Here is a 54,535-nt window from a genome sequence, read left to right as displayed (position 1 = left end):
CCCGCTCCACAGGTCGAAGCCGACCCGCACCGTGACCAGCGACAGCAGGCTCGCCGCGCCGAGATAGACGACCACGAGGGCGACCAGGGCGCCGAGCCGCCACGTCGCGGCCCAGGCGCGGCCGAGAGGACCCCGCTCATCGAGGGCCGCGGCGCGCGACTGCGCACTTCCGGCAACAGCCTCGCCCGGAGGCTCCGAATGAGGTGGCGGCGCGACACGATCGGGCTTCAAAACCGGACCGATCCCCTCTATATCTCGGGAGCCGGTCGCGAGGCCGGCTATGGCGATAAACGTTCTTCGCAATAAACCTATCGGACCCGGGGGCGGTACCCGGCGCCTCCACCCGAGCCCAGGACATGCTGCCGCAAGGCGCGTGGTCGGAAGACTGGGCTTCGGCGGGGGCGAAATAGGATCGACGAGGGCGTAAAGGTTGAGCTTTCGCTCGGCATGGTTCCGCCGTTATCGGGCCTTTGCAATAGTTGCCAACGACAACTTTGCTCCGGTGGCGGTGGCCGCGTAAGCGGTCCCCAATACCGACCTGAAGACCTAGCGGGTAGCACCGCATAGGCGGGGTTCGGAGGCACCTGGCAACAGAAGCCTCCACTTCAATCCCTCGGTCCGGCCATCCGCGGCGGGGCGCCGGGCAGACCGGGCTAGAGCGCGACCGCAGATGGCAGACGACCTGATCCGTTACGACCTCCTGGTACAGGACGCCCTGCGCGGCGTGGTGCGCAAGGTGCTGACCGACGCGGCCCGCGAGGGCCTGATGGGCGAGCACCATTTCTACGTCTCGTTCCGGACGGAAGCCCCCGGCGTGCGGATGTCGCAGGCCCTGCGCGAGAAATACCCGCAGGACATGACGATCGTCCTGCAGCACCAGTTCTGGGACCTGAACGTCACCGAGCACGCCTTCGAGGTCGGGCTGTCCTTCTCGGGCGTGCCGGAGCGGCTGCTGGTGCCGTTCGAAGCCCTGTCGGGCTTCTTCGACCCCTCCGTGCAGTTCGGCCTGAAGTTCGACCTCAGCGAGGCCGGCGAGACGCCCGAGGAGGCGAACACCGCCCCGGCCAAGCCCGGCCCCCGCGGGGCCGGCTCGGAGCCCGGCGAGGTGCGGCCCAAGAGCGCCGGTCTCGCGACGATCGGCGCGAGCGCGCCGAAGGGACTTCCCGCCCCCGCCGCCCAGGGCGAGAAGGCCGCCGGCGCGTCCGACGACAAGGCCGCCCGCCCCGCCGCCAAGAAGGAGGGCGAGGAGGGCAGCGCCGAGGTCGTGAGCCTGGACGCCTTCCGCAAGAAGAGCTGACCTCTTCCCGGGCCAACTCGACGGCCGAGGGTTCGCGCGGTGGACGACACGGTCGCGCGGCGGACGCTGTCGGTCGCCGAGCGGACGCAGCGCGCCGAGCGCTTCGACGAAGGCGTGAAGCTGGCCGCGCCCCTGCTGAAGGCGTCGGCCCTCGCGACGATCGGCATCGCGATCTGATCGAGGCCGCGCCCGATCGCGCGGCGATGCGCCCCCCCACGCGAACGCCAACAAGATTCGGGCGCCGGTCCCATCCATGCGGCGGCTTCTGGAGGGCCGCTTCGCGAACCCGCCTCAGGATACGGCGGATGGACGGGACGTCCGATCGACCCGCTTCACGGCACGGCCCTAGCCCCGCGCCGCCGCCTCCATGCGCAAGCCGTGCTCCGGCCGGAGCGTCACCCGGTGGAGCGGCGTGACCGGCGGGTGGTCCGCCGGCAGCCGGAAGCGCACCGCCCGGACCACGTGCGCCAGCACGATCACCGCCTCTTGGATCGAGAAGCTCTGGCCGATGCAGACCCGCGGCCCCGCCCCGAACGGCAGGTAGGCGAAGCGCGGTATCGCGTCCCGGTTCCCGGGCAGGAACCGCTCCGGCACGAAGGCCTCCGGGTCCTCCCAGAGCAGGTGGTGGCGGTGGAGCACCCAGGGCGCCACCATCACCAGCGAGCCCCGCGGCACCTTGATCCGGCCGAGCCGGTCGTCCCGGACCGCCTGCCGGCTGAGGAACGGGACCGGCGGGAACAGCCGCATCGCCTCCTCGACCACCGCCCGGGTGAAGGGCAGGCGCTCGACGGCGAAATCCCCCGGCCCGGCCGTGTCGATCTCGGCCTCGACCCGCGCCTGCGCGGCCGGATCCTGCGACAGGCAGTAGAGCGCCCAGGTCAGGGAATTGGCCGTGGTCTCGTGGCCGGCGGCGATGAAGGTGACGATGTTGGCCTTCACGGCGAGGTCGGAGAGCCCGTTGCCGGTCTCGGGATCCTGGGCGGCGAGCAGCAGCGTCAGCAGGTCCCGGGGCGCCTCGCCCTGCCCCATCAGCGCCTTGCGCCGGGCGATGAGCGCGTCGACCACCTCGGCGAAGAAGCGGCCCGCCGGGCGCGCCCGCAGGCGGCCGATCCGCGGCACGAAATCGGGCACGCCGAACACGTCGAGGGGATCGATCGGCCCCACCGCCTCCAGGAAGCGCGTGATGGCGCGCCCGAGGGCGTCGGGGTCGCCCGGCAGGCCCTGGGTGAAGATCGTCCGCTCCAGCACGTCGAGGGTGACGCGGGTCATCTCCAGGGCGACGTCGACCGGCTTGCCGTCGCGGCGCACGAGGCGGCGGCCGAGACGCGCCCCGGCGGCGTTCATCGCGTCGGAGAAGCCCTGGACCGTGCGGGCGTTGAAGATCGGCGCCAGCGTCCGGCGCTGGAGCCGCCACTCGTCGCCCTCGGCGCTGAGCAGGCCGTTGCCGAGCCCGGGGGCCAGGACCCGGCGCTGCAGGTCGTCCTTGCGGTAACCGTCGACGTTCTCGATCAGCAGGTAGCGGATCAGCGCCGGGTCGCTCACCAGGGTGATCCGCCCCATCGCGCTCTCCGCCGCCACCACCGGCAGCTTGAAATGCGCGTCCATCCAAGTGGTGATCGGGTTCTTCCGGGCCGCCCGCAGGAACTCGAACAGCCCCAGCGGCTCCTTCAGCGGCGGCGGAACGACGGGGCGGAACCGCGTGGCGGGCTCGGGCAGATCGATCGTCGCGCTCATCGGCTCCCAGTTCGGCTTCATGTCTGGCGGGAACAGAGCTCCGCCCTTGTCGGCGCGCGGCGAGAACCGGCATCGCGATTCAGCCGCGCCTCATTTAAGTAGGCACCGCACTGCACCTGACGTAGAGGCCACGATGTCGCCCACCGAGACCGCCACCCGCACCGAGTCCGACACCTTCGGGCCGATCGAGGTCCCGGCGCATCGCTACTGGGGCGCGCAGACGCAGCGCTCGATCCAGAACTTCAAGATCGGCACCGACCGGATGCCGGCCCCGCTGGTCCACGCCCTCGGGGTGGTGAAGCAGGCCGCCGCCCTGGTGAACAAGGATCTCGGCGCCCTCGACCCGAAGCTCGCCGACGCCATCGCGGCCTCGGCCGCCGAGGTCGTGGAGGGCCGCCACGACGACGAGTTCCCGCTGGTCATCTACCAGACCGGCTCGGGCACCCAGTCGAACATGAACGCCAACGAGGTGATCGCGAGCCTCGCCAACGAGCGGCTGGGCGGCCAGCGCGGCGGCAAGTCGCCGGTCCACCCGAACGACCATTGCAACCGCGGCCAGTCCTCGAACGACACCTTCCCCACCGCCATGCACATCGCGGTGGCCCGCGAGATCCAGGGCCGCCTGCTGCCGGCGCTCTCCCACCTGCACGGGGCGCTCGACGCCAAGGCCAGGGCGTTCGAGTCGATCGTCAAGATCGGCCGCACCCACCTGCAGGACGCGACGCCGGTCTCGCTCGGCCAGGAATTCTCCGGCTACGTGGCGCAGGTGGCGCTCGGCGGATCGCGGGTCGCCGCGACCCTGCCGGGGGTCCTGGCGCTCGCCCAGGGCGGCACCGCGGTCGGCACCGGCCTCAACGCCCACCCGGAATTCGCCGAGCGCTTCGCCGCGAAGGTCGCGGAGCTGACGGGCCTGCCCTTCACCTCGGCCGAGAACAAGTTCGAGGCGCTCGCCACCCACGACGCCCTCGTGTTCACGCAGGGCGCCCTGTCGGCGCTCGCCGCCGGCCTGTTCAAGATCGCCCAGGACATCCGCTTCCTCGGCTCGGGCCCGCGCTCCGGCCTCGGCGAGCTGTCGCTGCCCGAGAACGAGCCCGGCTCCTCGATCATGCCCGGCAAGGTCAACCCGACCCAGTGCGAGGCCCTGACCATGGTCTGCGCCCAGGTGATCGGCAACGGCACCACGGTGAGCTTCGCGGGATCCCAGGGCAATTTCGAGCTCAACGTGTTCAAGCCGGTGATCGCCAACGCGGTGCTGCAGTCGATCCGCCTGCTGGCCGACGCGGCGGTGAGCTTCACCGACAATTGCGTGGTCGGCATCAAGGCCAACGAGGACAAGATCGCCGACCTGATGAGCCGCTCGCTCATGCTGGTCACCGCGCTCGCCCCCTCGATCGGCTACGACAAGGCCGCCGAGATCGCCAAGACCGCGCACAAGAACGGCACCACCCTCAAGGAAGAGGCCCTGCGCCTCGGCTACGTGACCGAGGAAGAGTTCGAGCGCGTGGTCCGGCCGGAGACCATGCTGGCGCCGAGCGCCGACTGAGTCCTTCAGATCTGGCCGGTGCGGGACACCCGCGCCGGCCGCCAGTGCCGGGAGGCGATCCGTGGCCGAGATCATCAACCTGCGTCAGGTCCGCAAGGCGAAGGCGCGCGCCGAGGCCGACGCGAAGGCCGAGTCCAACCGCGTCGCCTTCGGGCAGCCCAGGAAGGCCAAGACCCTCCAGCAGCGCCGCAAGGCCCTGGAGACCGAGCGCCACGAGGGCCACCGCCTCGAGCGGCGCGAGCCGGATTCCAACCTTCCGGAATGAGAGCGGCCTCCTGATGGGGTCCGCTTCGGCATGAGCGCCGGCGTCACCAAGCGCTCCGTGATGATCGCCGGCCACCGGACCAGCGTGTCGCTGGAGGACCCGTTCTGGGTCGCCCTGCGGGAGATCGCGGAGGCGCGGGGCCAGTCGGTCCAGGCCCTCATCGGGAGCATCGATGCCGGCCGCGACGGGCAGAACCTGTCCTCGGCAATCCGCGTGTTCGTGCTGGAGGCCGTCCGCGCGATGCCGGAAACGTGAGCGCCGCGCGCCCTGGCCGGTCTACCGATCCTGAATAGGTTGTGACGGTCGCGTGACAAATCCACGCAGGAAGGAGACTCCATGGCCAACCGAGAACCGCTGCTCAGGACCGTCCCGATCGCGGAGCTGCGCCCGACACAGATGACGGTGGGCTACCGGGAAGTGGCGGAGAAGCGGCGGCGCTGGCGGGACTACGACGGCGAGAAGAAGGAGCAATTCCTCGGCGCCCACATGATCCCGACCCTGCTCGGACCGAAGAAGCGTCACTACATCATCGACCACCATCACCTCTCCCGGGCGCTCCACGAGGAGGGCGTCGAGAACGTGCTCGTGACCGTGGTGGCCGACCTGCACTACCTCGACAAGGATGCGTTCTGGACGGTCTGCGACCACAAATCCTGGACCCACCCCTACGACGCCGACGGCGTGCGCCAGCATTTCAAGGACATCCCGAAATCGGTCGATGCCCTGGTGGACGACCCCTATCGCAGCCTCGCCGGCGAGTTGCGCCGGGCCGGCGGCTTCGCGAAGGACACGACGCCGTTCAGCGAGTTTCTCTGGGCCGACTTCCTGCGGCGGAACATCAAGGAGAAGCGGATCGAGAACGACTTCTCCTCCGCGCTGGAGCGGGCGATGGCGCTCGCCAAGTCCCAGGACGCCGACTACCTCCCCGGCTGGTGCGGGCCGGTGACCCGCCACATCCGCTGAGATCCGCCGACGGTTGCCGCGCGTCCTAGATGCCCCAGTAGGACGCCGCGTCGTAGTAGCGGTGGATCTGCTCCTCCCAGGCGCCGTCCTCGGCCGGATCGGTGCCCTCGGGGGTGCGGGCGGGGGCGGCGCGCAGCTGCGCCTCCGTGATGGCGACCACGTAGGCGTCCTGGCGCGGCTCGAACCGCAGCACCGTCCAGGGCAGCGTGTAGAAATCCTCGCCCAGACCGAGGAAACCGCCGAAGCTCATCACCGCGTAGGCGACCCGGCCCGAGACCTTGTCGAGCATCAGCCGCTCGATCCGTCCGACCCGGGTTCCGTCGGGCCGGCGGACATCCGTCCCGATGACCCGATCGCTGGCGATCAGGCGGCGGGGTGCCCTGTCGGCGGGGCTCGCCGTGCCGGGCCGACCGGTTGCCGTGCCCGTCCCCGTGGCCGCCATCGTCGCCTCCCGACCGTTTCGCGCGCCGCGCGCCGTCTGCCCGAAAAACGCCCCGCCCCTGGGCCACGTTCCGGCGGGCGCCCGCGCCCGCCCTCTCCAGCCGGACGAACAGCCCCCGCATGCCGATGCCGCGTTTCGCCCAGAGCCTCGCGCTCGCCGCCCTGCTCCTGCCCGCCGCCGCGCAGGCCCAGGATCGCGGCAGCGTCAATCCGAGGCCGCTGCCGCCCCTGGAGCATCCGGACGCGCCCTCGACGCCCGCCAAGGCCCTGTTCGGGCGGGTCACCAAGGCGTCCTCGGGTCCGGCCCGCATCTACGGCTTCTACGCCAAGGGCTGCTTCGCCGGCGGCGAGGCGCTGCCGCTCGACGGGCCGAACTGGCAGGTCATGCGCCCGTCCCGCAACCGGATGTGGGGCACGCCCTACCTCGTCGACTTCATCGAGCGGCTGTCGCAGAAGGCCGCGCGGGTCGGCTGGCCCGGCCTGCTCGTGGGCGACATGGCCCAGCCCCGGGGCGGCCCGATGATCACCGGCCACGCCTCGCACCAGATCGGGATCGACGCCGACGTCTGGCTGACGCCGATGCCCGACCACCGCATGAGCCGGGCGGAGCGCGAGGAGACCTCGGCTACCGACATGGTCCGCCGCGACCGCCTCGACATCGATCCCGAGGTCTGGACGCCGACGCACCTGCAGCTGATCAAGCTCACCGCCGAGCAGCCGGAGGTGGAGCGCATCTTCGTCAACGCGGCGATCAAGAGGGCGCTCTGCCGCGACGCGGCCGGCAGCCGCTGGATGTCCAAGGTGCGCCCGATGTACGGGCACAATTACCACTACCATATCCGGCTCGCCTGCCCGGCCGGCCAGGAGGATTGCCAGCCGCAGGGCGCGCCGCCGCCGGGCGACGGCTGCGACGACCTCGGCTACTGGTTCTCGGACGCGGTGCTCCACCCGAAGCCTCCGAAGGTGCCGCCGAAGCCCAAGCCCGCCATGACCATGGCGGCGCTGCCCGCCGCGTGCCGGTACGTGCTGAAGGCGCCCTAGGCCGGGAGCGCGGGGCGGCCGCCGATCCTCAGGGCGCGGCGGCCTCCGCGTAGGGCGTGCCGGCCAGCGCCGCCTGCAGGCCGGCGGTCCCCTGATCGATGATCGCCAGGAAGGCGGCATTCGCCGCCGCCGCCTCCCGCGTCGCCCGGAAGGTCCGGTGCGCCTGGAGGAAGGCCACACTCCATGTCGCCAGCAGCAGGCTGGCCGCCAGCTCGGCGTCGGGATCCTCCGGACGACGCCCGACGGATTCGGCAAGCGCCACCCGCACCACGTCCGCGAGTTCGTCCCGGATCGCCCGGGCACGGGCCCTGAGCGTCTCGCTCCCCGCCGCGGTCGCCACGAAGGCGCCGCTGCGCGCCGAGAACTCCACCACGGGGTTCCGGCCGGTCACCAGCCGGTGTGCCAGCAGGCGGAGCGTCTCCACCGGCGCGACGCGAGGATCGCGCTGCCGCAGGGTCGCGCGCAGGATTTCGCGGCCCTCCTCGTCGCGGTCGTAGAACATGTCCTCCTTGCGGGGGAAATGATTGAAGACCGTCATCCGGCCGACATCGGCCGCCGCCGCGATCTCATCCACCGTCACGGCGTCGAAGCCGCGCTCCATGAACAGCTGCGTGGCGACGTCCGAGATGGCCTGCCGCGTTGCGAGGCGCTTGCGGGACCGGCGGTCGGTGGGCGTTGACATGCCGCGCGTCCTACCACATGAATTTATAGACTGAGTATATATATGGATTAAGTACATGGGTCAGCCAGTCGACGTCGTGGTGGCCGGAGCCGGGCCGGTCGGGCTCCTCGCCGCCCTCGAGCTGACCCTCGGGGGGGCGCGCGTGCGGGTGCTGGAGCGCCTCGCGGAGCCCAGCACGACCATCAAGGCGCTGGGTGTCGGACCCCTGGGCGTCGAGGCGCTGCAGCGGCGGGGGATGGCCGCGGCGATCGAGGCCGCGGAGGCGCGGAGCCTCGCGGCGATGGACCGGTCGCCGGGGCAGATCGGCGGCGGCCTGCGCGGGGCGAAGTTCAGCGGCCATTTCGGCTTCCTGTTCATCCGCCGCGACGCGCAGGCGGAACCGGACCGGCGCATGCGCGCGGTCGATCAGCAGAGCCTCGAAGCCATGCTGATCGGGCGGGCCGAGGCCCTCGGGATCGACCTGCGCCGCGGCTGCACGCTCACGGACTTCACCGAGACGGCCGACGGGGTCGAGGTCGCCTGGACCTCGCCCGCGGGCAGCGAGCGGGTCCGCTGCGCCTATCTGCTCGGCTGCGACGGCGGCCGCAGCGCGGTCCGCAAGATGGCCGGCTTCGCGTTTCCCGGCACGCCGCCGACCCTGACCATGTACCAGGCCATCGCCGATCTCGACGATCCCGCGGGCGTGCTGCCGGCCGGCTGGCACCGCGGACCGGGGGGCGTCTTCGGCCACGGGCCGTTCCCGCGCCGCCTGTTCATGCTGGATTTCAGCGGTCCGCCGGCCGACCGGCAGGCTCCGGTCACGCGCGACGAGTTCGAGACCGTGCTGCGCCGGGTCAGCGGCACGGATGTGCGGGTCGCCGGAATCGAGGTCGCGAACCGGTGGGCCGACAACACGCGCCTCGTCGATACGTACCGCCGCGGCCGCGTGCTGCTCGCCGGCGACGCGGCGCATGTCCACGCGCCCTTCGGCGGCCAGGGCCTGAGCCTCGGCCTGGGCGATGCCGCCAATCTCGGCTGGAAGCTCGCCGCCGTGCTGCGCGGGGAGATGCCCGAGAGCCTGCTCGACACCTACACGGCCGAGCGGCGCCCGGTGGCCGAGGCGGTCACGGCCAACACCCGCGCCCAGGCGGCTATCCTGCGGCCCGACCCGCAATCGGGCGCGCTGCGCGACCTGATGGCGCGGCTCCTGGAGAGCGACGAGGTCAGCCGGATCCTCGGCGCCATGATGCGCGGCCTGAGCGCCCGGTACGATCTCGGCTCGGCCGAGGACGGGGTCGGCCGGATGCTCGGCGACGGGCCGCTCGGCCCCGGCGATGCCACGCTCTACGGCGCCCTGCAGGACGGACAGGGCCTTCTCGTCGACGGCGGCGCCGACGGCGCGGCCTCCCGGATGGTCGCCGCGGCGACGGGGCGGGTCACCTGCGTCGCGGTCCCGGAGGGGCCCTCGATGCTGGTCCGCCCCGACGGCTGCATCGCCTGGATGAGCGCGGCGCACGCCCTCGACGGCCTGCGGGAGGCGGTCGGCCGCTGGTTCGGTCCACCGGTACCGCTCGGCGCACCGGCCGCGATGTGCTAACGGCCCCGGATGCCCCGCTGGCTCTTCATCCTCCTCGCGACCGCCGTCGCGCTCTCGGTCCTCGGCAGCGTGCTGATCGTGCTGCGCAGCCCGAACAGCACGCCGCCCCTGCGGGGCAGCGCCGCCGGCGCCCCGGTGCCGAGCCCGCAGGCGCGGCCCGAGAGCCGGAGCCCGTGAGGCTCAGGCGGCGACGCCGGTGCCGACCGGGCAGCTGACGCCGGTGCCGCCCAGGCCGCAATAGCCGGCCGGGTTCTTGGCCAGGTACTGCTGGTGGTAGGCTTCCGCGAAGTAGAACTGCTCCAGCGGCCCGATCTCCGTCGTGACGTCGGGGAAGCCGCGCGCCCGGAGCGCCTCCGCGTAGGCGGCGCGCACGGCCCGGGCCGTGGCCTCCTGGTCGGGGCCGACGGTGTAGATGCCCGAGCGGTACTGCGTGCCGACATCGTTGCCCTGGCGCATGCCCTGGGTCGGGTCGTGGCTCTCGAAGAAGGTCCGCAGCACCGCCTCCAGGGGCAGGATTGCCGGATCGAAGGCGACCAGCACCACCTCGTTGTGGCCGGTCTGGCCGGTGCAGACCTCCTCGTAGGTCGGGTTCGGCGTGTAGCCGCCGGCATAGCCGACGGCGGTCACGAACACGCCCTCGGGCAGCTGCCAGAACCGGCGCTCGGCGCCCCAGAAGCAGCCGAGCCCGAGCACGATCGTCTCGGTGCCCGGCGGATAGGGCCCCTTGAGCGGGTTGCCGTTGACGAAATGCGTCTCGGCGGTCGGGATCGGGGTCGGGCGTCCGGGCAGGGCGTCGGCCGGGGCCGGCATTTCGGGACGCTTGCGGAACGGGAACATCGGCTTGCCTTCCGGTCTCGGGCTCCGGCCAGATATGGGGATGCGGGGGCCGCCGGGAAAGCGTGCGGCGCTCCGGCCGTCCGTGAACCGCGCCGCGCGACTGGACCTCGCGGGCAAATTCCGGCTTGCTAGCTCACAGAGACGATGGTCGGATGGCCGCCCTGCGCGGCGCTGAGAGGGGCTGATCGGGATGGAGACGGGCGGAACCGCCACGAGCCACGTGCCGGACAAGCTGAAGGCGGAGGCGAACCGGGACGACCCCTTCGCCGCCGCCGTGCGCGCGACCCAGATGCCGATGATCGTCACCGATCCGGCCCAGTACGATAACCCGATCGTCTTCGTGAACGACGCGTTCCTGAAGCTGACCGGCTACACCCGGTTGGAGGTGATCGGCCGCAACTGCCGCTTCCTGCAGGGGCCCGATACCGAGCCGGCGGCCGTCGATCGCCTCAGCGACTCCGTCCGGCGGGAGGAGAATATCCGGGTCGACCTCCTCAATTACCGCAAGGACGGCTCGACCTTCCAGAACGCCCTCTATGTCGGACCGGTGCGGGACGAAGAGGGCCGGGTGGTCTACTTCTTCGCCTCGCAGCTCGACGTCAGCGAGCACTACGCGCTGACCGCCGAGATCGAGCGGCTGAAGGGCGCTCTGGCCGAGGCCGAGGCCAAGCTCGCGGCCCGCTAGACCGCCGGGAGGATCACGGCTTCGTCAGGAACCCGATCGGCTCGCGGCCCGGCTGGCCGAGCCAGAGCAGCACCGCGCCGAGCCCCAGGCCGATCAGGGAGGCCGGCGCCAAGGTGAGCGGCAGGCCCAGGATGTGCCAGAGCCAGGGTGCCGCCCCCTCCACGCTGCCCTGGAGGGCGCTGGCCTTGTCCTTGAACAGGGTGGCGATCACGTCGGAGAGCGGCGTCACCCGCAGGCCATTATTGGCGATGGAGCGGGCGCCGTCATAGACCAGCGCGACGAAGCCGCCGGCCATCAGCAGGAAGCCCAGGACGCGGGCCAGGAAGCGGAACATCGCGGGGCCTTCTGAGCCTTGCCTTGCGGGCCGTGTGAGCGTGAGCCGGCGCGCCCGGGCGCGCCCGCCTCGGGAGTATGGGGCCGGGCCGCAACGTGCAAGCGTCCGGCAGGCGTTCGCCAAGCGTCCGGTGAGGCCCCGGCGCGAGCGTCGATCCGCGCGGTTGCCGGGCCTTCGGGCCCGTGCCACAGGGGCGCCGGGCGGCGGCGGGCCGTGCGGGAACGGTCGACCTTGGACGCGCGCGCGACGAAACTCGGCCTCGTGATCTTCGATTGCGACGGCGTTCTGGTCGACAGCGAGCCCCTGAGCCTCGCCTGCCTGACGGCCGGGCTCAACCGGATCGGCGTGGACATCGACTTCGACACCGTTCGGGCGCGCTTCACCGGCACCGCGATGCCCTCGATCATGGCGCATATCGCGAGCGACTACGGCGTCACCGCCCCGGCCGGCTTCGTCGAGGCGGTGAAGGCCGAGACCCTGGCGCTGTTCGACGCGGAGCTGACGGCGATGCGCGGCGTCGCCGAGGCGGTCGCCGCCGTCGGGCTGCCGGTCTGCGTCGCGTCGAGCAGCGATCCGGTGCGGCTGCGCCACTCCCTGACCCTCACCGGGCTGCTGCCGCTGTTCGGCGCCCACGTCTTCTCCTCCGCGCAGGTGGCGCGGGGGAAGCCCTTCCCCGACCTGTTCCTGTTCGCCGCCGAGCGGATGGGCGTCGCCCCGGCCGCCTGCCTCGTGATCGAGGACAGCGTCCCCGGGGTCACGGCGGCCCGGAGCGCCGGCATGCGGGTGGCGGGCTTCACCGGGGGCGGCCACTGGGGCCACGACCCGGCGGGCGCCGCGCTCGCGGAGGCCGGCGCGGCCCGGATCTTCTCGAACTTCTCCGACCTCGCCGCCGTGATCGCGGCGGCCTGAACGATCCGCCTCTCGGACGCGCCCCCGGAACCGGCTTCCTGCCAGGCGGGGACCGAAAATCGGAAGCCCGTTCCGTTGACGGTGCGCGGCGCCGCGCCCATTTTCAGGGTGCCGGTTCGGCCGAGCCCCCCGGGCGCTCGGCCGGGTCGGCCGCGGTAATTTGAGAAGCGTAGCTTGCGCCGCGTGATCAAACGCTAAAGCACTGCGCCGGCCCCGCGCCGCGCGGTCCTTCAGTCTGGAGGACGTTCGATGGTCACTCGCACATCGTCCTTTCAATCCCTGCCCGCGCCCCGCTGCCCCGCCGCCCGTCGGCGCTGTCGACGCTAACCGCGTCGACCTTCCGCAGCAGCCAACGCGATCCGGCCGGCGACAGGCCGGCCCAGGGAGTTTCCAGTCCGATGCACAGTCTCGCAGAGTTCCAGCCCGAAGACCGTCCCAGCTTCGCAGACCCGGCCATCGGGCCGGCCGAACCGGCCCGCGTGATCGAGATCGGTGAGGTCACCGCCGGGATCGCCGTCCCCGAGGGGCGCGGCGTCCGGTTCTTCTCGTCCGCGCGCGATTTCGACGGCCTCGACGGCGCCGTGTTCCGCACGGCCGAGCAGGCGGCCCGCGCCGCCCGCGCCCGCATGAGCGCCCGGACCCGGTCGCCCGCGCGGGCGCATCGCGCCGCGCTGCGCCGGGCCTGACCCGACCGCTACTTGCTGCACTCGTCGCGGGTGCGCTTCATGGCTTCCGCGAACCCGCCGAGGGCGTACTCGTCGCTCGTCGGGTTCCCGCGCAGCGAGGTGGTCTTGATGATGAGCTTGGGGTTGCGGGCGCTCATCTCGGAGACGACCCGCGCCTCCTCGGCGGGATTCTGCAGCCAGGCATTGCCGTCCTTCACCACGAGGCCGTAGCGGCTGGCGCCGAGATTGAGGCTCGGATCGGTGGGCGCGGCCGCGGAGCCGGGCTTGATCTGGGAGGCCGCGGGCTTCGACGGGAAGCCCAGCATCACCGCCACCTCGTTCTGGACGTTCTCGCCCTTGCGCACGCTCACGAACAGGTAGGCGGTGTCGCGCTTCAGGGTCTTGGGCGAGCGCGTCTGCGGCTGCGCGATCGCGTAGCACAGCTTGCTGCGGCCGTCGCCGTTCACGAACACGTTCCAGTCGCCGAAGATCGCCACCGGGGTGGCCTGCTGCATCCCCGGCGGGGTCGCCGCCTTCTTCTCGGCGCGCCTGCTCCGCTCGCGGCCGTGCCGCCGCCCGCGCCGCGACGGGGCGGCGTCGCCGCCGCCCGCATCCGGGGCCGCCGCCGCATCCTGGGCGTGGGCCGCCGTCGCGACCATACAGGTCCCGCCGAGCACGCCCCCAACGAGGCCGGTTACCAGCCCGGATGCGAGCAGGGCGAGAGCTCCGACCGGGAGCGAGCGGGGGACGCGGACCATCTTCACTTCCTGACGACGGGCGGCTCCGTCAGGAGCCGGACCGGGGATCGGGATTAGTGAAGCTTGCGTAAAACGTCGGCAAGATGGCGAGGCAGGATCTGTCGAAAATCAGACCGCGCGGGCTTCCGTCGCCAGGGCGGCGATGACGCCGGCCGGAACCGGCAGCGGCTCGGCCACCGCACCGGCGGGCACCGCGATCGCGTTCGGCTGGGCCGGAGCGGCGCGCGTCCGGGGCGGATCGTTGTAGGGCGTGTTGTAGCCCTTGCGGACCGCGGCCCAGTAGGACTCGCGCGTCAGGCCCGAACCGGTCAACGCGGCGTCGATCATCGCCGTGGCATGCGCCGCGAAGTCCGGCACATCCTCCGTGTTCAGCCAACTCTCGACAGGCATCCTGCGAACTCCGATCCAAACGGCGAAGCTTGTAGCTGAGCGGACTTAGCCAGACGGTGAACGCGCAAGCGGGCCGATGGTTGCAATGCACAATTTTGACCGGGCGCTGTGGATGAGCGGCCGCCCGTCATCGGGCCCGAGGTGACCGGGGCACCTTGAGGGCGGAGCGAAACGCCCTCCGGCTCGCGCTACGCCCGGTGAACGACGAGGGTGAAGCCTTCCTCCGGGTCCGGCGGCACGAAGTAGCGGCTGAACAGGTCGAACTCGGCGTCCGTCACCGTGAAGGGATGGGCACCCTCGGCGTTGCGCAGGCGGAGGCGGGCCTTGCAGACCGCGTCGGGCACGTCGAGGACGTGGAGCTGATGGGCGACGCCGGCCGCCTCGAACAGGGTCCGCATCCAGGCCCGGCTGGCGACCGTGTTGGCCGGGAAGTCCAGCACGACCGAGAGGCCGAGTCGCAGCAGCGCCACGAGGTGCGGCGCCATCGCGTCGCGCAGGCGCGCCGCGTTGCGCGCGTAGTCGGCCAGGGAGGCCTGCTCACCGGGATAGAGCCGGGCGAGCCAGTGATCCTCCGCGACCACGACCGTGCCGGGCTGCTGCCCCAGGCGGTCTGTCAGCGTCGATTTGCCGGCGGCGATCTTGCCGCACACGAGGTGCAGAGTCGGGACGTGGGTGGGCATGGCGGGGACCTTGGATGCGGCGCGACGGCCGCGGGGCGCTCACGGGCATTCGGAACCCGGCCTGACGGATCAGGCCGGGTTCCGAATGCGACCGCGCATGGCGGCCCCTCCGCCGTGAATCGACAAGGTCATGAACCCATTCTGACATCCGCCGGGCGCCACCGCCAAGGTGCACCGAGGGACGCCGGAGGCCGCGGGGCGCGGCGGCTCAGCCCAGCCGCTCGATCCAGGCCTGCGCCTGCCGCCGGACGTTGTCGGGCGCGGTCCCGCCGTGGCTGGTGCGGCTCGCCACCGAGTTCTCGACGCCCAGTACCGCGTAGACCGCGTCGGTGATCCGCGGCTCCGCCTCCTGCATCTCCGCGAGCGACAGCGCCTCGAGCCCGACACCCTTGGCCGAGGCGACGCCGACGAGGCGGCCGGTGACGTGGTGCGCCTGCCGGAACGGCAGGCCGAGCTCGCGCACCAGCCAGTCGGCGAGGTCCGTGGCGGTGGCGTAGCCGGAGCCGGCGGCCCGGGCGAGCACCTCCGCGTTGGGCTCCAGATCCATGACCATGCCGGTCATGGCGGCGAGGCACAGGGACAGGGCCTGGAGGGCGTCGAACGTGCCCTCCTTGTCCTCCTGCATGTCCTTCGAGTAGGCGAGCGGCAGGCCCTTCATGACGATCAGCAGGCCGGTGAGCGCGCCGATGATCCGGCCGCTCTTGGCCCGCACCAGCTCGGCGGCGTCGGGGTTGCGCTTCTGCGGCATGATCGACGAGCCGGTGGTGAACCCGTCCGACAGCCGCACGAAGTTGAACTGGGCCGAGGTCCAGACCACCAGCTCCTCGGCGAAGCGCGACAGGTGCACGGCGCAGATCGAGGCCGCCGCCAGCGCCTCCAGGGCGAAGTCCCGGTCGGCGACCGAATCGAGCGAGTTCGCGGTCGGCCGGTCGAAGCCGAGGGCCGCCGCCGTGGCGTGCCGATCGATCGGGAAGGAGGTGCCGGCCAGCGCCGCGGCTCCCAGCGGACACTCGTTGAGCCGCGCCCGGGCGTCGCGGAACCGTCCCCGGTCGCGGGCCAGCATCTCGACATAGGCGAGACAATGGTGGCCGAAGGTCACCGGCTGGGCCGACTGGAGATGGGTGAAGCCCGGCATCACGGTGCCGGCGTGCTTCAGCGCCGCCTGGCTGAGGGCGCGCTGCAGGTCGGCGGCCTGCTGGTCGAGGGAATCGAGGGTGTCGCGCACCCAGAGCTTCATGTCGGTGGCGACCTGATCGTTCCGCGAGCGCGCCGTGTGCAGGCGCCCGGCCGCCGGGCCGACGATCTCGGTGAGCCGGCTCTCCACCGACATGTGGATGTCCTCGAGCTCGCGCCTGAACGCGAAGGTGCCGGCCTCGATCTCGTCGCGCACGGACTTGAGCCCGGCCTCGATCGCGGCCACATCCTCCGGCGGCAGGATGCCGGCTTGCCCCAGCATCGCCACATGCGCCAGCGAGCCGCGGATATCCTGGGGCGCGAGGCGCTTGTCGAACCCGATGGAGGCGTTGATCTCCTCCATGATCTCCGCCGGGCCGCTCGCGAAGCGGCCGCCCCACATCCGGTTGCTCATGTCGATCCTTCCGCGCCCTGACCGTCCCGAGGCCCGAGCCTGATGCCCGGCCGCACGCCCATCCTGGCCGGCGCGGGCGTCGCCGCGCTCGCCGTCCTCGGCTTCGCCCTATACGGGAGCGGTCTCCTGCCCGGCAACACGGGCGGCGCCCCTCAGCCCTGCGCCGCCGCCAAGCCGGCGCTCGCCCGGGTCGACGCGGCCGCGAAGGGCGAGGTCGCCGCCATGCAGGCCCTGCCGCAGGCCCGGCCCGCGCCGGACATCCGGTTCAAGGGGCCGGACGGCGCCGAGACCGGCCTCGCCGACCTCAAGGGCCGGCTGCTCCTCGTGAATCTCTGGGCCACGTGGTGCGCGCCCTGCAAGGCCGAGATGCCGGCCCTCGACCGGCTCCAGGCGCAGCTCGGCGGGCCCGACTTCCAAGTCGTCGCCATCAACGTCGACACCCGCAACCTCGAGAAGCCGGCGGAGTGGCTGAAGCAGGCCGGCATCCACGACCTCGCCTTCTACGCCGATCCCGGCGGCCGCGTGCTGCCGATCATCCAGCGCGACACGCAATCGCCCGGCCTGCCGACCACGATGCTGATCGACGCGCAGGGCTGCACCATCGGGGTGATGAAGGGCCCGGCCGCGTGGTCGAGCCCGGACGGGCTGGCGCTGATCCGCGCGGCCCTGGGGCGGACGTCGTAGACGGGGACGGCCGGGCGCTTGCACGCGCCCGTGATGCGCGGCAAGCCCTGCCGCGATGACATCGTCCGCTCCCGACACTGCCCCGCCGAGGCGAGGCCCCCGCCCCCTCTCGATCATCCGCACGCTGCTCGCCGGCGAGGCGGCGGGCGGGCTGATCCTGATGGCGGCGGCGGCCCTGGCGCTGGTGGTCGCCAACGGGCCCTTCGCCGAGACCTACGCGCACGCGCTCCACGCCGAATTCGGCCCGATGGGCGTGCAGCACTGGATCAACGACGGGCTGATGGCCGGGTTCTTCCTGCTGGTCGGTCTGGAGATCAAGCGCGAGGCCCTCGACGGGCGGCTGCGCACCTGGCCCGACCGCGTCCTGCCCGGTTTCGCGGCGCTCGGCGGCATGGCGGTGCCGGCCGCATTCTACGCGCTCGCCAATCTCGACGCCGGCACCCTGCGGGGCTGGGCGATCCCGGCCGCCACCGACATCGCCTTCGCGCTGGGGGTGCTGGCGCTGCTCGGATCGCGGGTGCCGGTCTCCCTCAAGATCTTCCTCAGCGCGGTCGCCATCGTCGACGATCTCGGCGCCGTCGTGGTGATCGCGCTGTTCTACAGTTCCGGCCTCGACCTCACCATGCTGGGGCTCGCCGCCCTGGTGCTGGCCGGCCTCTACGGCCTCAACCGGGCGGGGATCGGGTGGCTTCCGGCCTACGGGCTCCTCGGAATCGTGCTCTGGGTCCTCGTGCTGCGCTCCGGGATCCACGCCACGATCGCGGGCGTGCTGCTCGCGCTCACCATCCCGATCCGGGTCAGCCCGGGCCGGCCGGAGGACGCGCACTCGCCCCTGCACCGGCTTGAGCACGCGCTCGCGCCCTGGATCACCTACGGGGTGGTGCCGGTCTTCGGCTTCGCCAATGCCGGCGTCGACCTGTCCGGCCTCAGCCCCGGGGCGCTGCTCCAGCCGGTGACGCTCGGCATCGCGGCCGGGCTGTTCCTGGGCAAGCAGGCCGGCGTGTTCGCGAGCCTGCGGCTGGCGGTGGCGCTCGGATGGGCCAAGCGCCCCGCCGGGGCCGGCTGGGGGCAGGTCTACGGCGTCGCGGTGCTGTGCGGCATCGGCTTCACCATGAGCCTGTTCATCGGCGGCCTCGCCTTCCCGGACCCGCAGCACGAGACGGCCGTGAAGCTCGGCGTGCTCGCGGGCTCGGCCCTGTCGGGGCTCGCCGGCGCGGCGATCCTTCTCGTCACCAAGCGCCGCGTCACCCCGAACTAGCGGACGGCGGCGCAAGGACGGCCCCTCTTACACGTGCCGGGCTCCGTCCGGCGCGAAAATGCGCTAGGCCGCTTCGGCATGCGCTTCTATCTCGGCCTCGCCACCACCTTCCACGACCCGGCCCTCGCCCTGGTTGGGCCCGACGGCACGCTGCTCTTCGCCGAGGCGGCGGAGCGCACCCTCCAGTACAAGCGCGCGCCGAACTGCGAGCCGGACGCCCCGGCCGCGATGGCGGCGCTGCTGAAGGCGCACGTCCCGCCGGGCTCCGAACTCGTCGTCGCCTCCACCTGGGGCCCGCAATTCACCGACTTCCTGCGGGGCCAAGCCGGCGCCGGGGCCTTCGACCTGATGGCGCTCGCGGCCCACACCACGGCGCTCAACCGCTCCTACGTGCCCGAGCAGGCCGAGCGGGTGTTCATCGCCGACCTGCACGGCGCCCAGGAGCGGGCCGGCCACGGCACCCTCCTGGCGCTGAACCAGGAGGCGCGGATCACCGGCGCGGCGCCCCGGGCGACCATCGTTGGGCAGCGGCGCTACCCGCACCACCTGTGCCACGCCGCCTACGGCCTCTGGGGCAGCCCGTTCGAGACGGCCACAGCCCTGGTGGTCGACGGCATGGGCGAGACCGGCGCGGCGGCGATCTACCGCCTGGAGGCTGGCCGGGTCACGGAGCTGCGCCGCCACCGCGGCCGCGGCTCGCTGGGTTTCCTCTACGGGCTGATCACGGATCTCGCCGGCTTCGACCAGGTGAAGGGCGAGGAGTGGAAGATCATGGGGCTCGCCCCCTACGGCCAGCCCGATCCGGATCTCGCCGCGCTGCTCGGCCGGCTCTGCACGGTCGAGGGCCACCGCCTGCGCTACGCCGACGCCGAGACGATCCGGGCGGTCGCCGCGGAGATCCGCGCGCGCCGTCCCGCCGACGCCCTGGAGACCGGCTGGGCCGACCTCGCCCGCTGCGGTCAGGACCTGTTCGGGACGCTCATGGACGCGCTGGTGGCCGAGGCCCACGCGCTGGCGCCGTCCGACAACCTCGTGATCGCGGGCGGGTGCGGGCTGAACTCATCCTACAACGGCCGGGTGCTCGGCCGGTCCGGCTTCACCCGGCTGCACGTCCCCTCGGCCCCGGCCGACGACGGCAACGCGGTCGGCGCCGCGTGGCTCGCCTACGCGGAGGACCATCCGGACTGGGCCGGGCCGCCGCCGGAGCAGCGCCCGCTGACGCCCTATCTCGGCTCGCGGGTCCCGACCGGCGCGATGGAGCGGCTCGCCGAGCAGGAGCCCCGCGCCCGGCGCGTCGGCCACGCGGAGGCGACCCGCGCGGCGGCGCGGATCCTGGCTGAGGGCGGGCTCGTCGGCTGGGTGCAGGGCCGGGCGGAGTTCGGGCCGCGCGCCCTCGGCAACCGGTCGATCCTGGCGGATCCGCGGCCGGAGGGCGCCAAGGACGCGCTCAACGCCAAGGTGAAGTACCGGGAGGCGTTCCGGCCGTTCGCGCCGTCGATCCTGGCCGAGGCCGGGCCGGACTGGTTCGAGGATTACGCCGACAGCCCCTACATGGAGCGCACCCTGGTCTGGCGCGAGGCGGTCCGCGCCCGCGTGCCGGCCGTGGTCCACGAAGACGGCACCGGCCGGCTCCAGAGCGTCACGGCCTCGCGCAACCCGGCCTACGCGGCGCTGATCGGCGCCTTCGCGGAGATCACCGGCGTGCCGATCCTGCTCAACACGAGTTTCAACGTGATGGGCAAGCCGATCCTCCACGGCGCGGAGGACGCGATCCTGATGTTCTACACCACCGGCCTCGACGCCCTCGTGGTCGAGGATTGGCTGGTGGTGAAATAAGACGCGCCGCGCCCGGGGGGACGCGGCGCCCATCGCGCGGGGGTGACTTACTCGCAGACCTCGACGCGGCGGTAGGTGAACTCGCCGTCGCCGAGCCACTCCTTGCGGCGCTCGTAGTGGCAGATCGGGCCGCGGCGCTCGCGCACCACGATGGTCTCGGGCTCCTCGACCACGACGCGGCGCGGGCGGTACTCCGGCGGCGGCGGGGGCGGCGGGTTCGCGCCGTTGACGAGGGCGCTGCCGACCATGCCGCCGACGACGCCGGCCGCGAGGCCGCCGACGATGGCACCGGTCTGATCGCGGGCGGTGGCCGGGGCGACCGCCCCGAGCACCAGGGCCGCCGCGAGGGCTGCGGCCCCAGCGCGGATCTTCGTGAAGGAACCGTTCAAGGACACGCGAAACATCTCCCGTTCGTGTTGAGGATGATCCAACACCGGGAGGATTAAGAATCCCCGAAGTAGGCCAATTGAATTGTGTGCCGGATAAGGCGAGCCCGCGGACGCTCCAGGCCGAGGCGCTGCCGTCCTTGCGAGCGGAGCGGAGCAACCCAGCTCAGCGGGACATCAGCGGGACATCAGCGGGCGCAGCGCTCTCGGCTTGCTTCGCTCCGCTCGCAAAGGCGGTGCGGCCGCTGTCGTAGCGACGTATCGATGCCGGCCGTGTCTCGGATCGGGGAAGCTCAGCGGACAGCCCGTCAGAGCAGCCCGTCAGAGCAGCCCGTCGAGGGCCTGGACCACGATCGTCGGCGCGAGGTCCGCGTACTCGTCGGGCAGGCCCTTGCGGTTGACCCAGGCGGTCCGGAACCCGAAGGCCCCCGCCCCCGCCACGTCCCAGCGGTTCGAGGAGCAGAACAGCACGTCGCCCTGCCCCACTGCCAGCCGGGTCAGGGCGATCCGGTAGGCGTCGGGATGGGTCTTGAACACCTGCGCGTCGTCCACCGAGAGGACCGCGTCGAGGTGGTCGGCCAGTCCCGCCGAGGCCACCGCCCGGTCGACCATGGCGGCGTTGCCGTTGGTGAGGACGGCGGTGCGGATCCCGCGCTTGCGCAGGGCCGCCAGCACGCCCGGGACCTCCGGATAGGCCTCGAGGTCGCGGTAGGCGTCGAGGAGCCGCTCGCGCAGGCCGGGATCGACGTTCGGGTGGACTGCCAGGGCGTAGTCGAGGGCCCGGACGGTGAGATCCCAGAAGGCGGCGTAGCGGCCCATCAGCGACAGGGTCCAGCTGTATTCGAGCTGCTTGTTGCGCCAGACCTCGGAGAGGTGGGCGGCGTCGGGGCCCACCGCCGCGGCGTAGCGCTGGACCGCGGCGTTCACGTCGAACAGCGTGCCGTAGGCGTCGAACACCGCGGCCTTCACGCCCGCGAGGGGTTTTGCTGCGTCGGTCATGGCGTTCCTCACTGGGTGCTCTCGCCCGATCTGGGGCCGGACCCGCGCGGCGGCGAGTCCGGCCGGGTCACTCAGGCCCGGCGCAGGCGCAGGCCGAACAGGTGCAGCAGGCCCGCCAGCAGGCCGCCATAGACCAGCGCGCCGACGAGGCCCAGCACCGCCAGGACGACGAGGTCGCGCCCGTGCGGCAGGGTCGGCACCAGCGCCTGGACGAGTCCCTGGCCGTAGACGGCGACCGCCGCCAGCCCGAGGCAGGCCAGCGCCACCCCCGCGACAGTGAGCCCGAGGGTGCGCCCCGGCGCCGTCCAGTTCCGGCGCTTGGCCAGGACGAGCAGCAGCAGCAGGTTGACCCACTGGGCGACCGCGGTGGCGAGCGCCAGGCCGGTGACGCCGTAGGGGCCGGTGAGCCAGAGCTTCAGGGCGACGTTGACGCCGATCGCGGTCAGGGACGCCCAGAGCGGCGTCTTGGTGTCCTGGCGGGCGTAGAAGCTCGCCACGGCGCTGCGCACCAGCACGACGGCCGGCAGCGCGAAGCCGTACGCCGCCAGCACCGAGGCCGCCCGCGCCGTGTCCTCGGCGCTGAACGCGCCGCGCTGGAACAGGGCCGCCATGATCAGGCCCGGGATGGTCAGGAACGCCACGGTGAAGGGCGCCGAGAGGGCCAGGGAGAAGCCCGCGGCCCGGTTCTGCGCCGCGTGGGCGCCCGCCACGTCGCCGGCCGCGATCCGGCGGCTCATCTCCGGCAGCAGCACGGTGCCGGCCGCGATGGCGATGACACCGAAGGGGAGCTGGTAGAGCCGGTCGGCGTAGTAGAGCGCCGAGACGGCCCCGGTGGGCAGCCAGCTCGCGATGATCGTGTCGGCGAAGGCCGCGATCTGGAACCCGGCCGAGCCGATCACCGCCGGCCCGAGCACCGTGAAGAAGCGCTTGAGCGCGGGATCGAGGCGCGGGACGGCGAGGTCCGGCATCACGCGGACGCGGCGGCAGCCCCACCACAGCAGGCCGAACTGGAGCACGCCCGAGATCGCGACGCCCCAGGCGGCGGCGTAGGCCGCGTTCGGGAACAGGAAGCTCAACCCCAGGGCCGCCAGCATGGCGAGGTTGAGCAGGACCGGGGCGCCCGCCGCGACGGCGAAGTGCCGGTGGGCGTTCAGGATGCCCGACAGCAGCGTCACCAGCGTCATGAACAGCAGGTACGGAAAGGTGATGCGGGTCAGCGCCACGGCGAGCCGGAAGCGCTCGCCGTCCTCGGCGAAGCCCGGCGCCAGGGCGTGGACCACCCAGGGCATGGCCGGCAGGGCGAGGTTGAGCAGCACGAGCTGCACGATCAGCATCAGGGTGAAGACGCGGTCGGCGAAAAGGTGCGCCGCCCCGGGCGCGCCGGCCTCCGCGAGCCCGGCATAGGCCGGCACGAAGGCGGTGTTGAACGCCCCCTCGCCGAAGATCGCGCGGAAATGGTTCGGGAGCCGGAACGCGACCACGAAGGCGTCGGCCATGGGCCCGGCACCCATGATCGCGGCCATCACGACGTCGCGGGCGAATCCGGTGACGCGCGAGACCAGGGTCCAGCCGCCGACGGACAGGATGGAGCGGATCATGGGTTGGGCCGCCGACCGGAGGTCGGCGCCCGCCGCATCGGGCCCGCGGTCTCGGACATCGGGGCCGCCCCCCCGGATGCGGGGCGGAGCCCGGGTCCCGCCGCCCGCGCGGGAGCGGGCCACGGTGAGGGGTGCGACCTCGCCGGACAGACCCGATCCCTCACCCCACGTCGCGCCGTGCACGGACTGAAGCGCCGAGGCGCTTGGCTCTGCGGAGAGGGGCGCGCGGCGCGCGGCGTCGCGGGAGGGCAGTGAAAGGAAATGGCCGGACCCTTCTGCACCGGGTCATCCGGCGTCGGGCGCATCAAGAGCCGGTTTCGTCCGTCACCTCAAGGGTGCCGCGGACACAGGGCCCGCGGCACCGCCGGATGCCTCAGGCGGTCGCCTCGGCGTACATCTTCTCCACGTGCTCCCAGTTCACGAGGTTCTCGATGAACGCCTTGAGGTAGTCGGGCCGGCGGTTGCGGTAGTCGATGTAGTAGGAGTGCTCCCACACGTCGACGCCCAGGATCGGCTTGGCGCCGTGGACCAGCGGGTTCTCGCCGTTCGGGGTCTTCATGATGGCGAGCTTGCCGTCCTTGACGGCGAGCCACGCCCAGCCCGAGCCGAACTGGCCGACGCCCGCCTGGATGAAGTCCGCCTTGAACTTCTCGGCGCCGCCGAGATCCTCGTCGATCTTCTTGGCGAGGGAACCGGGGATCGCGCCGCCGCCATTCGGCTTCATCCACTGCCAGAAGTGGATGTGGTTGTAGTGCTGGCCGGCGTTGTTGAAGAGCGGCTGGTTCGTGTTGTAGGCGGCCTTCACGATCTCCTCGACGCTCTTGCCCTGGAGATCCGTGCCCTCAAGCAGCTTGTTGCCCGTGTCGACGTAGGCCTTGTGGTGCTTGTCGTGGTGGAACTCGAGGGTCTCCTTCGACATGTACGGCCCCAGCGCGTCGTAGGCGTAGGGCAGTTCCGGCAGGGTGAAGGTCATCGCGTCTATCTCCGCTTAGCAGGGGGCGGCCTCGTCCCCGGCGGGGGCTCCCGAGTCGAGAGCCCGCTAGGTAAGTCGGTGGCCGCGGGACGGCAACGCCGTTCCGCCACGGCGGCGTGGGAAGTTCCTCCGATCGCGGATGAGATCGCAGACGCGCGACCGCGGGCCGGCCGGCCCGGGCATAGCCGGCGCAGATCCGGACTATTCCGGTTTCCCGGACATCTCGGCCCCGAGTTTTGCAATATGACGGCTAGGCCTTACTGTGCGGCACGCCTTGAGCGCCGGCCGTCAGCCGGCCCGTGTCAGAGAGTAACATGATCGCTGCGCTGTTCGCGCTCGCCGCCGCCATGATCATCGGGGGCTGCGCCGCCGTGATCCAGGGCTTCCCGTACGTGCGTCTGGAGAGCGGACTCGCGATGGTGATCGCGGGGTCGGTGGCGGCCTCGTCGGGCGCGGTCCTCCTCGGCCTCGGCGTCGTGGCGCTCGGTTTCCGGCGGTTGGAGCGGGCGATGGGCCGGGTCCCGGCGGTCGGCGAGCGGCCGGCCGCCCCGGGACCGGCGCCCGTCGACGAGGTCCGGACCCGGCTGCCGCCGGTCCTGCCGGCGGCGCCCGCCTTCATCGTGCCGTCGGTGGTCGAGCCGTCCTTCGATCCCGAGCGGCCCCGGATCGAGCCGAGCCTGGAGCTCCGCGCCGACGAGGCCCGCGCCCCCATCTCGGAGCCCGCCGCGGTCGAGGCCGCGATGCCGGGTCCGGCCGGACCGGAACTGCCGCACGCGGCCCCGCCCGTCCTCGTTCCGGAGCCGGACCACCGGCCCGAGCCGGACGCGAAGGCCGGGGACGCGATCGCGCCCGAGGACGACCTGTTCGCCGCGCCCGAGCCGCCTCCGCCCTCCCGGGAGGAGCCGCACCGGGAGCCGGAGACGGCGTCCCCGGAGGAGCTGCCGGCCCTGCGCCCGAGCCTCGACACGCCCCCCGAGCCCGAGCCGGCCCCGAAGGCCGCCCCGCGCACCGTGGTGGGGCGCTACGCCTCGGGCGGCAACACCTACGTGATGTTCGAGGACGGCTCGATCGAGGCGGAGACGCCGCAGGGCCGCTTCACCTTCGCGTCGCTCGACGAGCTGAAGGCCTTCGTGGACGGCGGCGGCGAGTCCGGGACCCGCGGCGCGGCCTGACGCTCCGCCCGAGCGGAGGCGGCGTCACACCAGCGGGTTGAGGCTGTCGTTGCGCGGCGGGATCGGGGCCCGCATGGTCAGGGAGAAGCCGCCGGGGGCGTAGTCGGTCGTCACCTCGGCCTGGACCTGGGTGATCAGGACGCGCTGCAGCAGGCGCGAGCCGAAGCCCTGGCGGCTCGGCGGCGCCACCGGCGGCCCGCCGGTCTCGCGCCAGGAGAATCGCAGGATCCCGGCCGGGCCGCCGGGCTCCAGGGACCATTCCACCACCACCCGCCCGGTGCGGTTCGACAGGGCCCCGTACTTCGCCGCGTTGGTGGTGAGCTCGTGGATCGCCATGCCGATCGGCACCGCGATCTCGGAGGGAAGGTCGATCGCCGGCCCGTCGAGGCTGATGCGGCCCTCGGCGGCCCCGTCCGGGCCCACCTCCGCGTAGGGTTTCAGCTCGTTGCGCAGGAGGTTGGCGAGCGACGCCGTCTGCCACGTGTCCTCGGTGAGGACCGAGTGCGTGTGCGCCAGGGATTTGATGCGCCCGACGAACGCCTCGTAGAAGCTCTCGATGCTCGACGCCGTCCGCGCGGTGGAGCCCACGATGGCCTGGACGGTGGCCAGCGTGTTCTTCACCCGGTGGTGCAGCTCGCGGATCAGGAGGCTCTGGCGCTCCTCCGCGACCCGGCGGTCGGTCACGTCCGCGACGACGCCGATCAGGCGGCGCGGCAGGCGGCCGGGCGCGTCGCGCTCGAACCGGCCGGCCATGTCGATCGTGCGCCAGACGCCGTCGGACTTGCGCCGGATCCGCCCGCTGATGTGGAGGTCCCCGTCCTCCCGCAGCGCCTTGGAGATCGCCCGGCGGACCGCGGGGCGGTCGTCCGGGTGGAGGATGTCGTTGAGGAACTCGGTCTTGCCGATGGTGCCGTCCTCGGGCGCGTGCCCGAAGATCTCGTACATGTTCTCGTTCTCCCAGATCGCCTGGTCCTCGAGCATGTGCCACTCGAAGATGCCGAGCTTGGCGACCGTGGTGGCGACCCGCAGGCGCTGGTCGCGGGACAGGATCTCGTCCCGGGCCTCGACCCGCGTGGTGATGTCCTGAAGGACGCCGACCATGCCGGTCAGCGTGCCGTCAGGGCCCGGCACGGCCTGCCCCCGGACCCGCAGGATCACGGTCCGCCCCGCCACCGTGGTGGCCGTGTCGAACTGATAGGGCCCGTCGGTCCCGTCCGCCTCGGCGATCAGCGCGCTGAGACGCGGGAGCTCCGCCTGCGACAGGCCGGCCTTCAGCTCCGCCCACGAGACGGAGCGGCCCGGCGGCCGCCCGAGGATGCGGGCGGCGCGGCGCGACAGGGTCAGAAGGCCGGTCGCGCGGTCCCAGCGCCATTCCCCGAGCCCGGCGGCCGCCAGCGCCTCGCGGTTCGCCTCGGAATGGGCGGCCGCGTCCACGTCGACCGCCTCGACCACCAGGGTCCGGCCCGCGCGCCGGACCCGCACGTCGAGCGGGGTGCCGTCTGCCCGGCGCCAGACCTGGAGACCGTCTGGGAGGCCCCCGGGCCCCTCGCCCAGGAGCTCGGCGGCCGCGCGCCCGGGCAGCGTGCCTGGCGGCCAGCCGACGAGATCGTGCAGGGCCCGGTTGGCGGCGACGATTCCCGCCCCGTCCGCCGACAGCACGGCGAGGCCGATCAGGGCCTCGTCGAAGCCGGCGCGAAACGGGTCCTCCGCCGCCGGGTCCTGCCCCACCCTCTCATTCACTCGGAAGAATCCTCGAACGTGCCGTGGCACGCTCCCGCCGGAGATAGCCCCCCTCCCGCCACGATCCGGGACCGGGGCGGGCCTTCAGGATGGCGCTCGAGCGTGACCGTGGCAAGGCGTTCCGCTCAGCCTGCGGCGACCGGGCACCCGCGCGATCCGCCCGCGAGGGCCTTCAGCGGGGTCGGCGGACGAATTCCAGGTAGGTGGGCCGGCGGCCCGCTTCCAGCGCCTTGGCCTCGTAGCGCGTGCCGGGCCAGCCCGGAAACGGCTGCGTCCAGTCCCGCGCGTCCCGCGCCGTCCAGGTGAGGACCGGGCACCGCGCGGCCCGGACCAGCGTCCAGCCGGCGTAGTCGTCGATGTCGCTGGCGAAGCGGAACAGGCCGCCATCCTTCAGGACCCGGCCGACCTCGGCGAGCGAGGCGTCCGAGACGAAGCGGCGCTTGCGCTGCCGCCGCTTGGGCCAGGGATCGGGATAGAGCAGGTAGACCCGGTCGAGGCAGGCGTCCGGCAGGCGCGCCAGCAGGGCGGTCACGTCCTCGTCGCGGATGCGGACGTTGCGCAGCGCCTGCGCCTCGATCGCCGCCAGCAGCTTGACCACGCCGTTGACGAAGGGTTCGGCGCCGATGATGCCGACATTCGGCTGCGCGGCCGCCTGGGCGGCGAGGTGCTCGCCGCCGCCGAAGCCGATCTCCAGCCAGAGCGCCTCGGGGCTGGACGGGAACAGCGTGCGCGGATCGAGGCTCTGGTCGCCCGGCGGCAGGTCGACCCGCAGGGCCGGCAGCAGCTCGGCGAGCCGGCGCTCCTGCTGGCCGCGCAGGCGCTTGCCCTTGCGCCGCCCGAAGAAGGCGCGCTCCGGCTCCTCGGCGGTCGATGCGGCGCGTCCAGGGGTGTCGGTGTCCACCGGCTCAATCCATCGTGGCGATGAGACGCGGCCTGCCCACGGACATCCGGGCCGTCAAGGGACGGTGACCCGGAGCCTCCGGCATCCGGCAGGCCGCGCGGCGGCACGATTCGAGGGCCCGGCCTCCGGGAGCGATCGCGCGGAAAACGGAACCGCCTGGGAAACGTCAACGGGCCGCACCGGCGGCCCGTATCCGGGCCCGCAGGGCGGGCCCAGGGTCACGCCGGCCTCAGGCCAGCGCCGACTTCAGCTTGCCGGCGAGGTCGGTGCGCTCCCACGAGAAGCCGCCATCGGCCTCCGGGGCGCGGCCGAAATGGCCGTAGGCCGAGGTGCGCGCGTAGATCGGCTTGTTCAGGCTGAGCGCCGTGCGGATGCCGCGGGGCGACAGGTCCATGGCGTCCATCAGCACGGCCTCGAGCTTGGCCTCGTCCACCGTGCCGGTGCCGTGCAGGTCCACGTAGATCGAGAGCGGCTTCGAGACGCCGATCGCGTAGGCGAGCTGGATCGTGGCGCGGCGGGCGAGGCCCGCGGCCACCACGTTCTTGGCGAGGTAGCGCGCCGCGTAGGCCGCCGAGCGGTCGACCTTCGTCGGGTCCTTGCCGGAGAACGCGCCGCCGCCGTGCGGGGCCGCGCCGCCGTAGGTGTCGACGATGATCTTGCGGCCGGTGAGGCCGGCGTCGCCGTCCGGGCCGCCGATCACGAACTTGCCGGTCGGGTTCACGTGCCAGACCGTGCCCTCGTTGACCCAGCCCTGCGGCAGCGCCTTCAGGATGTAGGGCTCGACGATGGCGCGCACGTCGGCGGAGTCGAGCGACTCGTCGAGGTGCTGGGTCGACAGCACGATCTGGGTGACCTCGACCGGGCGGCCGTTCTCGTAGCGGACCGTGACCTGGCTCTTGGCGTCGGGGCCGAGCTTGGCGGCGTCGCCCTGCTTCGCCTTGCGGGCGTCGGCGAGGTCCTTGAGGATCTTGTGGGCGTAGAAGATCGGCGCCGGCATCAGCTCGGGCGTCTCGTCGGCGGCGTAGCCGAACATGATGCCCTGGTCGCCCGCACCCTCGTCCTTGTTGCCGGCCGCGTCCACGCCCTGGGCGATGTCGGCCGACTGGGCGTGCAGGTGGATCGCGACGTCGTTGTTCTTCCAGTGGAAGCCCGACTGCTCGTAGCCGATGTCCTTCACGGCCTCGCGGGTCAGGGCCTCGAGGTCCTTGAAGGTCACCGAGTCGGGCCCGCGCACCTCGCCGGCGATGACGATGCGGTTGGTCGTGGCGAGCGTCTCGACGCCGAGCCGCGCCTCCGGCATCGCCGCGAGGTAGGCATCGACCACGGTGTCCGAGATCCTGTCGCAGACCTTGTCGGGGTGTCCCTCGGACACGGACTCGCTGGTGAACAGGTAGTTGGAACGCGGCATCGGACGGCCTCGGCTGCAGAGGTACGCCGTCGCGATCGCGGCGTTTGACCCTTCATGGGGCCGGGGTTCTCGCACCCGGCCCGAGGTCGGTCAAGATGGAGGAACGAACGGATCCGCTATAACGGACAAAGCGACCGGAAAACCGATCGGTCCGGCGCGTCCGGGCTGGCACCGGGCACCGGGTTCAGCCGCCGAGCTTGCTCTCGAGCGCCCGGATCGCGTCGGCCACGTCGCGGCGCGCTTCCTCGGAGAAATTCTCGGTGATGTGGCGGCCCACGACCTCCGCCAGACCCTTCAGCCCGGCTTCCGACAGGGTGGACTGCTCGCGCTCGCTGAAGCCCGGCGCAATGAAGTCATCGTTTCGGGGCATACCTTTGAAGAAGTAATCCATCGGCACGCCGGTCATCCGCGAGAAGATGTCGAGATGGACGGCGCTGATCCGGTTGGTACCCTTCTCGTATTTCTGGAGCTGAGCTGCAGACATACCGAAGCTCTGCGCGACGCGGCGCTGTGTGAGCGATGCCTTCCGGCGCTGCTCGGCGATGCGTTGCCCGACATAGACGTCGCGCTGATCGGTCTTCTGGCCCGCCATGAAGTGCTCGTCCACCCCCTGCCATGAATCCTGGCGGCAAAGCTTAGCGCGACCCTCGGTACTTGTCACCGGCAGGCGGTCGACGTGGTGGACGATTTGCTCACGGCTCCGCAACCGGGAGATCTGCAAGACGAGAAAACTTGGCGTCCCCGGCAGGGCTCGAACCTGCGACCCCAGGTTTCATACCACTTCGGCTTTCGCCGCCGCGTCCCGAAGGTCCGCGTTCGTGGCCTGGACTATCCCTTCACCGTGGGCTGGACTGAATCCAACCGTTAGGTGCCGCCCGTCTAGTCTCTACACCTTCCCGCAGGACGCCGGAGCGCCGCGCGGGCTTGGCTCGGGATCGGCAGAGCAACGGACGACGGCGCGTCCGTGCCGGAAGCTTTCCCCGACTTTGAGCGGATCCGCCGCGCGGTTTCCCGGCGCGACGCCCAATTGAACCTTCTAGGAAACCTGTGCTCTGTCCAGCTGAGCTACGGAGACAACCGCGCGCTCCATAGCATTCTCGCCGGCCGAGGCCAACCGCGCCCGGTGGAGAGGTGCGGTGGCGGGGCCCGCGACCGGGAGATTCGATGCGCGGGATCGCGGGCCGGGGCCGGAGCGCCGGCGGCAAGCCGGCGGTCAGGCCGGCGGTCAGGCCGGCGTTCAGGCTGCCGGCATCGCCGGCGGCCCTGCTGGCGGCAGCGCTCGCCGCGATGCCGCCATCCACGACCCGGGCCGCGCCGCGGACCGGGGCGTCCGACTGCGCGGCCGGTCCGGCGCGCGACGAGGTCGTGGCGGGGATCGGGCCTCGGGGGGAGATCCGTCTGGTGTCGGGGCTGCGCGCGGTGCCGGACTCGCTGCGCTGGCCGGACGCGCCGGAGGCTGCATCCGCGGCACAGGCCTGGCTCGAGGCCCGGCGGGGCGCCCGGGTCACGGTAGTTCCCCGCGGGCTGCCCGACCGGTGGGACCGGGTGCGGGCCGATCTCCTGAGCGCGGAGGACGGCGCGGATCTCGCGGGCGGGCTCATCGGGGCCGGGCTGGCCTACGCGGACGCGAACGAGGCCGATTCGCTCTGCCGGCCCGGCCTGCGCCTCGTGGAGGCGGCCGCCCGCGCGCGCGGGCTCGGCCTCTGGGGCGCCGCGGTCCCGGCGGCCCAGGACGGTCCGGCGCTCCGGGCGAGGGCCGGGCATTTCGTCGTCGTGGAGGGCCGAATACGCCATGTCGGCGAGCGCGGCGCGCGCACCTACCTCGATTTCGCGGCCCGCGGCACGGACGGCCTCACGGTGACAGTATCGAAACGCACTTGGCGAATGATGCGCGCCCGTGGTTTGAGTGCGGCCTCGCTCGAAGGCCGGCGCGTGCGGGTGCGCGGCCTCCTGGAGGTCCGGCGCGGCCCGACCGTGGAGGTCGCTCTCGACGGGCTCGAGACGCTCGAGGAGACGGACCGGCCGGAAGCCGGTCCGGACGGGGAACGGGGATTGCGGCGCTGATCGCGATGGGCGGGATCACGGGGCACGACATCTCGGGGCGGATCCGCGCGGCGGGCCGGCGCCCGCTCGGCTTGGTGGCGCTGGGCGGCGTGGCCCTGCTGCTCGGCGCCTGCGTCGCCGACCAGACCGAGCCGACCGTGCGGCCGGCCGTGGTGCGGGTGCCCGCGGAGGCGCCGCGCACCACCGGCCGCGAGCGCGCCGCGGATGCCGACCACCTGAAGCTCGTCGCCTCCTTCGGGGGCGAGGCCCGGGCGCCCAACGTGACGCGGCTGCTCACGGAGGTGACCGACCGCCTCGTGAAGGCGAGCGACCGGCCCGACCAGGCCTACACGGTGACGCTCCTCGACTCGCCGGTGGTCAACGCCTTCGCGCTGCCGAACGGCCGGCTCTACGTGACCCGCGGCCTCGTGGCCCTGGCGAGCGACACCTCCGAGGTGGCCGCCGTGCTGGCGCACGAGATGGCCCACGTCACCCTCAACCACGCCACGGCCCGCAGCGAGCTCGAGCTCCGCTCGGCGCTCGTCAGCCGCGTCGTGGCCGACGTGCTGAACGATCCCGATACTGGCGCGCAGCTGCAGCACCAGTCCCGCTTCGCTCTCGCCCGGTTCTCCCGCGAGCAGGAGCTGGAGGCGGACGCCACCGGCGTGCGCACCCTCGCCAAGGCCGGCTACGACCCGTTCGCGGCCGGGCGCTTCCTCGCCGCGCTCAACCGCTCGACGGGGCTGAAGGCCGGCAGCGCCACCGCGCCCGACATGCTGGCGACCCATCCGGGCACGGCCGAGCGCATCACCCAGGTCACCCGGGCGGCCCGCCGCATCGGTGCTCCGGGCATCGGCACCGACGACCGCGCCACCTACCTCGCGGCGGTGGACGGGCTCGCCTACGGCGACAATCCGCGCGACGGCGCGGTGCGCGGGCACCGCTTCATCCATCCCGGCCTCGGCATCGCCTTCGAGGTGCCGGAGGGTTTCACCCTGGAGAACACACGCTCGGCCGTGCTCGGGACGACCCAGGACGGCGGCCGGCGCCTGCTGTTCGACCAGATCGAGGCCAAGGACGGCCAGCCCCTCGAGGCCGTGCTCAGGGCGAGCTGGAACGACGCCCTCGACCCGGCCGGCTTCGAGACCCGGGAGGTGGCGGGCCACCCGGCGGCCTTCGCGCTGTCGCGGGGGAAGGAGTGGACCTTCCGGCTCGCGGCCATCCGGATCGGCGACTCGACCTACCGGATGATCATGGCCGCCAAGGGCGCCACCGACCCCGACCCGGCCTTCCGCCGCTGGACCGCGACCCTGGTCGCGGTCGCGCCGGACGAGGCGGTCCTGCGTCCCCTGCGGCTGCAGGTGGTCCAGGCCACCTCGACCAGCGCCGAGGACCTCGCCCGCCGCATGGCGGTGCCCGACCGGGCCCTCGACCGGTTCCTCGTCCTCAACGGGCTGGAGCGGGGCGCCGCGCTGGTGCCGGGACGCGGCTACAAGGTCGTCGTGGAATAGCCGCCCTGCGCGGCCGCGCCTTGTGCCGGCGCGGGGCCCGGACATCCTGCCCGGGTCGTTCAGGGAGAGCGCCGTGATTCGATTCTTCTACAATCTCAGCCCCAACCCCATGAAGGTGGCCCTCTGCCTCGAGGAGATGGGACTGCCCTACGAGCCGGTGCCGGTCGACACCCGCAAGGGCGAGCAGTTCGACCCCGCCTACACGGCCGTCAATCCGAACGGGAAGGTGCCGGCGATCGTCGACGGCGACGTGACCGTGTTCGATTCGAACGCGATCCTGATGTACCTGGCGGGCAAGACCGGCCGGTTCCTGCCGGAGGGCGAGCCGGTCCGCGGCGAGATGCTGTCCTGGCTGATGTTCGTGGCGACCGGCATCGGGCCGTTCTCCGGCCAGTGCGTGCATTTCCGCCACTTCGCGCAGGACGGGGGCGCCTACGCCACCGAGCGCTACGCCTTCGAGGCGCGCCGGCACTGGGACATCCTCGACCAGCGCCTCGCCGACCGCACCTACGTGCTGGGCGACACCTACACGATCGTCGACATGGCGGTCTGGGGCTGGGCCCGGATGGTGCCCTTCGTCCTCGGCGAGGGCGCCTTCGGGGACCTGCCCAACGTCAAGCGCCACCTCGACGCGCTCAACGCGCGGCCGGCCGCCCAGGCCGCCGAGGCGCTGAAGGGCCGCCACGCCTTCAAGGCGGAGATGGACGCCGAGGCGCGGGGCTTCATGTTCCGCGCCGTGAAGGGCGCCGCCTGACGCCGCGCCGGATCGGGCCGCTCCCGAGCCTCAGGGCGCGGGGGCGGTCACCGTGAGCATCGGCAGGGTGACGGAGAGCGTGCCGGCCGGTCCGTGCTCCGTGCCGAGCGTCAGGCAGGCGCCGAGTCCGAGACAGAGAGCGAGACCGAGAAGCGAGGTCTCGAAGCCGCGATAAACCCATTCCATGACGGTCCCCTTTCGAGAGGCAACCGCAGGATGCGCGCATCGCGTTAAGGGATCGGTGCGCCAGCGCGCATGCTCACAGCCCGGACGCGACGAGGGCCGCGCCCGCCGCGATCAGCGCGACGCCGGCCCAGGCGGCGAGGCTGAAGGTCTCGCCGAGCAGGGTGGCGCCGAGGATCGCCACCAGCACGACGCTGAGCTTGTCGATCGGCGCGACCCGGGCGGCGTCCCCCAGCGACAGGGCGCGGAAGTAGCAGAGCCACGACGCCCCGGTGGCGAGCCCCGACAGGGTGAGGAAGACGAGGCTCCGGCCGGAGATCTGCGCGAGGCCGCCCGACTGACCGGAAGCCACGACGATTGCGCCGGCGAAGACCAGGATCACCGCGGTGCGCACGAGGGTCGCGACGTCCGAATGCACGCCCGCGACTCCGACCTTGGCGAGGATCGCGGTCAGCGCCGCGAAGCCGGCGGCGGCGAGCGCCCAGAAGCGCCAGGATTGCAGCAGGTGGCTCACGGGGATGCCGTGTCGGTTCCCAGGTCAACGCGCGGTTGCATCATCGTCCTTGCGAGCGGAGCGAAGCGATCCAAGGGCGCCACATCCACCGATCGCGCGCCGCCCTGGGTCGCTTCGCCGCGCGCGCGATGGCGGAGCGGTCCAGCGCGACCCGCGCGGATCCTGCATCCTGTGGGAGAGCCGCCGCACGCGCAGCGCGGCGGCTCTCCCGGGATCGACTACTTGCCGAACCGTCAATGCTTCCTGTGAAACATTCGCCGTTCACAGGAGCTTGTCGACGGTGATCGGCAGGTCGCGCACCCGCTTGCCGGTGGCGTGGAACACCGCGTTGGCGATCGCCGCCGCGGTGCCGACGATGCCGATCTCGCCGAGCCCTTTCACGCCCAGCGGGTTCGCCCTGTCCTCCTCCTCCACGAAGATCACGTCGATGTCGTAGATGTCGGCGTGGACGGGCACGTGGTACTCGCCGAGATTGTGGTTCATGAACCGCCCGATCCGGTGGTCGAGCATCGACTCCTCCTCCAGAGCCGAGCCGATCCCCATCACCACGCCGCCGAGGATCTGGCTGCGGGCCGTCTTCGGGTTCAGCACCTTTCCGGCCGCGATCGCCGAGACGATCCGGGTGACCCGGACCTGACCCAGCTCCTCGTCGACCTTCACCTCGGCGAATATCGCTGAGTGGGTGTAGGCCTCGTATTTCTGATTGAAGTCCTTGTCGGGTCCGGCCTCCTCGACGGCCTCGACCTTGTCGATTCCGGCCGCCTGCAGCACGTCCACCAGCGCGACGCTGCGGCCCGGATCGCCCGCGACCGCGATGCGGCCGTCCGCGAACACGGCGCGGTCGAAGTCGACGTTGGCGAGCGGCGAGTTCTCCATGGCGCGGGCGAGCTTGAACACCTGCGCGCCGACGTTGCGGCAGGCCTTCATCACGGCGGTGCCCGAGGAGGCGGCCGTCCAGGACCCGCCGGCGACCGGGGCCTCCGGCAGGCGGGTATCGCCGAGCTTGGTCGTCACCGCCTCCATCGGCAGGCCGAGGGTGTCGGCCGCGATCTGCGTGAGGATCGTGTAGGTGCCGGTGCCGATGTCGCCGGTGGAGTTGCCGACCGTCAGGCGGCCGTCCGGCGTCAGGGTCGCGATGGCGCTCGACTGCATCATCATCGATTCCCAGATGCCGGTGGCCACGCCCCAGCCGACCAGCTCCCGGCCCTCGCGCATGGAGCGGGGCTCGGCGGAGCGCTTCGCCCAGCCGAACCGCTCGGCGCCCTGCCGGAAGCAGCTCCTCAGCTCCTTCGAGCCGAAGGGCTTGCCCTCGGCGGTGGCGTCGGATTCGGCGTAGTTCTTCAGCCGCAGGTCGATCGGGTCGAGCCCGGTCGCGTAGGCGAGCTCGTCCATCGCGGTCTCGATGGCGAAGACGCCGGTCACCGCGCCGGGCGCGCGCATGTCGCCGGGCGTCGGCGTGTCGAGCTTCACCAGCCGGTAGCCGAGCGCGACGTTGTCGCACCGGTAGAGGACGCCCGACCAGTTGACGACGACCTCCTGGTAATCCTCGTACTGCGAGGTCCCCTGGACGGCGTCGTGCCGCAGGGCCGTCAGGGTCCCATCCGGCTCGGCGCCGAGCGCGATCGTCTGCAGCGCCTCGGACCGGTAGGTGAAGCTCCACATCTGGTCGCGGGTCAGGGTCACCCGCACGGAGCGCTGCAGCTCCTGGGCGGCCAGCATCGCCAGGAACAGCTGGTACTGCGGGCGCAGGCCCGAGCCGAAGCCGCCGCCGAGATAGGGGTTGAGCACCCGGACCTGATCGGGCTTCAGGCCGAAGACGTTGGCGAGGTACTGGTGGCTGTTCGAGACGCCCTGGATCTTGTCGTAGACCGTGTAGGTGCCGTCCTGCTCGACCACCACGGTGGAGGCGTGAGGCTCCATCGGGTTGTGGTGCTCGTCGGCGAGGCTGTAGGCGCCCTGCACGCGGACCGGCGCGCTGCCGAAGGCCTCGTCGGCGTCGCCCCAGGGCTGCGGCGGCGGCTTGATGCCCGTGCGCTTGTAGGGCGGGTCGTAGGCGGTGCCGCGCAGGGCCTCCAGGTCGGTCCCGGGCTCCTCCATCGCGTAGCTGACGCGGACGAGGGACGCGGCGTAGCGCGCGGTCTCGAAATCCTCCGCCACCACCAGGGCGACCGGCTGGCCGCTGAACACGATCAGGTCGTCGTAGAGGGCGCGGAACGGCGAGCCGGGGGGCGCCACCTGGTCCTGGAAGTTCTTGTCCCGCCACGCGGTGCGCGGCCGGTTCTCGTGGGTGAGGACCTTGAGGACGCCCGGCACCGCCTCGGCCTCGGCGGAGTCGATGGCCTTGATCCGGCCCTTGGCGATCGAACTCGACACGACCACGCCGTAGGCGAGGTCAGGCGCGGCGAACTCGCCCGCGTACTTGGCGAGCCCGGTAACCTTGGCGGGCCCGTCGATGCGGCTGCGCGGGCTGCCGACGAAGGTGTCGCGGCCGGTGGAGCTGAAGGTCTGGGTCATGGCGGGCCCTACTGGATGCGCTTGTCGCTGAGCGACTGGGGCGTGCCGGCGGCGGCCTGCTCGAGGCCGCGCACGATGGCCCGCCGGGCGAGATCGATCTTGAAGCCGTTCTCCGACTGGGGCTTGGCCTCCGCGACGACCAGGTCGGCCGCCGCCTGGAAGCTCTCGCGCGTCGCGGGCTTGCCTTCCAGCAGGGCCTCGGCCGCGCGGTTGCGCCAGGGCTTGTGGGCGACGCCGCCGAGCGCCAGCCGGGCGGTCTTCACCGTGTCGCCGTCGAGCTCCAGGGCCGCCGCCACCGAGACCAGCGCGAAGGCGTAGGACAGCCGGTCGCGCAGCTTCAGGTAGGTGTAGTGCTGCGGGAAGCGGCTCTCCGGCAAATCCACCGACACGATGATCTCGCCGGGGGCGAGGTTCGTGTCCCGCTCGGGGGCGTCCCCGGGCAGGCGGTGGAACTCGGAGAACGGGATCGACCGGTCGCCCTGCGGCCCGCTCACCCGCACGGTCGCCTCCAGGGCGGCCAGCGCGATGCACATGTCGGAGGGGTGGGTGGCGATGCAGTGCTCGCTCGTCCCGAAGATCGCGTGGATGCGGTTCATCCCGCCGATCGCCGGGCAGCCGGAGCCGGGCGCGCGCTTGTTGCAGGGCGTGGCCACGTCGTAGAAATAGTAGCAGCGGGTCCGCTGGAGCAGGTTGCCGCCCGTGGAGGCGGCGTTGCGCAGCTGCGCCGAGGCGCCGGCCAGGATGGCGTTGCGCAGGAGCGGGTACCGGGCCGCGACCCGATCGTCGTAGGCCGCCTTGGCGTTGGTCACGAGCGCCCCGATCCGCAGGCCGTCCCCGTTGTCCTCGATCCGGTCGAGGGGCAGGCGGGTGATGTCGATCAGCCGGCCCGGCTTCTCGACCTCGTACTTCATCAGGTCGATCAGGTTGGTGCCGCCGGCGATGAAGCGGGCCCCGGCCCCGAAGGCCTGCACCGCCTCCGCCACCGTGCCGGCGCGGACGTAGTCGAAGCGGTTCATCGGGCGCCTCCCTGCATGACGTCCTCGATGGCGTCGACGATGTTGGTGTAGGCGCCGCAGCGGCAGATATTGCCGCTCATCGCCTCGCGGATCTCGTCCCGGGTGTAAGCGTGGCCCTCGTTCATCAGGCCGACCGACGAGCAGAGCTGGCCCGGCGTGCAGTAGCCGCACTGGAAGGCGTCGTGCTCGATGAACGCCTCCTGGATCGGGTGGAGGCCGTTGCTGCCGGCCCGGTCGCCGAGGGCGGCGAGACCCTCGACCGTGGTGATCTCGGCGCCGTCCTTCATCACCGCGAGGGTCAGGCAGGCATTCACCCGGGTGCCGTTCACCAGCACGGTGCAGGCGCCGCACTGGCCGTGGTCGCAGCCCTTCTTGGTGCCGGTGAGGTCGAGCCGCTCGCGCAGCAGGTCGAGGAGCGTGGTCCACGGCGCGACCTGGAGTTCGCGCCGCTGCCCGTTGATCGTCAGCGTGATGCCGATCGGCGTATCCGCCGACACCGGCGGCTGGTTCTCGAGGCGCATGATGTCGTCCACGGTCTGGGCCGGCCGGGGCCGGGCGGGAACGGATCGGTCCGGGGCGGCAACCGGCAGCGACGTGCGGGCACCGGCCTGTGGTTTCGGTCGATAACCATTCCAAACTGCGCCTGTTCCGGAGCGCGCTGTCTCACCCCGCGAACGGTCGGCGGAGCTCGGGTTCGACGCTCGCGCAGCGGGATGAGCCGCCGCGCGGCGTCCCCAAATGCGGCCGCGCCGGCCTCCGACATTGCCGCCGCGGCCCTGCCTCGGCTAACCCTCGTTCCCACAAGAGTCCCCGCCGCACCCCGGAGCCCCCGATGGCCGCGCTCGACGCGATCCTCAACGACATCGACACGGATCTGGAGAACGCCCTGGAGCGGCTGTTCGCCTTCCTGCGGATCCCGTCGATCTCCACCGATCCCGCCTATGCCGGCCAGTGCCGCGAGGCCGCCGCCTGGCTCGCCAACGACCTGACCGCGCTGGGCTTCGCGACCTCGGTCGAGGAGACCTCGCTCCATCCGGTCGTGCTGGCGCACAAGCCGAAGCCCGGGGCGCCCCACGTCCTGTTCTACGGCCACTACGACGTGCAGCCCGTCGACCCGCTCGATCTCTGGACGACGCCGCCCTTCGAGCCGCGCATCGCCGAGGACGGCCAGGGCGGCAAGGTGATCGTCGGGCGCGGCGCCTCCGACGACAAGGGTCAGGTGATGACCTTCGTGGAGGCCTGCCGGGCCACCATCGCCATGAGCGGCGAGCTGCCCTGCGGCGTCACGATCCTGATCGAGGGCGCCGAGGAGAGCGGCTCGCAGGGTCTTCCCGAGTGGGTCGCGGCCAACCGCGAGAAACTCGGCTGCGACGTGGTGCTGGTCTGCGACACCGGCATGTGGGACCGGAAGACCCCGGCGATCACCTCGTCGCTGCGCGGCCTCGCCTATTTCGAGGTGAAGGTCACCTGCGCCGACCGCGACCTGCATTCCGGCTTCTTCGGCGGCGCGGCGCGCAACCCGATCCACGTGCTCGCCAAGATCATCGCCGACCTGCACGACGCGGACGGGCGGGTGACGATCCCGGGCTTCTACGAGGGCGTGCACGAGCGCCCGCCGGAGGTTCTGGAGCAGTGGCGCGGCCTCGGCCTGACCCCGGAGACGCTGCTCGGCCCGATCGGCCTCAAGGAGCCCGCCGGCGAGCGCGGCCGGATGCCCATCGAGCTGGTGCAGTCGCGCCCCTCCTGCGACGCCAACGGCATCATCGGCGGCTATACCGGCGAGGGCACCAAGACGGTGATCGCGTCCACCGCCTCCGCCAAGGTCTCGTTCCGCCTCGTCGACGACCAGGATCCGAAGCGGCTCGCCGAGAGCTTCGAGGCCTTCGTGCGAGCCCGCGTGCCGTCGGACTGCACGGTCGAGGTCATCACCTACAAGGGCTCGCGGGCGATCAGCCTGCCCTTCGACATGCCGCAGCTCGGGGCCGCCAAGGCCGCGCTGCAGGACGAGTGGGGCGTGCCGGCGGTGACCGTGGGCGCGGGCGGGTCGATCCCGATCGTCGGCGACTTCAAGCGGATCCTGGGTCGCGACACCCTGCTGATCGGCTTCGGGCTCGACGACGACCGGATCCACTCGCCGAACGAGAAGTACGACCTGACGAGCTTCCACAAGGGCACGCGCTCCTGGGCGCGGATCCTCGCGGCCCTCGGCCAGGGCTGATCTCAGCGGGCGGGGGCGGCCCGCATCTTCCCGTCGATCCAGGCCCAAAGCGCCCGGACCTCCTCGGCGGCCTGGCTGCCGGGGGCGAATTCCGTGACGCCGAGCCCGGTCGCCAGGGCGTCCTGGTGGTCGACCCGGTGGATGATCCCGGGCTCGGCCAGGACGCCCAAGGCCCGCAGCTGCGCCGCGTAGGCGCTGGTGCGCGGCGAGGGCGGCGGCGGGCACTGGTTCAGCACCAGGGCGAGCCGCTCCCGCAGGCCGAGGCCGACCAGCGCCTGGAGCGTGGGCCGGGCGGCCACGATGTCGAGCCGGGAGGGCCGGACCGGCATCAGGACGAAGTCGGCGTCCTTCAGCGCGGGCGCGAGGCCGGACGCGCTGCCGGCCGTGTCGAGGACGGCGAGCGTCGTGCCCTGCTCGGCGAGGATGCCGAGGATCTCCGAGAGCTGGCCCATCTCCCAGGGCTGGACCCGGTCGACCGCGACGGCGTCGCCGTCGCTCTTGCCGTGGCTCTTGCCGTCGGTCCTGCGCAGGGCCCCCCAGCCGGCGAGCGAGCCCTGCGGGTCGAGATCGAGGGCGGTCACGTGCTCGCCCGCCTCCGCGGCGGCGACGGCCAGGGAGGCCGCCAGGGTGGTCTTGCCCGTCCCGCCCTTCTGCACCGCCAGGGCGAGGACCCGGAGCGGCCCGGCGGCGGGCCGGGGCGCGGTGTCCGGCGTCGGTCCGGATCCTTCGGGATCCATGCGTGTCCCACCTCTCCACATCGCTTGCCCCGGCCGCGGCCCGGGCGGCGCCGAATCGGACGCCCGTCACGTGCGTGCTTAGCGTGACGCCGTGGGCCGGAGCCAGCGTCGCGCCCCGGCACCTGTGGACCGCCCGTGGGCGGCTCCCGATCGCCGGTGGCGCGGACCTGTGCCGGGATTCCGCCGCGACGCCGCGATGCGGGATCGTGCACCGGGTCCGCGCGTTGGGCCGGCATCCGCACAGGTTGAGCGACGCGCCCAGGCGCTCGCCCCGATGATCTCCGCGACAGGATCCCCATGCGCCTCGACCGCCGCCGCCTGCTCGGAACGGGTCTCGCGGCCCTCGCCGCCCCCGCGGCGCGCGCCGCGACGCCGTCGCCCCCGACGAGCCGGCCCGTCAGGACGCTGGAGCTCGCCATCGCGGCGGACGCGCCCTCGACCCCGACGGGCCTCGCCATCGCCCGGGGCGGAAGGATCTTCGTGATGATGCCGCGCTTCACCGGCGCGGAGCCGATCACCCTCGGCGAGGTGCTGCCCGACGGGTCGGTGAAGCCCTACCCGGACGCGGCGACCAACCGCCCGGATCCGGGGGCGCCGCAGGCCTCGCTGTTCCACGTGCCCAACGGCGTCTTCGACCGCGACGACACCCTCTGGGTGCTCGATGCCGGCCTGCCGGAGGGGAAGGGCCGGCCGGTGCCGGGCGGCCCGAAGATCCTGGCGATCGACATCGCCCGGAACAGCGTCCGCCGGACGGTCCCCCTCGACGCGGGCGTGGTCGCGGATTCCTCCCTGAACGACCTGCGGGTCGACATGCGCGACGGCCGCGCGCTGGCCTACGTCACCGACCAGGGCCAGTCCGGCGCGGGCGCGATCCTGGCGGTCGACCTCGACAGCGGGCGGGTGGTGCGGCGCCTCGCGGACCATGCCAGCACGCGGTCCGAGGAGGGCCTGGTCAAGTTCGTGGAGCGCCGGCCCGTGATGGAGCGGAAGGGCGACGCGCCCGAGAAGAGCCCGAAGGGCGGCGCCAACGGCATCGCGCTCAGCCCGGACGGCGGCCGCCTCTACTACGCGCCGCTGATGAGCCGGCGGCTCTACGCGGTCGACACCGCGGCCCTGCGCGACCCGGACGTCCCGGACGCCGCCGTGGCCGCCGCGGTCCGGGATCTCGGCGAGAAGGGCATGACCGGGGGACTGACCACCGATTCCCAGGACCGGGTCTATCTCAGCCTGCAGGAGCACAACGCGGTCGGCCGGCGCCTGCCGGACGGCACCGTGGAGGTGCTGGCCGCGGATGACCGGCTGGTCTGGGCCGACACGTTCTGGATCACCCCGGACCGATGGCTCTATATCTCGGCGGCCCAGGTCAACCGGCGGCCGGAATTCAACCGCGGCCGGGACCTGCAGCAGCCGCCCTACGCGATCCTGCGCATGCGCATCGACGCGGACCCTGTCCTGTAGGGGATCATGACGGACCTCTCGCGCGACCCGGACTTCTTCGCCCTGCTCACCGGCAGCTACGCGCGGCGGCTCGGCGAATCGCTGGTGCCGGCGGGCGCCGACGCGGACTGGCTCTACGCGGCGGCCCCGTTCGCGGTGCTCGCCCATGACGGGGGCGCGGATCCGCGCTTCGTCTACGCCAACCAGACCGCGCAGGCCTGCTTCGGCTACGCGTGGGACGAGCTCGTCGGCCTGCCCTCGCGGCTCTCGGCCGAGGCTCCCGAGCGGGCCGAGCGGCAGCGGCTCCTCGACGCGGTCACCCGGGACGGCTTCAGCCGCGGCTATCGCGGCCTGCGGATCGCCAAGGACGGCCGGCGCTTCTGGATCGACGAGGCGGTGGTCTGGCAGCTCGACCGCGACGGCGCGCCGGTGGGCCAGGCCGCGACCTTCGCGCAGTGGCGCGACGCGTGAGGCCGGGCCGCGCCGACGCGGGCGGCCGCCGCCCGGTCAGCCGTCCTCCTCGATGCTGACCTGGGCGATCTGCACGGCGCCGCCGTTCCAGTGGGCCGCCACGACGTGCCCGAGCGCGACCGCGAGGACGCAGAGCACCACCGAGGCGGACACGTTCACCATGGCCCGGACCACCGCGCCGTTCCGCATGAGGTCGAGGGTCTGGAGGCTGAACGACGAGAAGGTCGTGTAGCCGCCGCACAGCCCGATCATCACGAACAGGCGGACGTTCTCGGAGACCGGGAAGCGCCCATGCGCCAGGGTCAGCGTGCCGAACAGGCCGATGATGAACGAGCCCGTCACGTTGATGAAGATCGTGCCCCAGGGCAGGTCGCGGCTGATGGGCAGCGCCAGCACCGAGACGACGTAGCGGGCCAGGGTGCCGAGGGCCCCGCCGATCATGACCAGGATGCAGGTGGTGAGGGACATGCGCGCTCCAGTTCGTCGGGCGGGCATGAGAAACCCGCCGTGGCAGCGGGTGCTTGCAAGACGCACTCCCACCGCCGGTTTCGCGGTAGGAGTCATCAGCCCTGACGGGCGGTTTCGGGGAACTCCATCCCCATCGGGTCGGGCCATAGCGCCTGCCAGGGCCGAGCGCAACGCCCGCCCGAGCCCACCACTCAGGCCCGTCCCTCAGGCCCGTCCTTCCTGCACGGCGTGGCAGGCGACGCCGTCGAGGAGGGCCGGCACCTCGGTCCGGCAGCGGTCATTCGCCAGCGGGCAGCGCGGGTTGAAGGTGCAGCCGGGCGGCGGGTCGATCGGGTTCGGGATCTCGCCCGAGACCGGCACCCGGGCGCGGCCGACATGGGCGAGGTCGGGCACCGCGTCGAGGAGCATCCGCGTGTAGGGGTGCCGGGGCGCGGCGAACAGGTCCTTGGCGGAGGCGACCTCCACGAGGCGGCCGAGATACATCACGCCCACCCGGGTCGCCATGTGGCGGACCACGGCGAGGTTGTGGGAGATGAACAGGTAGGTCAGCCCGAGCCGGTCCTGCAGGTCGCGCATCAGGTTGAGGATCTGCGCCTGCACCGAGACATCGAGCGCCGAGGTCGGCTCGTCGCCGACCAGGAACTCCGCCTGGCTCGCCAGCGCCCGGGCGATCGCCACCCGCTGGCGCTGGCCGCCGGAGAATTCGTGCGGGTATTTCCGCGCGTCGTCCGGGTGGAGCCCGACGAGGCCGAGGAGCTCGCCCACCCGGGCGCGGATCGCCCCCTCGCCGCGGATCAGGTCGAAGGCCCGGATCGGCTCGGCGATGATTTTTCCGACCCGCCAGCGCGGGTTCATGGACGCGTAGGGGTCCTGGAAGATCATCTGGATGCGGGCGCGCAGGCGCCGCCGCGCCGCGGCCTGGCGCGGGTCGGTCATCGAGACGCCGGTGATCGTCACCTCGCCGGCGGTGGGCGGCAGCAGGCCGACCACCATCCGGGCCACCGTCGACTTGCCGGAGCCGGATTCGCCGACGATCGCGAAGGTCTCGCCCTTCTCGATCGCGAAGCCGACCCGGTCGACCGCCGTGAGGAATTTCCGGGGCTCGCGCTCGATCACCCGGTTGAGCCAGGGCTTCGAGACGTCGAACCGGCGGCGCAGGTCGGTGACTTCGACGTAGGCGCTCACGCCGCTCGCTCCGCTGCATCGTACAGGTGACAGGCCACCCGGCTCGCGTCGACCGGGATCGGCTCCGGCCGCTCGACGCGGCAGCGGGCAAACACCTTCGGGCAGCGCGGGTTGAAGGCGCAGCCCTTCGGGATGGCGGTGAGCCGCGGCATCGAGCCGGGGATCTGGCTGAGCCTTTCGGCCTCCTGCGACAGGGTCGGGATCGCCCCCATCAGGCCGACCGCGTAGGGGTGGTGCGGCTTGGCGATCACCGAGGCGACCGGGCCGATCTCGGCCACCCGCCCGGCATACATCACCGCGACCCGGTCGGCGGCCTCGGCGATGACGCCCATGTCGTGGGTCACCAGCATCACCGCGGTGCCGTGCTCGCGGCACAGGCGCTTGAGCAGGGTGATGATCTGGGCCTGGACCGAGACGTCCAGCGCCGTGGTCGGCTCGTCGGCGATGATCAGCTCGGGCTCGGCGGCGAGCGCGAGCGCGATCACCACCCGCTGGCGCATGCCGCCGGAGAACTCGTGCGGGTAGCCGTCGATGCGCCGCTCGGGGGCCGGGATGCCGACCTCGGCGAGCAGGTCGATGGCGCGGGTGCGGGCGGCCTTCGCCGACAGGCCGGTGTGGGTGCGCAGGGTCTCGACGATCTGGTCGCCGACGCGGAACAGCGGGTCGAGGGAGGTCAGCGGATCCTGGAAGATCATGCCGATGCGCTTGCCCCGCACCCGCCGCATCGCCTCCGGGGAGAGGTTGTCGATGCGCTCGCCGCGCAGGCGAATCTCGCCGCCGGCGATGCGGCCGGGCCGGTCGATCAGCCCGATCACCGCCGAGCCGGTCACCGACTTGCCGGCCCCAGACTCGCCGACGACGCCCAGGATCTCGCCGCGGCCGATGTCGAACGAGACCCGGTCGATAGCGGTGAGCGGCCCGCGGCGGGTGTCGAAGGCGACCGTGAGGTCGCGCACGGAGAGGATGGTCTCGGTCATGGCGTAGCGGCTCCGACGACGGAGCTTTCTCCAATCCGCGCCCTCATCCTGAGGTGCGCGCGCAGCGCGCCTCGAAGGAGCCCTCCAGAAACCGCGCGATCCCTGGAGCCCTCCTTCGAGGCCTCCGCTGCGCTCCGGCACCTCAGGATGAGGTGGAGGGTAGGATATGGCGGGGGAATGTGCAGACCCGAATCCATCACTGCAGCTTCGGATTGAGCGCGTCGCGCAGCCAATCCCCCAGGAGGTTGATGGCGATGACCAGCCCGGCGAGCGCCAGCCCCGGGAAGGCGACGATCCACCACTCGCCGGAGAACAGGAACCGGTTGCCGGTGCGGATCAGCGTGCCGAGCGACGGCATGGTCTCGGGCAGGCCGGTGCCGAGGAACGACAGCGTCGCCTCGGTGATGATCGCCAGCGCGAGGTTGATCGTCGCGATCACGAAGACCGGGCCGGTGACGTTCGGCAGGACGTGGCGGACCATGATCACCGGAGGCGACAGGCCGATCAGCCGCGCCGCCTGGACGTAGTCCTTGCCCTTCTCGACCATCACGGAGGAGCGGACGGTCCGGGCGTACTGCACCCAGAAGGACAGGCCGATCGACACCACGATCAGCCCGATCAGCGGCCCGACATCGAGCGCGCTGCCGAAGCTCGCCTTGGCGACGCCGTCCACCACCAGGGCGATCAGGATCGCCGGGAAGGTCAGCTGCACGTCGGCGACCCGCATGATCAGCGTGTCGAGGAAGCCGCCGGCGTAGCCGGCGATCAGGCCGAGCGCGATGCCGAGGATCCCGGAGGTCACCACCCCGAGCACGCCGACGATCAGCGACAGGCGCAGGCCGTACAGCACCGCCGAGAGCACGTCCCGGCCCTGGTCGTCGGTGCCGAGATAGTAGGGCGCCTGACCGTCCGCCTGCCAGATCGGCGGCAGGTTGGAGTTGATCAGGTCGAGCTGGGCCGGGTCGTAGGGGTTCTGCGGGGCGATCCACGGGGACGCGAAGGCGAGCCCGACCATCAGCAGCGTGGCGATCAGCGCCGCCACAGCGGTTTTCGAGCGCAGGAAGTTCGCCAGCAGGTCGGAATCGCGCCAGCGCGCGAGCCGGGAGGGTGGCACCTCGACCAGGGGGACCGGCGGGGCGTCGCCCGCATCGATGTCGCGTCCGCTCATGCGTGCGCCCTCACGCCGTCCGCCCGGCGGGCAGCCGCAGGCGCGGGTCCACCACCGTGTAGAGGATGTCGACCACGAGATTGATGGTCACGAAGATCAGCGCGACGAGCAGCAGGTACGCGGACATGATCGGGATATCGACGTTCTGCACGGCCTGGACGAAGAGCAGGCCCATGCCGGGCCACTGGAACACCGTCTCGGTGATGATCGAGAAGGCGATGACCGAGCCGAGCTGCAGCCCCGCGATGGTGATCACCGGCACGAGGGTGTTCTTGAGGGCGTGGCGCAGGTGGACGGCCCGCGTGGTGAGCCCCCGCGCCCGGGCGAAGCGGATGTAGTCGGTGCGCAGCACCTCCAGCATCTCGGCGCGCACGAGCCGCATGATCAGCGTCATCTGGAACAGGCCGAGCGTCACCGAGGGCAGGATCAGCGCCTTGAGCCCGGAGGCGGTCAGGAAGCCGGTGGTCCACCAGCCCAGCCGCACCGTGTCGCCGCGCCCGTAGGAGGGCAGCCAGCCGAGCGTCACCGAGAACAGGTAGATCAGCAGGATGCCGATCAGGAAGGTCGGCAGGCTGATCCCGATCAGCGACACCGCCTGGAACAGCCCGGCGAGCCAGGAGTCGCGGCGCAGCGCGCAGTACACGCCCATCAGGATCCCCACCACCAGGGCGAAGACCGTCGCGCAGAAGGCGAGCTCCAGCGTCGCCGGCATGCGCTCGGCGAGCAGCTGCGAGACCGGCTGCCGGAACTGGTACGAGATGCCGAACTGCCCCCGCACCACGTTGCCGGCGTAGCGGACGAACTGGACCAGCACCGGGTCGTCGAGGCCGAGATCCGTCCGGATCTGGGCCCGCTCGGCCACGGTGGTGTCGGGGCCGACGATCTGGTTCACGGGGTCGCCCGCGAACCGGAACATCGCGAAGGCGATGAGCCCGACGACCGCGAGGACCGCGGCCGCCTGGATCACCCGGCGCAGCAGGAAGGCGAGCACGCCCCGCCCTCTACTGCGGGTCTTTCGAGACCCAGTAGAGCAGCAGCAGGTTGTCGGCGCGCTGGGTCAGGTGGACCTTCTTGGACACGCCCCAGGCCAGAGCCTGCTGGTGCAGCGGGATGTAGCCCCAGTCGGCGTTGAGGACGTCGAAGCCCTCCTTGATCAGGGCGTCGCGCTTGGTCTTGTCGGTCTCGCCCTCGACCTTGTCGGCGATCGCGTCGATCTTCGGGTCGCAGTAGCCCGCGAGGTTCCAGCCGCCGCGGCCGGACTTGTCGCCGGGCTTCCGGCAGCCGACGATCTCGTAGAGGATGTTGTGGCTGTCGAGCGAGGACGGGGTCCAGCCGAGCAGGTAGAACGAGGTGTCGTAGGCCGGCGCCAGCACCTTGGCGAAGTACTTGGCCTTCGGCTGGGCGTTGAGGTTCACCTTGACGTTGATGCGGGCCAGCATCGAGACCACCGCCTGGCAGATCGCCTCGTCGTTGACGTAGCGGTCGTTGGGGCAGTCCATGGTGAGCGAGAACCCGTCCGGGTAGCCCGCCTGGGCCATCAGCTCCTTGGCCTTCTTGAGGTCGGTGGCCGGGCGCTTGAACTCGGCGCCACGGTCGTAGAGGGCCGGGGCGATCATCAGCGCGGAGGGCACCGCCTGCCCGCGCATCACGCGCTTGGCGATCGTGTCCTCGTCGATGGCGAGGTAGAAGGCCTCGCGCACCTTGATGTCCTTGAACGGGTTCTTGCCCTTGACGCTCGAATCCTTCAGCTCGTCCCGGTCCTGGTCCATGCCGAGGAAGATCGTGCGCAGCTCGGGGCCGGCCATCACGGTGGCGGTGCCGCTGGCGTTGACCCGCTGCTGGTCCTGCAGCGGCACGGGGTCGATCCAGTCGACCTCGCCGGAGAGCAGCGCGGCGACGCGGGTCGCCGGGTTGGCGATGGTGGTGAGAATGGCCTCGTCGAGGTTCGACTCGACCTTGCCCCAGTAACCGTCGAACTTCTTGAAGACGGTCTTCACGCCGGGCTGGTGCTCGGTGATCACGAACGGGCCGGTGCCGTTCTCGTGCAGGGTGGCGTAGCTCGGGCTGGTGGCGCTGGGCGGCGTCGGCTGGACGACGTTGTTCTTCTCGGACCACGCCTTCGACATGATCACCCAGGTCGGGAACTGGGCGATGGCGATCGGGTTCGGCTTCTTCAGCACCATGTCGACGGTGAAGTCGTCGACCTTCACGAACTCGGCGTCGGCGGGCACGTTGGTGGTGAAGTTCGAGCCCGTCGCCCGGACGCGCTGGGCGGAGAAGAGCACGTCGTCGGCCGTGAACGGCGTGCCGTCGTGGAACTTGACGTTCTTGCGCAGGTGGAAGCGCCAGCGGGTCGGCTCGGGCGTCTCCCAGGATTCCGCGAGGGCCGGCGCGAATTTCAGGTTCTTGTCGAGGGTGACGAGGGGCTCGTAGGCCGCCTCCTGCATCCCTTCCGTGAAGCTCTCCTTGAGGGAGTACGGGTCGAGGGATTTCAGGTCACCCTGGAAGGCGAAGCGGAACACGTTGGCGGCCTGCGCGGGCAGCGCGGCGAACGCGAACGTCGCGACCGCGACCGCGGACACGCCGCGGGCGAGAATCTTCAGGGCTGAACGGGACAAGCGGATCTCCGAGACCGTGAATGCGCCACCGGCCGGCAGCCCCGGCGGTGTCCACCGCGGCGTCAGCAAGCTTCGGACCATCCGTATACAAGACGACGGCCGAGCCTGTCGCGGGTCAGTGACATCAGTCGACTTTCAAAGTGCGTTTTCCCCGCCCGATCATGGCTAACGCTTCGCGGGATTGACGCGGCGCCCCACGCGCACCCCTCCCCCTCTGCGGGCCACGACATTCCGACACCGCTGGCTGGGACGCGCTCTCCTCCCCTGGCGATCCCGGGCTTGCCCGGGATCGCTCAAGCTTGTGGGGAGGAGTTGGAGGTGGGGGCTGGTGCAGGAGGCACCGTCACGCGCGATCCGGCACCACCCCCACCCCTGGCCCTTCCCCACAAGGGGGAGGGGAAAGTGCTTTACGTTTGACGGTCTAGTCCGGGCACACCGCGTAGCGGCGATCGCCGCCTCACTCCGCCGCCACCCGCGCGGGCTCGTGCCGCGCCTGCGCCTCCGCCGCCTCGCCCTCCGCCACCGCCTTGCGCCGGAACAGGCGCATCACGACGACGAAGAACACCGGCACGAAGAACACCGCCAGCACGGTGGCGGTGATCATGCCGCCCATCACGCCGGTGCCGATCGCCTGCTGGCTCTTCGAGGCGGCGCCGGTGGCGATGGCCAGCGGCACCACGCCGAAGATGAAGGCGAGCGAGGTCATGACGATCGGCCGGAACCGGAGCGTCGCCGCCTCGACCGCGGCCCGCACCACCGAGGTCCCGGGCTTCCAGAGGTCCTTGGCGAATTCCACGATCAGGATCGCGTTCTTGGCCGAGAGCCCGATGATCGTGATCAGCCCGATCTTGAAGTACACGTCGTTGGGCATGCCGCGCAGGTACACGGCCGCCAACGCGCCGATCACGCCGAGCGGAATCACCAGCATCACCGACACGGGAATCGCCCAGCTCTCGTAGAGCGCGGCGAGGCACAGGAACACGATCAGCACCGAGAGGGCCAGCAGCAGGGTCGCCTGGCTCCCCGCCTGCTTCTCCTGGTAGGACTGGCCCGTCCAGGCGTAGCCGAAGCCCTTGGGCAGCTGGAGCATCAGCCGCTCCATCTCGGCGATCGCGTCGCCCGACGTGTAGCCGGGATTCGGCTCGCCGGTGAAGCGCACCGACTGGTAGCCGTTGTAGCCGACGATCTGGCTCGGCCCCATGCCCCATTTCAGCTCCGCGAAGGACGACATCGGCACCATCGTCCCCGTGGCGTTCTTCACCGCGTAGTTGAGGATGTCCGACGCGTTCATGCGCTGGAGCTGCTCGGCCTGGACGTAGACCCGCTGCATCTTGCCCCGGTTGGGGAAGTCGTTCGGGTAGACCGAGCCGAGATTGAGCTGGATCGTGGCGTTGATGTCCTCGAACTTCACGCCCAGGGCCGCCGCCTTCTCGCGGTCGATGATCAGCTCCGCCTGCGGGGTCGGCGGCAGGCCCTCGATCTTCACCTTCTGGAGGATCGGGCTCTGCGAGGCGAGCTTCAGGAGCTGCTCCTGGGCCGACAGCAGGGCCGCGTAGCCGCGGTTCGCCCGGTCCTGAAGGCGGAACGAGAAGCCCGCCGCGTTGCCGAGGTTGTCGACCGGCGGCGGCTCCTGCGCGTCCACGGTAGCGTCGCGGTAGCTCGCGAGCGCCGCGTTGGTGCCGGCCACCAGCGCGGCGGCCGAGTTCTTGGCGTCGCGCTCCGACCAGGGCTTGAGGGTGACGAAGGCCTGGCTGGTGCTCGGCGCCTGGCCCGAGAACGAGAAGCCGTTCAGCATCGTCACGGTGGCGACGCCGGGCCGGGCCAGCAGGTACTCCTCGACCTTGCGGACCGCCTCCTGGGTGCGGTTGTAGGAGGCGCCGGGCGGCGTCTGGATGTCGACCGTGAAGAAGCCCTGGTCCTCCACGGGCAGAAAACCCTCCGGCAGGTTGACGAAGGCGTAAGCCGTGCCCGCCACCAGCGCGACGTAGACCAGCATCACCCGGCCGGACTTGCGGATGAAGGCCGCGGTGCCGCGGCCGTAGCGGGCGGTCTCCCGGTCGACGAACCGGTTGAACATCCCGAACACGCCGCCCTTGGCGTGGCCGTGGCCCTTGGCGACCGGCTTCAGGAAGGTCGCGCAGAGCGCGGGCGTCAACGACAGGGCGAGCAGTGCCGAGAACGCGATGGAGGTCACCATCGCGATCGAGAACTGCCGGTAGATGATGCCCACCGAGCCGGGGAAGAACGCCATCGGCACGAAAACCGCCATCAGCACCAGGGTGATGCCGATGATCGCGCCGGTGATCTGCCCCATGGCCTTCTTGGTGGCCTCCTTGGGGGGCAGCCCCTCCTCGTTCATGATCCGCTCGACGTTCTCCACCACCACGATGGCGTCGTCGACCAGGATGCCGATGGCCAGCACCATGCCGAACATGGTGAGCACGTTCACCGAGAAGCCCGAAAGCCACATCACCGTGACGGTGCCCATCAGGGCGATCGGCACCACGATGGTGGGGATCAGGGTGTAGCGGATGTTCTGCAGGAACAGGAACATCACGAGGAAGACCAGCACCACCGCCTCGAACAGCGTGTGCAGCACCTTCTCGATCGAGGCCTCGACCGCCGGGGTGATGTCGTAGGGGATGTCCCACTTCAGGTCCGGCGGGAAGAACTGGGACAGTTCCACCATCTTGGCGCGGATCGCCTTGGCGGTCTCCAGCGCGTTGCCGTCGGGGGCGAGCGTCACCGAGATGCCGGCGGCCGGGCCGCCGTTCAGGCGCGTCGAGAACTGGTAGGCGTCGCCGCCGAGCTCGATCCGGGCGACGTCGCGCAGGCGCACGTTCGAGCCGTCGGGATTGGCCCGCAGCACGATGGCGCCGAACTCCTCGATCGTGCCGAGCTGACCCTTCACGATGATCGGCATGGTCAGCGCCGTCCGGGTCGGGCTCGGCTGCGCGCCGACCGAGCCGGAGGCGACCTGGACGTTCTGGTTGCGGATCGCCTCCGTGACCTCCGAGGCGTTGAGCGACAACCCGCGCAGCTTGTCGGGATCGACCCAGACCCGGAGCGACCGCTCGGTGGAGTAGAGGGTCGCGCGGCCGACGCCGGGGATGCGGCGGATCTCGTTGATGACGTTGCGGATGAGGAAGTCGCCTAAGCCGACCTCGTCCATCGACCCGTCCTTGGAGACGAGGGTGATGATGTTGAGGGTCGCGGCCGAGGCCTCCTCCACGAGGATGCCGTTCTGGCGCACCTCCGCGGGCAGGCGCGCCTCCACGCGCTTCAGGCGGTTCTGCACCTCCACGGAAGCGAGCGACGAGTCGGTGCCGGGCTGGAAGGTGGCGGTGATGTTGACCGAGCCGAACGAGTCGGTGGTCGACTCGAAGTTCATGATGTTGGCGGCCCCGTTCAGCTCATCCTCGATGAGCCGGGTGGTGCCGACGTAGAGGCTCTCCACGGAGGCGCCGGGATAGGCCGTGGACAGGGCGATCTGCGGCGGGGCGATCACCGGGTACTGCGCCACCGGCAGGTTCGGGATGGCGAGCGCGCCGCCGAGGCAGATGAACAGGGCCACCACCCAGGCGAAGACCGGGCGGTCGATGAAGAAGCGGGCCATGGTCGGACTCTCCCGGGCTCAGTGGCGCTGCTGGACGGCGGCGGCGCGCGGGGCGACCTCCGCCTTGTCGCCGGGGACCTCGGGGGCCTCGTCGGTATCGTGCTTCGGCCCGGTCTCGCCGTGGACGGGGGTCTGGTCGAGGGGCTTCACCTTGGCGCCCACGGTGATCTTCTGGAAGCCGTCGGTCACGACGCGCTGGCCGGCCTTGAGGCCGGAGCGGATCAGCCAGTTCTGGCCGACCACCGGCCCGACCTCGACGGGCTGGCGCATGACGGTCTCGTCGGCGCGCACCACCCAGACCTCGGCGCGGCCGTCATCGGTGCGCTGGATCGCCTGCTGCGGCACCGCGATGGCGTCGGAATCGATGCCCTGCTTGATCCGCGCCCGCACGTACATGCCCGGGAACAGCTCGTCGTGGGGGTTCGGGAACTGCACGCGCAGGGTGACCTGCCCGGTGCTCGGATCGGCGGTGACGTCCGAGAACAGCAGCCGGCCAGCCAGCGGGTAGAGCGAGCCGTCATCCATGATCAGGTGGACGTTGGCGGTGTTGTCCTCCAGCCGCGCCAGCTCGCCGCTGGCGAGGTCCCGGCGCAGGCGGTTCAACTCGCCCACCGACTGGGTGATGTCGACGTAGATCGGGTCGAGCTGCTGGATCGTGGCCAGCGCCCCCATGGAGCCCGGCTCGATCAGGGTGCCCTCGGTGAGCAGCGCCCGGCCGATGCGGCCGGTGATCGGCGCGCGCACGTCGGTCCAGTCGAGGTTGAGCTGCGCCTTCTGGCGGCTCGCCTTGGCGCCCGCCACCTCGGCCTCCGCCTGCTTCTTGGCCGCGTAGGCCGCGTCGTACTGGGCCTGGCTCGCCGTGGCGCGGGAGAGCAGCTGTTCCAGCCGGTCGGCCTGCTGGCGGGCGAGCACGAGCGCCGCCTCCTGGCGGGCCAGCGACGCCTCGGCGCTGGCGAGCTCGACCTCGTAGGGCGCCGGGTCGATCTTGTAGAGGATGTCGCCTTCCTTGACCTGGCTGCCCTGCTCGAAGAGCCGCTTCACCACGAGCCCGGAGACGCGGGAGCGGACCTCGGCGATGCGCATCGGCGCGACGCGGCCCGGCAGGTCGCGCAGGTAGGGGATCGCCTGGGGTTCGACGGTGACGAACCCGACCTCCGGCACTGGCGGAGTCGGCGCGGCGGCCTGCTTCGGGTTGCAGGCCGCGAGACCGAGCATGAGCAGGGCCGCGGGCAGGATCGCCTTGGCGCGGCGCGGGGACGGGATTCGGGCGGGGAGATTGCGGGTCACGTGTACCGACGCTCCTGAAAGCATGCGTCTGCTGAGGCTGGCGCGGAGCATGGGCCCGCGCATCGTCGAGTCAGATCCCGGGACCGGCCACGATGCCGGTCGAACGCGGATCAGGACAGGCGCGCATTCGTGCCGGGGTCGAGACCGGCGCGCGTCAGATCAGGCGTGGAGGCCGGTGCGGCGAACCGTCCGGCGCGGAGGCCGGCACGCTCTCGGACCTGTAATCGAACGATGCGGAGACCGCGTGACGGGGGCGCGGCGCCTCGACCGGCGGGCGCGGCAACCCCAACTCGGTGAGGATCTCGCTGTCGGCGGCGCAGAGATCGGTGCGGCCGAAGACCGACCGCTCGGCCTCGGGCTGCGCGTTCGGCGTGCCAGACAGGATCGACAGGCGCGGGCTCGCGACGGCGCAGGCCGGCCCCTCCGCGCGCGCCGACTCGGCCCGCGCGGGGGCGGCCACCAGCGCGGCCGTCGC

The 54,535-nt window shown here is 71.9% G+C and carries 55 protein-coding genes, 1 other RNA gene and 1 riboswitch (1 of these 57 cut by a window edge); of the genes, 23 read left to right on the top strand and 33 right to left on the bottom strand.

The window, feature by feature from the left end; genetic code table 11:
- Nucleotides 1-231, bottom strand: partial view of a CPBP family intramembrane glutamic endopeptidase gene (locus MOTC310_RS28345; protein WP_331304177.1) — the 5' portion only. Its footprint begins 627 nt before the window's first position; the window shows 231 of its 858 coding nt (coding positions 1-231); its start codon is at nt 229-231; the stop codon falls past the left edge of the window.
- Between MOTC310_RS28345 and ssrA the strand changes: the two genes are divergently transcribed.
- The 3 genes from ssrA to MOTC310_RS28330 all read left to right on the top strand — a co-directional run bounded on the left by ssrA (nt 223) and on the right by MOTC310_RS28330 (nt 1,474).
- Nucleotides 223-605: a transfer-messenger RNA gene (gene ssrA / locus MOTC310_RS28340) on the top strand. The genes MOTC310_RS28345 and ssrA overlap by 9 nt on opposite strands.
- A 65-nt stretch (nt 606-670) precedes the next feature.
- Nucleotides 671-1,297: an SspB family protein gene (locus MOTC310_RS28335; RefSeq protein ID WP_331304176.1), complete on the top strand. Its 627-nt coding sequence runs from the start codon at nt 671-673 to the stop codon at nt 1,295-1,297.
- A gap of 39 nt (nt 1,298-1,336) precedes the next feature.
- The gene (locus MOTC310_RS28330; RefSeq protein ID WP_331304175.1) at nt 1,337-1,474 is read left to right on the top strand and encodes a hypothetical protein; all 138 of its coding nucleotides are present in this window, start codon (nt 1,337-1,339) and stop codon (nt 1,472-1,474) included.
- A gap of 168 nt (nt 1,475-1,642) precedes the next feature.
- On the opposite strand, the gene MOTC310_RS28325 is transcribed toward MOTC310_RS28330, so the two are convergent.
- A complete protein-coding gene (locus MOTC310_RS28325; RefSeq protein ID WP_331304174.1) occupies nt 1,643-3,031 on the bottom strand; it encodes a cytochrome P450 in 1,389 nt (462 codons plus the stop codon).
- Between the two features lie 133 nt (nt 3,032-3,164).
- Here MOTC310_RS28325 and fumC point away from each other — a divergent pair, with 133 nt between their 5' ends.
- From fumC to MOTC310_RS28305, 4 genes are all read left to right on the top strand, one after another.
- Nucleotides 3,165-4,574, top strand: a complete 1,410-nt coding sequence (gene fumC, locus MOTC310_RS28320) for a class II fumarate hydratase (RefSeq protein WP_331304173.1) — start codon at nt 3,165-3,167, stop codon at nt 4,572-4,574.
- A 61-nt stretch (nt 4,575-4,635) separates the two neighbouring features.
- A complete protein-coding gene (locus MOTC310_RS28315) occupies nt 4,636-4,839 on the top strand; it encodes a DUF4169 family protein (protein ID WP_331304172.1) in 204 nt (67 codons plus the stop codon).
- Nucleotides 4,840-4,869: 30 nt separating this feature from the next.
- Complete coding sequence (locus MOTC310_RS28310; RefSeq protein WP_331304171.1) at nt 4,870-5,094, top strand: ribbon-helix-helix domain-containing protein; 225 nt, start codon at nt 4,870-4,872, stop codon at nt 5,092-5,094.
- Between the two features lie 81 nt (nt 5,095-5,175).
- Complete coding sequence (locus MOTC310_RS28305) at nt 5,176-5,802, top strand: ParB-like protein (protein WP_331291861.1); 627 nt, start codon at nt 5,176-5,178, stop codon at nt 5,800-5,802.
- Between the two features lie 25 nt (nt 5,803-5,827).
- Here the strand turns inward: MOTC310_RS28305 and MOTC310_RS28300 are convergent, their stop codons facing one another.
- Complete coding sequence (locus tag MOTC310_RS28300; protein WP_331304170.1) at nt 5,828-6,244, bottom strand: PRC-barrel domain-containing protein; 417 nt, start codon at nt 6,242-6,244, stop codon at nt 5,828-5,830.
- 119 nt (nt 6,245-6,363) lie between these two features.
- Here MOTC310_RS28300 and mepA point away from each other — a divergent pair, with 119 nt between their 5' ends.
- A complete protein-coding gene (gene mepA, locus MOTC310_RS28295) occupies nt 6,364-7,284 on the top strand; it encodes a penicillin-insensitive murein endopeptidase (RefSeq protein WP_331304169.1) in 921 nt (306 codons plus the stop codon).
- 28 nt (nt 7,285-7,312) lie between these two features.
- On the opposite strand, the gene MOTC310_RS28290 is transcribed toward mepA, so the two are convergent.
- On the bottom strand, nt 7,313-7,966 hold the full coding sequence (locus tag MOTC310_RS28290) for a TetR/AcrR family transcriptional regulator (protein ID WP_331304168.1): 654 nt from the start codon (nt 7,964-7,966) through the stop codon (nt 7,313-7,315).
- Between the two features lie 55 nt (nt 7,967-8,021).
- On the opposite strand from MOTC310_RS28290, the gene MOTC310_RS28285 reads away from it, so the two are divergent.
- Nucleotides 8,022-9,542 carry an FAD-dependent monooxygenase gene (locus MOTC310_RS28285; protein ID WP_331304167.1) on the top strand — a complete coding sequence of 507 codons (1,521 nt, stop codon included), beginning with the start codon at nt 8,022-8,024 and terminating at the stop codon, nt 9,540-9,542.
- Between the two features lie 9 nt (nt 9,543-9,551).
- A complete protein-coding gene (locus MOTC310_RS28280) occupies nt 9,552-9,719 on the top strand; it encodes a hypothetical protein (protein WP_331304166.1) in 168 nt (55 codons plus the stop codon).
- A gap of 3 nt (nt 9,720-9,722) precedes the next feature.
- On the opposite strand, the gene msrA is transcribed toward MOTC310_RS28280, so the two are convergent.
- Nucleotides 9,723-10,379: a peptide-methionine (S)-S-oxide reductase MsrA gene (gene msrA / locus MOTC310_RS28275; protein ID WP_331291867.1), complete on the bottom strand. Its 657-nt coding sequence runs from the start codon at nt 10,377-10,379 to the stop codon at nt 9,723-9,725.
- Nucleotides 10,380-10,569: 190 nt separating this feature from the next.
- Between msrA and MOTC310_RS28270 the strand changes: the two genes are divergently transcribed.
- Nucleotides 10,570-11,064 (top strand): PAS domain-containing protein, encoded by a 495-nt coding sequence (locus tag MOTC310_RS28270; protein WP_331304165.1) that lies wholly within the window; start codon nt 10,570-10,572, stop codon nt 11,062-11,064.
- 13 nt (nt 11,065-11,077) lie between these two features.
- Here the strand turns inward: MOTC310_RS28270 and MOTC310_RS28265 are convergent, their stop codons facing one another.
- Entirely contained in the window at nt 11,078-11,398 is a 321-nt protein-coding gene (locus tag MOTC310_RS28265) for a hypothetical protein (RefSeq protein ID WP_020091308.1), read from the bottom strand.
- A 231-nt stretch (nt 11,399-11,629) separates the two neighbouring features.
- Between MOTC310_RS28265 and MOTC310_RS28260 the strand changes: the two genes are divergently transcribed.
- Nucleotides 11,630-12,307, top strand: a complete 678-nt coding sequence (locus MOTC310_RS28260; RefSeq protein ID WP_331304164.1) for an HAD family hydrolase — start codon at nt 11,630-11,632, stop codon at nt 12,305-12,307.
- A gap of 398 nt (nt 12,308-12,705) precedes the next feature.
- Nucleotides 12,706-12,993, top strand: coding sequence for a hypothetical protein (locus MOTC310_RS28255; protein ID WP_331291870.1), 288 nt, complete (start codon nt 12,706-12,708; stop codon nt 12,991-12,993).
- A gap of 8 nt (nt 12,994-13,001) precedes the next feature.
- Here MOTC310_RS28255 and MOTC310_RS28250 read toward each other — a convergent pair whose 3' ends face one another.
- The 4 genes from MOTC310_RS28250 to argH all read right to left on the bottom strand — a co-directional run bounded on the left by MOTC310_RS28250 (nt 13,002) and on the right by argH (nt 16,388).
- Entirely contained in the window at nt 13,002-13,730 is a 729-nt protein-coding gene (locus tag MOTC310_RS28250) for an invasion associated locus b family protein (RefSeq protein ID WP_331304163.1), read from the bottom strand.
- Between the two features lie 108 nt (nt 13,731-13,838).
- Nucleotides 13,839-14,120 carry a hypothetical protein gene (locus MOTC310_RS28245; protein WP_331291871.1) on the bottom strand — a complete coding sequence of 94 codons (282 nt, stop codon included), beginning with the start codon at nt 14,118-14,120 and terminating at the stop codon, nt 13,839-13,841.
- Nucleotides 14,121-14,308: 188 nt separating this feature from the next.
- Nucleotides 14,309-14,800 carry a P-loop nucleotide/nucleoside kinase family protein gene (locus tag MOTC310_RS28240; RefSeq protein ID WP_331304162.1) on the bottom strand — a complete coding sequence of 164 codons (492 nt, stop codon included), beginning with the start codon at nt 14,798-14,800 and terminating at the stop codon, nt 14,309-14,311.
- A gap of 208 nt (nt 14,801-15,008) precedes the next feature.
- Complete coding sequence (argH, locus tag MOTC310_RS28235; protein WP_331304161.1) at nt 15,009-16,388, bottom strand: argininosuccinate lyase; 1,380 nt, start codon at nt 16,386-16,388, stop codon at nt 15,009-15,011.
- 42 nt (nt 16,389-16,430) lie between these two features.
- Here argH and tlpA point away from each other — a divergent pair, with 42 nt between their 5' ends.
- The 3 genes from tlpA (at nt 16,431) to MOTC310_RS28220 (ending at nt 20,166) form a co-directional block, all read left to right on the top strand.
- Nucleotides 16,431-17,072 carry a thiol:disulfide interchange protein TlpA gene (gene tlpA, locus MOTC310_RS28230; protein WP_331304160.1) on the top strand — a complete coding sequence of 214 codons (642 nt, stop codon included), beginning with the start codon at nt 16,431-16,433 and terminating at the stop codon, nt 17,070-17,072.
- Nucleotides 17,073-17,127: 55 nt separating this feature from the next.
- Entirely contained in the window at nt 17,128-18,330 is a 1,203-nt protein-coding gene (gene nhaA, locus MOTC310_RS28225; RefSeq protein WP_331304159.1) for a Na+/H+ antiporter NhaA, read from the top strand.
- Nucleotides 18,331-18,408: 78 nt separating this feature from the next.
- A complete protein-coding gene (locus MOTC310_RS28220; RefSeq protein ID WP_331304158.1) occupies nt 18,409-20,166 on the top strand; it encodes a carbamoyltransferase family protein in 1,758 nt (585 codons plus the stop codon).
- A gap of 47 nt (nt 20,167-20,213) precedes the next feature.
- Here MOTC310_RS28220 and MOTC310_RS28215 read toward each other — a convergent pair whose 3' ends face one another.
- The 4 genes from MOTC310_RS28215 to MOTC310_RS28200 all read right to left on the bottom strand — a co-directional run bounded on the left by MOTC310_RS28215 (nt 20,214) and on the right by MOTC310_RS28200 (nt 24,122).
- The gene (locus MOTC310_RS28215) at nt 20,214-20,570 is read right to left on the bottom strand and encodes a hypothetical protein (RefSeq protein ID WP_331294704.1); all 357 of its coding nucleotides are present in this window, start codon (nt 20,568-20,570) and stop codon (nt 20,214-20,216) included.
- 303 nt (nt 20,571-20,873) lie between these two features.
- Nucleotides 20,874-21,551 (bottom strand): haloacid dehalogenase type II, encoded by a 678-nt coding sequence (locus tag MOTC310_RS28210; protein WP_331304157.1) that lies wholly within the window; start codon nt 21,549-21,551, stop codon nt 20,874-20,876.
- A gap of 71 nt (nt 21,552-21,622) precedes the next feature.
- Nucleotides 21,623-23,149, bottom strand: coding sequence for a murein biosynthesis integral membrane protein MurJ (murJ, locus tag MOTC310_RS28205; RefSeq protein ID WP_331304156.1), 1,527 nt, complete (start codon nt 23,147-23,149; stop codon nt 21,623-21,625).
- A 373-nt stretch (nt 23,150-23,522) separates the two neighbouring features.
- Nucleotides 23,523-24,122 carry a superoxide dismutase gene (locus MOTC310_RS28200; RefSeq protein WP_331294707.1) on the bottom strand — a complete coding sequence of 200 codons (600 nt, stop codon included), beginning with the start codon at nt 24,120-24,122 and terminating at the stop codon, nt 23,523-23,525.
- 314 nt (nt 24,123-24,436) lie between these two features.
- Here MOTC310_RS28200 and MOTC310_RS28195 point away from each other — a divergent pair, with 314 nt between their 5' ends.
- Entirely contained in the window at nt 24,437-25,294 is an 858-nt protein-coding gene (locus MOTC310_RS28195; RefSeq protein ID WP_331304155.1) for a hypothetical protein, read from the top strand.
- Nucleotides 25,295-25,318: 24 nt separating this feature from the next.
- On the opposite strand, the gene MOTC310_RS28190 is transcribed toward MOTC310_RS28195, so the two are convergent.
- The 4 genes from MOTC310_RS28190 to MOTC310_RS28175 all read right to left on the bottom strand — a co-directional run bounded on the left by MOTC310_RS28190 (nt 25,319) and on the right by MOTC310_RS28175 (nt 29,935).
- Entirely contained in the window at nt 25,319-27,034 is a 1,716-nt protein-coding gene (locus tag MOTC310_RS28190) for a sensor histidine kinase (RefSeq protein WP_331304154.1), read from the bottom strand.
- 172 nt (nt 27,035-27,206) lie between these two features.
- On the bottom strand, nt 27,207-27,935 hold the full coding sequence (trmB, locus tag MOTC310_RS28185) for a tRNA (guanine(46)-N(7))-methyltransferase TrmB (RefSeq protein WP_331304153.1): 729 nt from the start codon (nt 27,933-27,935) through the stop codon (nt 27,207-27,209).
- Nucleotides 27,936-28,164: 229 nt separating this feature from the next.
- On the bottom strand, nt 28,165-29,343 hold the full coding sequence (metK, locus tag MOTC310_RS28180; protein ID WP_331294708.1) for a methionine adenosyltransferase: 1,179 nt from the start codon (nt 29,341-29,343) through the stop codon (nt 28,165-28,167).
- A gap of 184 nt (nt 29,344-29,527) precedes the next feature.
- Nucleotides 29,528-29,935: a helix-turn-helix domain-containing protein gene (locus MOTC310_RS28175; protein WP_012321411.1), complete on the bottom strand. Its 408-nt coding sequence runs from the start codon at nt 29,933-29,935 to the stop codon at nt 29,528-29,530.
- Between the two features lie 695 nt (nt 29,936-30,630).
- On the opposite strand from MOTC310_RS28175, the gene MOTC310_RS28170 reads away from it, so the two are divergent.
- From MOTC310_RS28170 to MOTC310_RS28160, 3 genes are all read left to right on the top strand, one after another.
- A complete protein-coding gene (locus tag MOTC310_RS28170; protein WP_419539974.1) occupies nt 30,631-31,407 on the top strand; it encodes a thermonuclease family protein in 777 nt (258 codons plus the stop codon).
- A gap of 5 nt (nt 31,408-31,412) precedes the next feature.
- Nucleotides 31,413-32,897 carry a M48 family metalloprotease gene (locus MOTC310_RS28165; RefSeq protein WP_331304151.1) on the top strand — a complete coding sequence of 495 codons (1,485 nt, stop codon included), beginning with the start codon at nt 31,413-31,415 and terminating at the stop codon, nt 32,895-32,897.
- A gap of 73 nt (nt 32,898-32,970) precedes the next feature.
- Entirely contained in the window at nt 32,971-33,651 is a 681-nt protein-coding gene (locus MOTC310_RS28160; protein ID WP_331304150.1) for a glutathione S-transferase family protein, read from the top strand.
- Between the two features lie 30 nt (nt 33,652-33,681).
- On the opposite strand, the gene MOTC310_RS28155 is transcribed toward MOTC310_RS28160, so the two are convergent.
- The 5 genes from MOTC310_RS28155 to MOTC310_RS28135 all read right to left on the bottom strand — a co-directional run bounded on the left by MOTC310_RS28155 (nt 33,682) and on the right by MOTC310_RS28135 (nt 38,399).
- Nucleotides 33,682-33,837, bottom strand: coding sequence for a hypothetical protein (locus MOTC310_RS28155; protein ID WP_331292954.1), 156 nt, complete (start codon nt 33,835-33,837; stop codon nt 33,682-33,684).
- A gap of 73 nt (nt 33,838-33,910) precedes the next feature.
- Nucleotides 33,911-34,348, bottom strand: coding sequence for an EamA family transporter (locus MOTC310_RS28150; protein WP_331304149.1), 438 nt, complete (start codon nt 34,346-34,348; stop codon nt 33,911-33,913).
- Nucleotides 34,349-34,609: 261 nt separating this feature from the next.
- The gene (locus MOTC310_RS28145) at nt 34,610-36,862 is read right to left on the bottom strand and encodes a xanthine dehydrogenase family protein molybdopterin-binding subunit (protein ID WP_331304148.1); all 2,253 of its coding nucleotides are present in this window, start codon (nt 36,860-36,862) and stop codon (nt 34,610-34,612) included.
- 8 nt (nt 36,863-36,870) lie between these two features.
- Nucleotides 36,871-37,878, bottom strand: coding sequence for an FAD binding domain-containing protein (locus MOTC310_RS28140; protein ID WP_331304147.1), 1,008 nt, complete (start codon nt 37,876-37,878; stop codon nt 36,871-36,873).
- Complete coding sequence (locus MOTC310_RS28135; protein WP_331304146.1) at nt 37,875-38,399, bottom strand: (2Fe-2S)-binding protein; 525 nt, start codon at nt 38,397-38,399, stop codon at nt 37,875-37,877. The genes MOTC310_RS28140 and MOTC310_RS28135 overlap by 4 nt, the downstream gene beginning before the upstream one ends.
- A gap of 311 nt (nt 38,400-38,710) precedes the next feature.
- Between MOTC310_RS28135 and MOTC310_RS28130 the strand changes: the two genes are divergently transcribed.
- On the top strand, nt 38,711-40,096 hold the full coding sequence (locus MOTC310_RS28130; RefSeq protein WP_331304145.1) for a M20/M25/M40 family metallo-hydrolase: 1,386 nt from the start codon (nt 38,711-38,713) through the stop codon (nt 40,094-40,096).
- A gap of 2 nt (nt 40,097-40,098) precedes the next feature.
- Here the strand turns inward: MOTC310_RS28130 and MOTC310_RS28125 are convergent, their stop codons facing one another.
- On the bottom strand, nt 40,099-40,833 hold the full coding sequence (locus MOTC310_RS28125; protein ID WP_331304144.1) for a ParA family protein: 735 nt from the start codon (nt 40,831-40,833) through the stop codon (nt 40,099-40,101).
- Nucleotides 40,834-41,130: 297 nt separating this feature from the next.
- Here MOTC310_RS28125 and MOTC310_RS28120 point away from each other — a divergent pair, with 297 nt between their 5' ends.
- The gene (locus MOTC310_RS28120) at nt 41,131-42,291 is read left to right on the top strand and encodes an SMP-30/gluconolactonase/LRE family protein (protein ID WP_331304143.1); all 1,161 of its coding nucleotides are present in this window, start codon (nt 41,131-41,133) and stop codon (nt 42,289-42,291) included.
- Nucleotides 42,292-42,297: 6 nt separating this feature from the next.
- The gene (locus MOTC310_RS28115; RefSeq protein ID WP_331304142.1) at nt 42,298-42,741 is read left to right on the top strand and encodes an MEKHLA domain-containing protein; all 444 of its coding nucleotides are present in this window, start codon (nt 42,298-42,300) and stop codon (nt 42,739-42,741) included.
- A 36-nt stretch (nt 42,742-42,777) separates the two neighbouring features.
- Here MOTC310_RS28115 and crcB read toward each other — a convergent pair whose 3' ends face one another.
- From crcB to MOTC310_RS28070, 9 genes are all read right to left on the bottom strand, one after another.
- Nucleotides 42,778-43,209, bottom strand: coding sequence for a fluoride efflux transporter CrcB (crcB, locus tag MOTC310_RS28110; RefSeq protein ID WP_331292963.1), 432 nt, complete (start codon nt 43,207-43,209; stop codon nt 42,778-42,780).
- 79 nt (nt 43,210-43,288) lie between these two features.
- Nucleotides 43,289-43,350: riboswitch (Fluoride riboswitch) on the bottom strand.
- Between the two features lie 63 nt (nt 43,351-43,413).
- A complete protein-coding gene (locus MOTC310_RS28105) occupies nt 43,414-44,394 on the bottom strand; it encodes an ABC transporter ATP-binding protein (RefSeq protein ID WP_331304141.1) in 981 nt (326 codons plus the stop codon).
- Nucleotides 44,391-45,371, bottom strand: coding sequence for an ABC transporter ATP-binding protein (locus MOTC310_RS28100; protein WP_331304140.1), 981 nt, complete (start codon nt 45,369-45,371; stop codon nt 44,391-44,393). The genes MOTC310_RS28105 and MOTC310_RS28100 overlap by 4 nt, the downstream gene beginning before the upstream one ends.
- Before the next feature lie 196 nt (nt 45,372-45,567).
- Entirely contained in the window at nt 45,568-46,539 is a 972-nt protein-coding gene (locus MOTC310_RS28095) for an ABC transporter permease (RefSeq protein ID WP_331304139.1), read from the bottom strand.
- Between the two features lie 10 nt (nt 46,540-46,549).
- Nucleotides 46,550-47,530 carry an ABC transporter permease gene (locus MOTC310_RS28090; RefSeq protein WP_331292967.1) on the bottom strand — a complete coding sequence of 327 codons (981 nt, stop codon included), beginning with the start codon at nt 47,528-47,530 and terminating at the stop codon, nt 46,550-46,552.
- A gap of 10 nt (nt 47,531-47,540) precedes the next feature.
- Nucleotides 47,541-49,157: an ABC transporter substrate-binding protein gene (locus MOTC310_RS28085; RefSeq protein ID WP_331292968.1), complete on the bottom strand. Its 1,617-nt coding sequence runs from the start codon at nt 49,155-49,157 to the stop codon at nt 47,541-47,543.
- A gap of 457 nt (nt 49,158-49,614) precedes the next feature.
- Nucleotides 49,615-52,773 (bottom strand): efflux RND transporter permease subunit, encoded by a 3,159-nt coding sequence (locus tag MOTC310_RS28080; protein WP_331304138.1) that lies wholly within the window; start codon nt 52,771-52,773, stop codon nt 49,615-49,617.
- Nucleotides 52,774-52,791: 18 nt separating this feature from the next.
- Nucleotides 52,792-53,988, bottom strand: coding sequence for an efflux RND transporter periplasmic adaptor subunit (locus tag MOTC310_RS28075; protein WP_331293061.1), 1,197 nt, complete (start codon nt 53,986-53,988; stop codon nt 52,792-52,794).
- A 226-nt stretch (nt 53,989-54,214) separates the two neighbouring features.
- Nucleotides 54,215-54,535, bottom strand: a 321-nt coding sequence (locus MOTC310_RS28070; protein ID WP_331304137.1) for a hypothetical protein, incomplete at its 5' end; no start/stop codon positions are given.

This window comes from Methylobacterium oryzae (genome assembly GCF_036441375.1).
Classification (GTDB): Bacteria; Pseudomonadota; Alphaproteobacteria; order Rhizobiales; family Beijerinckiaceae; genus Methylobacterium; species Methylobacterium oryzae_A.
This window is presented reverse-complemented; position numbering and strand designations above follow the sequence as displayed.

What these genes read in the sequence shown, in the direction of transcription:
- MOTC310_RS28240 (WP_331304162.1), bottom strand. Translation starts at nt 14,800, where the DNA reads ATGCCCACCCACGTCCCGACTCTGCACCTCGTGTGCGGCAAGATCGCC.
- MOTC310_RS28130 (WP_331304145.1), top strand. Translation starts at nt 38,711, where the DNA reads ATGGCCGCGCTCGACGCGATCCTCAACGACATCGACACGGATCTGGAG.
- MOTC310_RS28140 (WP_331304147.1), bottom strand. Translation starts at nt 37,878, where the DNA reads ATGAACCGCTTCGACTACGTCCGCGCCGGCACGGTGGCGGAGGCGGTG.
- crcB (WP_331292963.1), bottom strand. Translation starts at nt 43,209, where the DNA reads ATGTCCCTCACCACCTGCATCCTGGTCATGATCGGCGGGGCCCTCGGC.
- MOTC310_RS28075 (WP_331293061.1), bottom strand. Translation starts at nt 53,988, where the DNA reads ATGCTCGGTCTCGCGGCCTGCAACCCGAAGCAGGCCGCCGCGCCGACT.
- MOTC310_RS28265 (WP_020091308.1), bottom strand. Translation starts at nt 11,398, where the DNA reads ATGTTCCGCTTCCTGGCCCGCGTCCTGGGCTTCCTGCTGATGGCCGGC.
- nhaA (WP_331304159.1), top strand. Translation starts at nt 17,128, where the DNA reads ATGACATCGTCCGCTCCCGACACTGCCCCGCCGAGGCGAGGCCCCCGC.
- mepA (WP_331304169.1), top strand. Translation starts at nt 6,364, where the DNA reads ATGCCGATGCCGCGTTTCGCCCAGAGCCTCGCGCTCGCCGCCCTGCTC.
- MOTC310_RS28335 (WP_331304176.1), top strand. Translation starts at nt 671, where the DNA reads ATGGCAGACGACCTGATCCGTTACGACCTCCTGGTACAGGACGCCCTG.
- MOTC310_RS28165 (WP_331304151.1), top strand. Translation starts at nt 31,413, where the DNA reads ATGGGCGGGATCACGGGGCACGACATCTCGGGGCGGATCCGCGCGGCG.
- MOTC310_RS28115 (WP_331304142.1), top strand. Translation starts at nt 42,298, where the DNA reads ATGACGGACCTCTCGCGCGACCCGGACTTCTTCGCCCTGCTCACCGGC.
- MOTC310_RS28080 (WP_331304138.1), bottom strand. Translation starts at nt 52,773, where the DNA reads ATGGCCCGCTTCTTCATCGACCGCCCGGTCTTCGCCTGGGTGGTGGCC.
- MOTC310_RS28155 (WP_331292954.1), bottom strand. Translation starts at nt 33,837, where the DNA reads ATGGAATGGGTTTATCGCGGCTTCGAGACCTCGCTTCTCGGTCTCGCT.
- MOTC310_RS28325 (WP_331304174.1), bottom strand. Translation starts at nt 3,031, where the DNA reads ATGAGCGCGACGATCGATCTGCCCGAGCCCGCCACGCGGTTCCGCCCC.
- metK (WP_331294708.1), bottom strand. Translation starts at nt 29,343, where the DNA reads ATGCCGCGTTCCAACTACCTGTTCACCAGCGAGTCCGTGTCCGAGGGA.
- MOTC310_RS28170 (WP_419539974.1), top strand. Translation starts at nt 30,631, where the DNA reads ATGCCGCCATCCACGACCCGGGCCGCGCCGCGGACCGGGGCGTCCGAC.
- MOTC310_RS28120 (WP_331304143.1), top strand. Translation starts at nt 41,131, where the DNA reads ATGCGCCTCGACCGCCGCCGCCTGCTCGGAACGGGTCTCGCGGCCCTC.
- MOTC310_RS28175 (WP_012321411.1), bottom strand. Translation starts at nt 29,935, where the DNA reads ATGGCGGGCCAGAAGACCGATCAGCGCGACGTCTATGTCGGGCAACGC.
- MOTC310_RS28280 (WP_331304166.1), top strand. Translation starts at nt 9,552, where the DNA reads ATGCCCCGCTGGCTCTTCATCCTCCTCGCGACCGCCGTCGCGCTCTCG.
- MOTC310_RS28305 (WP_331291861.1), top strand. Translation starts at nt 5,176, where the DNA reads ATGGCCAACCGAGAACCGCTGCTCAGGACCGTCCCGATCGCGGAGCTG.
- MOTC310_RS28270 (WP_331304165.1), top strand. Translation starts at nt 10,570, where the DNA reads ATGGAGACGGGCGGAACCGCCACGAGCCACGTGCCGGACAAGCTGAAG.
- MOTC310_RS28245 (WP_331291871.1), bottom strand. Translation starts at nt 14,120, where the DNA reads ATGCCTGTCGAGAGTTGGCTGAACACGGAGGATGTGCCGGACTTCGCG.
- MOTC310_RS28215 (WP_331294704.1), bottom strand. Translation starts at nt 20,570, where the DNA reads ATGTTTCGCGTGTCCTTGAACGGTTCCTTCACGAAGATCCGCGCTGGG.
- MOTC310_RS28125 (WP_331304144.1), bottom strand. Translation starts at nt 40,833, where the DNA reads ATGGATCCCGAAGGATCCGGACCGACGCCGGACACCGCGCCCCGGCCC.
- msrA (WP_331291867.1), bottom strand. Translation starts at nt 10,379, where the DNA reads ATGTTCCCGTTCCGCAAGCGTCCCGAAATGCCGGCCCCGGCCGACGCC.
- MOTC310_RS28145 (WP_331304148.1), bottom strand. Translation starts at nt 36,862, where the DNA reads ATGACCCAGACCTTCAGCTCCACCGGCCGCGACACCTTCGTCGGCAGC.
- MOTC310_RS28300 (WP_331304170.1), bottom strand. Translation starts at nt 6,244, where the DNA reads ATGGCGGCCACGGGGACGGGCACGGCAACCGGTCGGCCCGGCACGGCG.
- MOTC310_RS28200 (WP_331294707.1), bottom strand. Translation starts at nt 24,122, where the DNA reads ATGACCTTCACCCTGCCGGAACTGCCCTACGCCTACGACGCGCTGGGG.
- MOTC310_RS28100 (WP_331304140.1), bottom strand. Translation starts at nt 45,371, where the DNA reads ATGACCGAGACCATCCTCTCCGTGCGCGACCTCACGGTCGCCTTCGAC.
- MOTC310_RS28095 (WP_331304139.1), bottom strand. Translation starts at nt 46,539, where the DNA reads ATGAGCGGACGCGACATCGATGCGGGCGACGCCCCGCCGGTCCCCCTG.
- MOTC310_RS28135 (WP_331304146.1), bottom strand. Translation starts at nt 38,399, where the DNA reads ATGCGCCTCGAGAACCAGCCGCCGGTGTCGGCGGATACGCCGATCGGC.
- MOTC310_RS28290 (WP_331304168.1), bottom strand. Translation starts at nt 7,966, where the DNA reads ATGTCAACGCCCACCGACCGCCGGTCCCGCAAGCGCCTCGCAACGCGG.
- argH (WP_331304161.1), bottom strand. Translation starts at nt 16,388, where the DNA reads ATGAGCAACCGGATGTGGGGCGGCCGCTTCGCGAGCGGCCCGGCGGAG.
- MOTC310_RS28220 (WP_331304158.1), top strand. Translation starts at nt 18,409, where the DNA reads ATGCGCTTCTATCTCGGCCTCGCCACCACCTTCCACGACCCGGCCCTC.
- MOTC310_RS28310 (WP_331304171.1), top strand. Translation starts at nt 4,870, where the DNA reads ATGAGCGCCGGCGTCACCAAGCGCTCCGTGATGATCGCCGGCCACCGG.
- fumC (WP_331304173.1), top strand. Translation starts at nt 3,165, where the DNA reads ATGTCGCCCACCGAGACCGCCACCCGCACCGAGTCCGACACCTTCGGG.
- MOTC310_RS28255 (WP_331291870.1), top strand. Translation starts at nt 12,706, where the DNA reads ATGCACAGTCTCGCAGAGTTCCAGCCCGAAGACCGTCCCAGCTTCGCA.
- MOTC310_RS28195 (WP_331304155.1), top strand. Translation starts at nt 24,437, where the DNA reads ATGATCGCTGCGCTGTTCGCGCTCGCCGCCGCCATGATCATCGGGGGC.
- MOTC310_RS28285 (WP_331304167.1), top strand. Translation starts at nt 8,022, where the DNA reads ATGGGTCAGCCAGTCGACGTCGTGGTGGCCGGAGCCGGGCCGGTCGGG.
- MOTC310_RS28250 (WP_331304163.1), bottom strand. Translation starts at nt 13,730, where the DNA reads ATGGTCCGCGTCCCCCGCTCGCTCCCGGTCGGAGCTCTCGCCCTGCTC.
- tlpA (WP_331304160.1), top strand. Translation starts at nt 16,431, where the DNA reads ATGCCCGGCCGCACGCCCATCCTGGCCGGCGCGGGCGTCGCCGCGCTC.
- MOTC310_RS28210 (WP_331304157.1), bottom strand. Translation starts at nt 21,551, where the DNA reads ATGACCGACGCAGCAAAACCCCTCGCGGGCGTGAAGGCCGCGGTGTTC.
- murJ (WP_331304156.1), bottom strand. Translation starts at nt 23,149, where the DNA reads ATGATCCGCTCCATCCTGTCCGTCGGCGGCTGGACCCTGGTCTCGCGC.